This is a genomic window from Phycicoccus sp. DTK01 (assembly GCF_017312765.1).
GTDB lineage: Bacteria > Actinomycetota > Actinomycetes > Actinomycetales > Dermatophilaceae > Phycicoccus > Phycicoccus jejuensis.
Genome location: NZ_BOPU01000002.1, coordinates 755,051 through 799,662, shown reverse-complemented (window position 1 = coordinate 799,662; position 44,612 = coordinate 755,051). Strand labels below are relative to the sequence as shown.

Below are 44,612 nucleotides of genomic sequence, written 5' to 3'. Positions count from 1 at the left end.
GGCGACCTGGTCGGCCGCCACCCGCGTCGCGACCCGCCGCGCCTCACCCGTCACGCGGGCCGGGTCCATCCCCGCCAGCCGGGGCGCGAGATCGGCATCGACCCGCCCGCAGGCCGCCACGTCAAGCCCCGCGCACGCGTCGACCACCTTCTGCACGTTCACCACGGCCACCTCGCCCGCGACGAGCAGGTCACGCACCCGCGGGAACCGCTCACCCAGCGCGGCCCCCAGTGCCGCCTTCCGGCCCGCCACCCCCTCGGTCAGCCCCGTCGCGAGCGACATCCGCGTCGACGCCATCGCGTCGACGAACCCCACCGGGTGCACCCGCTCCCACGACCCGGACCGCACCGTCGTCTCCACCCTGGCGCCCCACGCCCCCGCCACCGCCGCGGCCCCCTCGGCCGCGTTGACCACGCCCTGCAGCTGCCCCGCCAGCGCGAACGCCTCGTCCTCCGACAGCGACTGACCCGACTGCGCCAGCTCACGACCCAGCCGCGCGCACTCCTCGCGCAGCCCCGCAATGCGGCGGGAGAGGGTCTCGGTGTCCATGCCTCAGTCTATCGAACGTGAGTTCGAGAGACAAGGTCTTGGCCAGTCCTGTGGATGACGAATCGAGCTGTGCCACAGACCTCCTCGCCGTCCCGGCGCCGACATGGAAGAGCCCCGTCGCCTTGGTGACGACGGGGCTCCTCGACGACCTCAGACGGTCGGGACCTCGCCCGGCGCGAGCTCCGCCTCGAGCGCGACGATGATGCTCGGGCGCAGGTCGCGCGCCGCGATGACGGTGTCGACCGACCCGACCCGGACGGCACGGTGGATGTCGTGGACGCGGTCGAACTCGGACGCGACCTTGCCGAGCATCTCCGAGCGGACCGACTGCCGGACGGTCGCCAGCTCGCTGGCCAGCAGCGGGCGCTCCGTGGCGGACGCCTCACGCACCCGCGCCTCGAGGTCCGTGACCCGCGGGTCCGCGGCGGTCCGCGCGTCCACGTCCCGGGCGAACACCACGGCCGCGGCCGGCGCACCGCCGAGGACCGACGCGAACGACCCCTCGATGGCGAGCACCGTCATCCGCGGATTCAGCGCCTTGGAGAACACGACGAACGCGCCTCCGTGGTACCGGGACACGACGACGAAGACGATCGGGCCCTCGAAGTTGACGATGGCGCGGCCGATCTCGGCGCCGTACTCGAGCTGCAACCCGCGCATCGACTCCGGCGACCCGTCGAAGCCCGACAGGTTGGCCAGCACGACGAGCGGGCGGTTGCCCGAGGCGGCGTTGATGGCCCGGGCCGCCTTCTTCGACGAGCGCGGGAACAGCGTCCCCGCCGTGTAGGTGTCGGGGCCGTCGGTGGGGGGGAAGCCGCGACGGGCGACCGTCCGCGACTCGATCCCCAACAGCGCCACCGGAATCCCACCGATGCGCGCGTCGAACACCACGGCGGTCTCGGCGTCGGCCATGCCGGCCCAGCGCTCGAGCGTGTCGTGGTCCTGGTCGGCCACCGCCCGCATCACGGTGCGGATGTCGAACGCCTTCTTGCGGTCCGGGTTCATCGCCGACGAGAAGATGTCGCCGACGCTCGTGAACTCGCTGCCCTCCATGACGTGGGGGAAGACCGTGACGTCGCGGTCGACCGGGTCGGTCGTCGGCGCCCGTCGCGGGCCGGACTCGCCGGGAGCGGTCCACGTCGAGTCGTAGTGTGCGAGAAGGACTCCGTAGGCGTCGACGAGGTCCTTGGCCCAGTACTGCGCCTGCCCGTTGGGGCCCATGACTCGGTCGTAGCCGCCGATGCCGAAGTTGTCCTCGGCGCTGACGCCACCGGAGAAGTCGAGCGACTGCTTGCCGGTGAGCACCATGGCCGAGTCCGGCGTCATGACGAGGATGCCCTTGGTGTGCATGAGCATCGTCGCCTCGGCGTTCCAGTACGGCTGCGCCCCGACGTTGATGCCCGCGACGACGACGTTGACCTCGCCGCCGGCCTGCGTGAACTCGATGATCCGCTTGAGCGCCTTGGCGACCCAGTCCATGTTCTCGGTGCCCGAGTCCATCGAGATGCGCGCGCCGGCCGAGAGGGCGAACCACTCCACGGGCAGCCCGCGCTCCTCCGCGAGGTCGAGCGCGGCGATGACCCGCCGGCACTCCGGCTCGGCGACCGCGCCGAGGGCGCGCAGGGGGTCGCCGCAGAGCAGGACGCGGGTGACACCTTCGGGGTGCAGCGGGGTCGGCGTCGTGACGACGCCGCAGATCATCCCGGCGGTGTTCTGCCCGTACGGGCGGTCGACCGGCACCAGCGCACCGGACTCGTCGAGGTCGTACTCGACGGCCTCTCCCCCGCCGCCGGCGATCATCGACACGAGCTCGTACGGGTAGACCAGGCCGCGACGGCGCGCGCGGACCACCTTCTCGGCGTAGGAGTCCAGGGGGCGCAGCCGCTCGGTCGGCGGCTGCTCGACGGTGAACGCGACCCCCGAGCCCGGCTGGTAGGTGAACCGGGCGCAGATCGGCACCGAGTGGTCGCGCTCGGCCCCGATGGAGCCCTCGATGCGCACCTCCTCGATGCCCGCGCCGGCGGTCATCGGGGCGACCTTGCCCTGGAGGGCGGTCAGCTGGTCGAGGTCGCCCTCGACCGGCGGCCAGATGTGCAGCCAGACGTGGTTCATGTCGAGCCGGGCCCCGCCGCCCAGCGTGGCGCGGGCACGGCGGACGGCCTCGAGGCAGTTGGCCAGCGCACGCTCGACGTGCGGCAGCGCGGTGACCCTGCCCGCCTCGTCGCGCACGACGACGAGCTGACGGACCTGGGCCAGCGCGACGAGCCGCTGGTCCTGCGGGTTCTCCTTGGCGACCGCGTGCAGGAGGAGGACGTCCTCCGGCGCGTCGAGGCGGGTCAGCGCGAAGTCGCGCAGGCGCCAGACGTTGAGCCGGCGGCCGACCATCGGGTGCACGCCGCGCACGGGGTCGTCCTCGACGAGGCTGCCGTCGGGCTGCGCCCGGAAGGTGAAGTAGCCGACCTCGCGCTCGTCGTCCGGCACGACACCGACCGCCACGCGGCGGCACGCGTGCGCGAAGGCCATGGCGCCGAGGCGCTCCGCGAGCTCGGCCGACGCGGCCTCGGGGTCCGTCGGGAGCGCGGGCCAGTGGACGTAGAGGTCGACGACCGCGTCCTGGCCGTCCTCGCGCTCCGCGACGAGCCGCTCGAGCAGCGTGGCGAGGGACGAGCCGGCCGTCAGCTCGTCGACGGTCCCGACGGTGCTCACGAGGTGGGTGCCGGTGCCGTCGAGGCGGTAGTCCGCGACCGCGACCGACCGTCCCTCCTCGGCCCGCTCGCTCAGCCCGCTGAGGGCGTGCTCGCGGTAGTGGCGCTTGACGAGGACCTCGAGCATCGGCTCGCGCTCGGGCACACCCGCCCGCAGCCGCTCGCCGAGGAAGCGGACGATGCGCTCGGGGATGTCGGCCAGCGCGTCGACGCGCGCGGTGCGCTCCGGCCCGGGGGCCATCGCGTCGATCTCCTCGAGCTCGGCCCCGACGGAGCCGAGCACGCTGCGACGGTCCTCGTCGACGAGGGGCTGGTCGAACCAGCGGAAGCGGACGCTGCGCGCGAGGTCGCCGACGACCGGGAAGCGCAGCTGGGTCGCGACGACGAGGCGGTCGAGGAGGTCGTGGGCGGCCTGGCCGGCGTCGCCCTCGGGCCGCGGCTCGCCGAGCCAGCGCTGGAGGATGGAGGTCGCCATCGCCACCTCGGGGGCGGACCGCTGCTGCGAGAGGAAGATCCGGAAGACGGCGCCCTCGAGCTGCGGCGTGCGGTCCAGGCCCTCGACCTCGTGGTGGCGCAGCACGCGCTCGAGGCGGGAGACGAAGTCGGCCGGAAGGCCGCCACGCTCGGCGTCGAGGGTCTGGAGGAACGTGCGGAAGTGCTCGCGCGGGCTGTGGACCCGGTTCTCGACGTGCGCCTCCTGCCCGACGGGCCGGTTGCGCGCGAGCTCGGCGAGGTCGGCGAAGACGGTCAGGAGGTCGATCTCGTCGCGGACCACGCCCTGCCCCCCGGCGGCGAGCTCGTCGCGCGCGGTGAGGTAGCCCTCGAGCGCGGCACCCTGGTGGGCGGCGTCGAGGTCGTAGCCGAGGAGCATCGCCGAGAGGTCGGCGCGCCCGCGGTCGGCCCGGCGGCGGGCGTCCCCGTCGGTCGTGACCTCGGGGAGGTCGAGGTCGACGACCGCGCCGGCGTCGGCGACGGCCTCCTCGGCGTCGCCCGTCGGCTCGAGGCGGACCATCGGGGCACCGGTCTCGACCTGGCTGCCCGTGGCAACCATGAGGTCCTTGACGCGGGCCGCGAACGGCGCCGGCAGGACGGTCTCCATCTTCATCGACTCGAGGACGAGGACGGGCGCGCCGGCCGCGACCTCGTCACCCACCGCGACCGGGGTGGCGACGACGAGTGCCGGTGCGGGCGAGCGCAGCACGCCGCCCTCGTCGCGGCTGACGCGGTGCGTCACACCGTCGACCTCGACGAGCTGGACCGGGCCGTGGGCCGCGGTGACGAGGCGGTGCAGCCGGTCGCCGACACGCAGGCGGCTCGCGTAGTCGCCGAGGCGCTCGAGCTCGGCGTCGACCGTGTGCTCGCCCGCCGCGTCGGCGACGGTGACCCGGAAGCGCGAGGGCCCGGTGCGCAGGACGGTGACCTTGTACGCGGTGCCGCGCAGCTTGAGGTCGACGGCGCGGCCGACGTCGTGCTGCACCTGCGGGCGCCCACCACGGGCGGTCTCCAGCAGGCGGGCCCGCTCGATGGCCTCGGCGTCGAGGTAGGCCTCGATGCCCGCGGCGACGAGCGCTACCCCGGAGTGCTCGGTCGTGACGAGGCGCCCCTCGCCGCGCACGCGGTCGATCCATCCGGTGTCGGCGGTGCCGTCGACGACCTCGGGCTGGGCGAGCAGGTCGAGGATGAACGACTTGTTCGTCGCGCCGCCCTCGATGACGACCGTCGTCTCGCGCATCGCCCGGCGCAGGCGGGCCAGCGCCTGCTCGCGGTCCTGGCCGTAGGCGATGATCTTGGCGATCATCGAGTCGAAGTCGGCGGGGATCGAGTCGCCCTCGGCCACACCGGTGTCGACGCGGATGCCGGGGCCGGCCGGCAGCTCGAGGTGGACGATGCGCCCGGGGGCCGGAGCGAAGTCGCGGTCGGGGTCCTCGGCGTTGAGGCGGGCCTCGACGGCGTGGCCGAGCTCGTCGGGCCGCTCGCCCTCGAGCCGCCCCCCCTCGGCGACGTGGATCTGGAGGCGGACGAGGTCGGTGCGCGTGACGACCTCGGTGATCGGGTGCTCCACCTGCAGACGGGTGTTGACCTCGAGGAACGCGAAGAAGCGCTCGCCGGGGTGGTAGAGGAACTCGACCGTGCCGGCGCCGGCGTAGTCGACGGCCACGGCGAGCCGCTCGGCCGAGGCCTTGAGCTCGGCGACCTGGTCGGCGTCCAGCAGCGGCGAGGCCGACTCCTCGATGACCTTCTGGTTGCGCCGCTGCACCGAGCAGTCGCGCACGCCGATGGCCCACGCGGTGCCCTGCCCGTCGGCGATGACCTGCACCTCGACGTGCCGCGCCCCGGTGACGAGCTTCTCGAGGAAGACGACACCGGACCCGAACGCGCGCTCGGCCTCGTCGCGGGTGCGCTGGTAGGCGTCCTCGAGCTCGGCGTCGGAGGCGACCTTGCGGATGCCGCGACCACCACCGCCGGCGGTCGCCTTGAGCATGAGCGGGTAGCCGATGCGCCCCGCGGCCTCGACGGCCTCCTCGAGGGTGTCGACCCCGCCACGGCTCCACGGCGCGACGGGGACGCCGACCTCCTCGGCGATGAGCTTGGAGCCGATCTTGTCACCGAGGCGGCGCATGGCCTCCGGGCTCGGCCCGATGAAGGTGACGCCCAGCTCGCGGCAGAGCTCGGCGAAGGCGGGGTCCTCGGCGACGAAGCCCCAGCCGACCCAGACGGCGTCGGCGCCGGTCTCGCGCAGCGCCGTCGCGAGCTTCGCGTGGTCGAGGTAGGGGCGGCTCGACGCCGGCCCGAGGTCGTACGCGACGTCGCTCTCGCGGACGAACATCGCCGTGCGCTCGGCCTCGGTGTGCAGCGCGACGACCTCGGTGCGGGGCTCCCCCGGAGCGCGCTCGGCGTTGAGGTCGCGGACGGCGTGCACGAGCCGCATCGCGGACTCTCCACGGTTGACGACGGCGATCCGCGAGAACATGCGCCGAGCCTGCCATCCGAGCGCGGTGACTCGCGAGTAATGGACGGCGAGCACCGATGTCGGTCTCTCAGCGCGCGCCCACCCGACCCCCCGCCCTACCGTGCTCCCATGCGACGGGGTGGCACGGGCACGGCACGACGGGTCTCGACGGTGGCGGCTGCCGGAGCGCTGGCGCTCGGCGCGGGGGTCGCGCCGGCCGCGGCGGCACCGGGCGACGGCTACGCCGACTGGACGCTCGGCGGCACCGGTGGCGCGTACACCGCGAGCGCCAGCGGCCTCGCGACGGGCTTCCCGACGCCCTCCCTCACCTCGACGTCGCGCGCCACGGCGCAGGTCTTCGGCGGCGCCTCCTCCTGGCTGCCGTCGTCGTCGTCCTTCGGGACGCGCTTCGGGTCGAGCCAGGACCGCGAGTACCTGTCCCTGCGTCCCGCGGCCGACAACGTCGGCTCCCCCTCGGCGACGACGATCACCTTCGACTCCCCCACCCCCGTCGGCGGCTGGGGCCTGGCGCTCGGCGACGTCGACGCCGAGACGCTCGTCGTGACCGGCACGGACGCCGACGGCAACGCCCTGACCGGGCCCGGGCTCGGCCTCGTGTCCACCTTCAGCGCCTGCGACGCCAGCCCTCGGGCGTCGGCCTGCTCGGGGCTCACCGCCCCCTACGCCGTGCCCACGGCGACGACCGGTGCCACGTCCGTGACGCTCGCCGACCCGCTCTGCCCGACCGTCGGCGAGCGGTGCGACACGACGGGCGCTGCCGGATGGTTCTCGCCGACCGTCCCGGTGCGCTCGCTCACCGTGACCTCGACGTGGAAGCAGGGCTTCCCGACCTACCAGCTGTGGCTGGCGAGCGCCGAGCAGGCGGTGTCGGGCTCGGTCACGGCGCCCTGCACGTCCGACCGGGACGGCGTGCGGGTCGAGGCGCTGCGCCCCGACGGCTCGGTCGCGGCGTCCGACACCACCGGCACGGACGGCGCCTGGTCGCTGGGCGGGCTCCTCGGCACGGGCGACTGGCGGCTGCGGGTCGTGCCGCCGGCCGGGGCCGCCGTCGACGGCGCCGCCACGACGGCTCTCGACCTCTCGGGCGGGGACGTGACCGGCCGGACGACCGCGCTCCGTTCCCTGCGCACGGCGTCGGGGACGGTCGTCGACGCCGGCGGTGACCCCGTGGCCGGCGCCGTGGTCCGCGTGCTCGACGGCTCGACCGAGGTGGGACGCGACACCAGCGCCGCCCACGGCACGTGGTCGGTCGGCGCCCTGCCGGTCGGCGCCCTCTCCGTCGCGGTCGACGCGCCCGAGGGCTACACGGCGCCCGACCCGACCGACACCACGCTCGGCTGTGACGGCCTCGTCGTCGAGCCCCTCGTCCTCGTCGCCGCCCCGCCGTCCACCCCGACCCCCACGCCGACCGGGACGGACACCCCGACGCCGACACCCACGACCAGCCCCACCCCGTCCGGGTCCCCCACCACCGCGACCCCCTCCACCACGGTGGCACCGACGCAGGCCCCGACCACGCCGCCGCCCGCGGCGTCCGGCCCGGTCCTCGCGGCGACCGGTGCGGACCCGGCGGGCCCGCTCGCCCTCGGTGGGGCGCTGCTCGCCGCCGGCGCCGCCCTCGTCACGCTCTCGCGTCGACGCCACCGCGAGCGCGCGCACTGACGCGACCGCGCCGGGTCAGCGAGCGGCTGGGCGCTCCGGCGCGTCGGCGTCCTCGGCGGCCCGGCGGGCCTCCTCGAGGGCGGGCAGCTCGGGCTCGTCCTCCTCGGGGTCGACGCGCGGGGCGACGAGCGCGGCGACGCGCTCCTCGGTCTCGGGGGTGATCTCGTAGCGGCGCTGGTAGATCTCGAGCATGGCCATCGCGGTCGCGGCGAGCGGGACACCCATGAGCGCGCCCGAGAGCCCGAACAGCTGCGCCCCGAGCAGCGCCGCCCCGAACGACACGGCCGGGTGGACGTCGACCGCCCGGGCGGAGATGCGCGGCTCGATCGTCAGGTTCTCGACCTGCTGGTAGGCGATGCCCCACACGAGCACCCACACGCCGAGCCACGGGTCGGGCGAGGTGAGCCCGACGACCACCGGCAGCGCGATGGAGACGTACGTGCCGATGTTCGGGATGAACTGCGCGACGAGGCCGGTCCACAGGGCCAGCGGCAGCCAGTACGGCAGGTCGAGGAGGAAGAAGGCGACGCCGCTCGCGACGGCGTTGAGCGAGGCGAGGACGACGCGGGCGGCGATGTAGTTGCCGACCTTGACCTTCGCGAGGTCCCAGGCGGTGAGGAACGGCACCTGGACGCGGGGGTTCATCCGGCCGGCGAGCCACCGGCGCAGGCGGGGCATCCCGGCCGAGATGTAGAAGACGAGGAACGCGACGACGAAGATGCCGAAGAAGGCGCCGAGCAGCGCGGTGAGGAAGCCGAAGACGCCGAACGCGACGCTCTGGGCGTACCCGCTGAGGTCCGACGGGGAGATGCCGGCCTGCTCGAGGAGGTCGTCGTAGGTGTACTGCGAGCCGGTGGCGCGGTTGACCTGCTCGAGCACGTCGGAGGCGATGCCCGGCACGGCCGAGACGAGCGCGGTCAGCTGGTCGACGAGGAGGCTGCCGAAGAGCCAGAGGAAGGCCCCGATGGCCAGCAGCGCGGTGAGCATCACCGTGGCCGTCGCGGCGGCGCGCGGCATCCAGCGGGTGAGGCGCGCGACGGCCGGCTCCATCGCGAGCGCGACGAACCAGCTCATGACGACGTAGAAGACCATCGAGCTGCCGCGCCACAGGACGAACCCGAGGACCGCGACGCCGAGCAGGACGCCGACGACGGCCACGGTCCGCCGGCGGTCGGTGCGGTGGGCCGGGTCGAGGATGTCGGGGTCGGTGCCCGCCACGGCGGTGGGCGTCGTCTCGCTCATGCGCCGCAGCCTAGGGCCGACCCGCACCGCCCGCCGGGACCCGACGGGACCCGGCGGGAACGACGGAGCCCGGCCCCGGCAGGTGCCGGGACCGGGCCTCGTGAGCACTGGTGGCAGGTGAAGGATTCGAACCTTCGAAGCTTTCGCGACGGATTTACAGTCCGCTCCCATTGGCCGCTCGGGCAACCTGCCTGGTGCGCATGGAAGGATAGCAAGCCGCACCCAGCCGACCCAATCGACCCCAGGAGGGCCCCTCGATGGCCGACAGCAGCTTCGACATCGTCAGCAAGTTCGACCGCCAGGAGGTCGCGAACGCCGTCAACACCGCGGCCAAGGAGATCGCCAACCGGTACGACTTCAAGGGGGTCGGCGCGAGCGTCGAGCTCTCCGGCGACGTCATCAAGATGGAGGCCAACAGCGAGGACCGCTGCAAGGCGGTGCTCGACGTCGTCGAGACGTGGCTCGTCAAGCGCGGCGTCTCGCTCAAGCACCTCGACGTCCCCGAGGCCGGCCCGCGCCTGTCGGGCAAGGAGTACAAGCTCGACGTCGCACTCAAGGAGGGGCTCACCTCCGAGAACGCGAAGAAGATCACCAAGCTGATCCGCGACGAGGGCCCCAAGAGCGTCAAGACCCAGATCCAGGGCGACGAGGTCCGCGTCACGAGCAAGTCCCGCGACGACCTGCAGGCCGTCCAGCGCCTCCTCACCGAGGCCGACCTCGACGTCGCGCTCAGCTACACCAACCGCCGCTGACCTCAGGGGGCGACGTACGTCGGCACGCCCAGCACCTCGCCGTACCAGAGCCGGGAGGTCGGGCCGCTGCTGCGGGTCACGTACCGCCCGGGACCCTGCTCGTCGCTGAACCCGACGGCGCCGGCATCCGTCGCCGAGCCGACGTCCTCGCCCCGCTCGCCCACGAGCAGGCGCGAGGCTCGCTCCTCGACCGGATCTCCGGGGCGCAGGTAGGTGCCCGACGCGATGCTGCCGCCGAACCAGTCGCCGCCCTCCACGTGGCCGCCGGAGAAGGGGTAGGAGGCCTCGTTGAAAGCGCTCATCACCCCGTTCTGCTCGGCCCCGTCGTCGAAGGTCGTGACGGCCCCGGCCGCGGACCGGGTGCCGATCCCCTCGCCGGGGGCGCCGACGACGAGGGCCTGGGTGTCCCGGGCCTGCTTGCGCCAGCCGAGGGACCACCCGAAGTAGTCGTACGCCTCGTCGCCCCCGGGGACGGCCCGGCCGCGCCACGTGCCGCCCTGGGTCAGGGAGACGCTGCCGCGCACGGTGGCTCCGGTCACCGAGAGCGAGACCGCGCTCCCCACGTCCGGGGTCGACCCGATGTCCTCGCGCGGCACGCCGACGGTGAACGAGGTGCGCCCACCCGACGCCAGCGAGTAGCCGGTGACCGACCAGCCGAAGTTGTCCTCCTGCTCGGGCGAGCCCGGGACCCCGGCCGTGGACTGGGCGAACGTCGACCCGCTCCACCGCATGTCGCCGTCGAGGGTGAGCACGGAGACGGCGCCGGCGTCCCGCACGCTGCCGATGTCCTCCCGCGGGGTCCCGACCACCACCGTCCCGTCGCCGGCGGGGGCGAGCACCTGCCCGAAGAGGTCGCCGGACTCGGCGACCCCGGCGACGCCCGGCGTGTCCTCGGTCGCGAGCACCGCCGTGCCGGGCACGCCGCCCGGCACCGGGATCGCGACGACGCCCCCACCCGCGCGGCCGTTCGGCGCCACGGCGCCGATCGCCCCCACGACGAGGACGGGACGGGTCACCCCCGCGGTGGTCGTGTGCCGGACCATCGTCAGGCTGGCGCCGAAGCGCGAGCCGACGCCGGCCGACGACGGCGCGGAGACCACCCGGGCGTCGGCCCCGCGGTAGCCCCCCGGGCTGCCCAGGGCGATGACCACGGCCCCCGACGACCCGTGGCCCGGGACGCCGATGACGAGGTCGGCGCACCGGTCGCCGTTGAGCTCGGTGACGAGCACCGCGGCCCCGAACTGCTCGGTCGAGCTCGGCGTCCCCAGCCCGAACGTCGCCCCGGTCAGCTGCTGGCCGCCGCCGCGCGTGAAGCGGACGTCGACGCCGCCACCCTGGGGGTGGAGGGTCGGCATCCCGACGACGACCTCGGGCACGCCGTCGCCGTCGAGGTCCCCCACGGCCCGGATGTCCGTGCTGTCGCAGCCCGCGACCGCGCCGGCCCGGCCCTGGGGAGCCGCCGCCGACGCGGACGCCGCCACCGGTCCCCCCGCCGACCCCAGCAGCAGCGCCGCCGTCATCACCACTCGTGCCGTCGTGCCCATCGTGGTCCCTCCCCCGGCCACCCCGGCGGGTGGTCCTCGTGGTGCGCGCCGTCGCGCTCGACGGCACCCTAGGGCCGTCGCGACCCCCTGTCGTGCCGGGTTGCGGGATCGTGCAGGCACCCGCACCTCCGGGCTCCCGTCGTCGGCGATGCTGACGTAGCGTGAGGTGATGAGCGCCCCACCGGCCGTCAGCACCGTCGGCGAGCTGCGCGCGTCGGGCCACGAGGCCCGCGGCGTGCACGCCGAGATCCGCGAGAACCTCCTCGCCGCCCTCCGCGAGGGCCGCGACCCGTGGCCGGGGATGCACGGCTTCGGGACCACCGTCATCCCCCGGCTGGAGCGGGCACTGCTCGCCGGCCACGACGTCGTCCTCCTCGGCGAGCGCGGGCAGGGCAAGACCCGGCTGCTGCGCAGCATCGTCGGGCTGCTCGACGAGTGGACGCCCGTCATCGAGGGCTCCGAGCTCGGCGAGCACCCGTACGAGCCGATCACGGTCGAGTCGCGCCGCCGGGCCGAGGAGCTCGGGGACGCGCTGCCGGTGGCGTGGCGCCACCGCGACGAGCGCTACGCCGAGAAGCTCGCGACGCCGGACACGAGCGTCGCCGACCTCATCGGCGACGTCGACCCGATGCGCGTCGCCGAGGGCCGCCGGCTCGGCGACCCCGAGACGATCCACTTCGGGCTCATCCCGCGCAGCCACCGCGGTGTCGTCGCCATCAACGAGCTGCCCGACCTCGCCGAGCGCATCCAGGTCGCGATGCTCAACGTCATGGAGGAGCGCGACATCCAGATCCGCGGCTACGTCCTGCGGCTGCCGCTCGACGTGCTCGTCGTCGCGAGCGCGAACCCCGAGGACTACACCAACCGCGGTCGGATCATCACGCCGCTCAAGGACCGCTTCGGGGCCGAGATCCGCACCCACTACCCGCAGGAGGTCGACGACGAGGTCGCCGTGATCCGGCAGGAGGCGAGCCTCGTCGCCGAGGTCCCGGACTTCCTCGTCGAGATCGTCGCGCGCTTCACCCGCGGCCTGCGCGGGTCGAGCTCGGTCGACCAGCGCTCGGGCGTCTCGGCGCGCTTCGCCATCGCCGCGGCCGAGACCGTGGCCGCCGCGGCCCTGCACCGGGCGACGTCCCAGGGCGAGACCGAGGCCGTGGCCCGGGTCGTCGACCTCGAGGCCGCGCTCGAGGTCCTGCGCGGCAAGGTCGAGCTCGAGACCGGCGAGGAGGGGCGCGAGCGCGAGGTGCTCGGGCACCTGCTGCGCACCGCGACCGCCGAGACCGCACGCCGCCGGCTCGGGGGCATCGACCTCGCCCTGCTCGTCGAGGCCATCGAGGACGGCGCGATGGTCGCGACCGGCGAGCAGGTCACCGCACGGGCCTTCCTCGACGCGCTGCCGGTGCTCGGCGAGTCCGACGTCTACGACCAGGTCGCCGAGCGGCTGGGTGCGACGACCGAGGGCGAGCGGGCCAGCGCGATGGAGCTCGCGCTCGAGGGCCTGTACCTGGCCCGCCGCATCGGCAAGGACAGCGACGGGTCGGAGACCGTCTATGGCTGACCGGGGCGCGCGGCGCTCGCGCTTCACGCGCTACGGGGGCGGCGACCCGCTGGCCCCGCCGGTCGACCTGCGCGAGGCGCTCGACGCCATCGGCGAGGACGTCATGGCCGGCTACTCCCCCGAGCGGGCGATGCGCGAGCTGCTGCGCCAGGGCACGCGTGACCACCCCGGCCTCGACGAGCTCGCCCGCCGCGTGGCCGAGCGCCGACGGGAGCTGCTCCGGCGGCACAACCTCGACGGAACGCTCGAGGAGGTGCGCCGGCTGCTCGACGAGGCGGTCCTCGCGGAACGCAAGCAGCTGGCCCGCGACCTCGACGACGACGCGCGCTTCGCCGAGATGCGCATCGAGAACCTCTCCCCCACACCGGCGGCCGCGGTGAGCGAGCTGTCGGACTACGCGTGGCGCTCGTCAGAGGGACGCGAGAAGTACGAGCAGATCAAGGACCTGCTCGGCCGCGAGCTGCTGGACCAGCGTTTTGCCGGGATGAAGCAGGCCCTCGAGAACGCGACCGACGAGGACCGCGCCGCCGTCGAGGAGATGGTCCGCGACCTCGGCGACCTGCTCGAGGCGCACGCGCGGGGCGACGACACCGAGCAGCAGTTCCGGGACTTCATGGACAAGCACGGGGACTTCTTCCCCGAGAAGCCCGAGTCCGTCGAGGAGCTCGTCGACGCCCTCGCCGCCCGGGCCGCGGCCGCCCAGCGGATGATGGCCTCGATGTCGCCGGAGCAGCGCGCCGAGCTCATGCAGCTGTCCCAGCAGGCCTTCGGCTCACCGGGACTCATGGACCAGCTCTCGCGCCTCGACGGCCTGCTGCAGGGCCTGCGCCCCGGCGAGGACTGGGGCGGCTCCGAGCGGTTCGACGGTGAGCAGGGGCTCGGGCTCGGCGACGGCACCGGTGTCCTCCAGGACCTCGCGCAGCTCGACGCGCTCTCCGAGCAGCTCTCGCAGTCCGGCCCCGGCTCGCGGATGGACGACGTCGACCTCGACGCCCTCGCGCGCCACCTCGGGCAGGACGCCGCCGTCGACGCCCGTGCGCTCGCCGACCTCGAGAAGGCGCTGCGCGACAGCGGGATGCTGACCCGCTCGTCCGACGGCTCGCTCCGCCTCTCGCCCAAGGCGATGCGCGAGCTCGGCAAGTCCCTCCTGCGCGACGTCGCCGGCCGGTTGTCGAGCCGGGGCGGCCAGCGCGACACCCGTCAGGCCGGGGCGGCCGGTGAGCAGAGCGGCGGGACGCGCCCGTGGGAGTTCGGCGACACCGAGCCGTGGGACACGACGCGCACGATGACCAACGCCATCACCCGCACCGTCGGCGAGGGCGGCGACCCTGCGCAGGGGATGCGCCTGGACATCCGCGACGTCGAGGTGACCGAGACCGAGGCGCGCACCCGGGCCGCGGTGGCGCTGCTCGTCGACACCTCGTTTTCGATGGCGATGGACGGCCGCTGGGTGCCGATGAAGCGCACCGCGCTCGCGCTGCACCAGCTCGTCTCGACCCGCTTCCGCGGCGACGACCTCCAGCTCGTCGCGTTCGCCCGGCACGCCCGCACGATGGACATCGAGACCCTGACCGGCCTCGACGCCGAGTGGGACAAGGGGACGAACCTCCACCACGCGCTGCTGCTCGCGAACCGGCACTTCCGCCAGCACCCCGACGCGCAGCCGGTGCTGCTCGTCGTGACCGACGGCGAGCCCACCTCGCACCTCGAGCCCGGCGGGGGCGTGTTCTTCGACTACCCGCCGCACCCCCGCACCCTGGCCCTGGCCGTCCGCGAGCTCGACGCCTCGGCGCGGCTCGGGGCGCAGGTGACGTTCTTCCGCCTCGGGGAGGACCCGGGCCTCGCGCGCTTCGTCGACTCGATGGCCCGGCGCGCGCACGGGCGGGTCGTCGCCCCCGAGCTCGGCGACCTCGGGGCCGCGGTCGTCGGGTCCTACCTCGACGGGCGTGCCCCCGGGCAGGCGGCGTTCGGGTCCTACCGCGACCTCTTCGGGGGCCGCGGCTTCTGGGCCGGCTGACCCCCGACCCGACTGATTGCGCATCCGCCACCTGCGAGGGGCCCGGACGGGCCTCCTGAGGTGGCGGATGCGCAATCAGTGGTGGTGGTGGTACGGCGTCAGCTCACCGCGTCGAGGGCGTCGACCATGCCCTCGCCGAAGTAGCTGTTGTCCCTGGCCGGACCGACGCAGGGCACACCGCCGGTGGCCGCCGAGCAGGCCTTGTCGTCGGCCTGCTCGCGCAGCTTCTCGATCATCCTGGCCGGCTTCCACGAGGGGTGGGCCGACTTCATGAGGGCGAGGACGCCGGCGACGTGCGGCGACGCCATCGAGGTCCCGCTCTTGAGGCCGTACCCGTTGTCCGCGACGACGGTCGAGAGGATGCGCGAGCCCGGGGCCGCCACGTCGATGACGCCGAGACCGCGGTTGGAGAAGCTCGAGAGGCGGCTGCCCAGCGTGTCGGTCGGGAAGCGCTCGACCGACGAGACGGTCACGACCCCGTCGAGCTCGGTGGGGATGTCCTGGCACCCGCTGTTGATCGTCCGGGTGACCGCCGTGCCGTCGTTCGGGCTCGTGGTGTCCTGGAAGGAGGTCTTGTTCGCCAGGTCCTTGCCGGAGTTGCCGGCGGCGGCCGCGTGGACGACGCCCTGCTTCGTCGACCAGGCGACGGCACGGCGCACGGCCTCCTTGGCGGCGCGCTGGTCGGGCTGGTCGTCGCACCAGAACTCGAACGGGTCGACGTAGTAGCTGTTGTTCGTGACGTCCATCTTCTTCAGGCCCGCCTCGACGAAGCCGCAGACGGCGTACTCCGGGTAGATGAACCCGTCGTCGTTGACGACCTTGACCGAGGCCATCCGCACGTTCGGCGCGACGCCGACGATGCCGACGCCGTTGCGGGCGGCGGCGATGGTGCCGGCGACGTGGGTGCCGTGGTCGCTCGTCGTCGGCTCCCAGCCGGTCCTGCTCGGCCGGCCGGAGTCGCTGCAGTTGACCGAGTTCCGCACGTCGAGGTTGGCGACGAGGTCGGGGTGGTCGGCGTCGATGCCGCTGTCGAGCACCCCGACGAGGACCTTGCGCGACCCGTCGGTGATGTCGTGGGCGTGGTCGGCCTTGATCATCTGCATGTCCCACTGCTCGACCTCGCGCGGGTCGGTGGGCACCGGCCGGCTCGACCGCGACTCGACGTCGGCGGACGTCCGGGTGGCCCGTGCGCCCTCGGTGGCCCGGCCCCGCGTGGTCGACCCGGTGGCGGGAGCGACCTCGGACACCGGCACGGTGCGGGTGGCACCGACCGACTCCAGCGCCCGGCCCGCGGCCTTCGTGACGTCGGCACGGAACGCGGCCCGGTCGGAGTGCACGACGACGACGCCGATCTGCGGCCACGCCTGGACGACGACCCCGCCGGCCTTGCGCACGGCCTTGCTCAGGAGCCGGGTCTGGCCGGGGTTGGCGTGCTTGGCGTTGAGGACGTAGCTGAAGACCTCGCCGTCGGGGGTGACGATCGGTACCGGGGTCGACGGGGGCTCGGCGGTCGGCGTGGCCGGCGCGGCCGGCGCGGTCGGCGTGGCCGCGGCGGAGCCGGCGAGCAGGGCGCCGCCGATCGCCACCGCGGAGGCCGCGGCGGCGAGTCGACGGGAGTGGGTGTGACGGGTCACGGGGTGTCCTCCTGAGGGATGCCTGTGGGCTCGGACGTGCCCGGCGATCATCACCCGGCCGACGCGACCTCGCATCCCGGGAGCGCAACCACGCGGGTTCTCGGCTGTGCCACAACCCCTTCTCGCGAGCCGAGGCCTCAGGCGAAGCGGCGGTGGGACGCCAGCGCCTCGCGCAGCACGTGGTCCTCGTCGAGCAGCGCACGGGTGACGCCGGGCGAGATGTCGCGCCGGGTCAGCAGCGCGTCGGAGGCCCGGCGGGTCGCGTCCTCGACGACCCACTTGGGGTGCAGGGCGGTGGCGACCCGCGACAGCGCGTCCTCCCCCATCCGCTCGCCCATCCGCGCGAGGAGGTCGCCGACGCGGTCGACATAGGGCCGGACGAGCTCGGTGTCGGCGCCGACCCAGAACCCGCGGGCGAGCTCGAGGGCGGCGTAGTTCGACAGGTCCGGGTCGTCGGCCAGCCGCGACCACGCCCACTCCTTGGCCTCGGCGGTCGGGCGCGCGGCCCGCACGCCGAGCGCGGCCAGCCGGCCGGCGAGGGAGCGGTCCCCCTCCTCCGCCCGGGCCAAGGCGGCGTCGTCGAGGGCACCGAGGGCCGCGAGGCGGCGCAGGACGATCCAGCGGAAGTCCTCGTCGTCGGTCAGCGCGGGCGGCAGCCCCTCGCCGGCGGCCCACCGCTGCAGCCGCTCGACGTCGGAGCCGGTGCGGCCCCACACGCGGGCGGCGACGAGGGCCAGGGCGTCCCCCGACGGCCCCTCGGTGGCGGCGGCCCGGTCGGCGAGGACGTCGGCGGCGAGCGCGACCCGTTCGAGCGCCTCGGCCTGCTCCTCGGGGCGCAGGAAGAGCGGGATGACCGACGACGTCGCGGCGAGCGGGACGCGGGTGAGCACCGAGGCGTCGTCCTCACGCGGCCAGGCGCTCTCGACGAGGTCGACGACGAGCCGGGGGTCGACCTCGGCGCGGGCCATCCCCCCGAGGAGGGAGGTCCAGACGACCGCGCGCGCGAGCGGGTCGGGGACGTCGGAGAACCCGCCGAGCAGGCCGTCGAGCGTCTCCTCGTCGAGGGCGACCTCGGCCCACGTGAGGTCGGCGGCATTGGGGACGACGAGGGCGTGCGCCGGCAGCTCGCGCACGCCGTCGACGCCGGCCGTGTCGCCGTCGAGGACGACCTCGGCGCGCAGGACCTCGCGGTCCCCGTCGAAGGCCGCGACGTCGAGGGTGTGCGGCCGGTCGGCCGGACGGTCCGCCGGGGCGCGCCGGGTCAGGGTGCCGTCGCGACGCAGGGCGAGCCGGTCGGCACCGGAGGTGCGCAGCCAGGCCTGCGCCCAGCCGTCGAGGTCGCGGCCGGCGGCGCGGGCCATCGCGTCGAGGAACTCCGCGAGCTCGCCGTTGCCGAAGGCGTGACCACGCAGGTAGTCCGAGACCCCCGCGACGAACGCGTCGTCGCCGATGTGCGCGATGAGCTGGCGCAGCACCGACGCGCCCTTGGCGTACGAGATGCCGTCGAAGTTCTGCAGCGCCGAGAGCGCGTCCGGCGCAGGCGAGCCCGCGACGGGGTGGGTGCTCGGCGAGCGCTCGGCCGCGTAGCCCCAGAGCTTGCGGACGACGGCGAACTCGACCCACGCCTCGTCGGCCCCGAGCGCCTCGGTCGACGCGCGGTAGGCCATGTACTCGGCGAAGGACTCGTTGAGCCACAGGTCGTCCCACCACCGCATCGTCACGAGGTCGCCGAACCACATGTGCGCCATCTCGTGGGCGATCGTGTTGTCGCGCTCGAGGACCTGGTCCGGGGTCGCGGCGCCGCGGAAGACGTAGGTGTCGCGGAACGTCACGCAGCCCGGGTTCTCCATCGCGCCGGCGTTGAACTCCGGGACGAAGACCTGGTGGTACTCGCCGAAGGGGTACCGGATGCCGAACATGCGGTGGTAGTGGTCGAAGCAGGCGCGCGTCGTCGCGAACATCTGCTCCGCCTGCTCGCGCAGCGGCCCGGCGAGCGAGCGACGGGCGTGCAGCCCGAGCGGGATGCCGTCGTGCTCGGCGGTGACCGACTCCCACGGGCCGGCGCACACGGTGACGAAGTACGTGGCGAGCGGCTGCGTCGTCGCGAGCTCCCAGCGGCCGGCCGAGACCTGCTGCGCCGCACCGTTGCCCACGACGCTCCAGTGCTGCGGGGTCGTGACGTGCACGGTGTAGGGGACCTTGAGGTCCGGCTGGTCGAAGCACGCGAAGACGCGCGGCGCGGCGTCGAGGAAGAGGTGGCCGTAGACGTAGTCCTCGTCGTCGGCGGGGTCGGTGGAGCGGTGCAGCCCCTGGCCGTCGTGACCGTAGGCCATCGTCGCCTCGACCTCGAGGACGTTCTCGGCGGTCAGGCCGTCGAGCGGGAGGCGGCCGTCGTCGAGCGCGGCGGGGTCGAGGGCGCGGCCGTTGAGCGTCACGCCGTGGAGCTCGACCGGGCGCAGGTCGACGAACGTCGAGCCGCCGGCGTCGGCGCTCGTGAAGCGCAGGACGGTGCGGGAGCCGAAGACCTCGGCGCCGCGGTCCAGGTCGAGGTCGACCTCGACGGCGTCGACGGTGATCAGGGCGGCGCGGGCGACGGCCTCGTCGCGGGTCAGGGACGGCATGGGCCCACCCAACCAGACGCCGCGGTCGCCTCCCACCCCGGCGGCCGCCGGCGACGGACGCGCGCCGGCCACGATCCGGTCACAGCCCTTGACCAATGTTAGTTAGTACACTTTACTAACCGATCGTGAGCACCCGCCTCCGTCGCACCGGCACGACCGCCGTCCTCCCCGCGGACGGACGACGCCAGAACCTGTCGCTCGTCCTCCAGACGCTGCGCCGCCTCGGCCCGACCTCCCGCGCCCAGCTGGCCCGCGAGGTCGGCGTCACGAAGGTGACGATGTCCGACCTCGTCGCCGAGCTGATGGCCGAGGGCCGGGTGCGCGACGCCGGGACCGCCGAGCCGGGGCGTCCCGGGAAGCCCGCGACGCTCGTCGAGCTCGACCGCACGGGCATGCTCACGCTCGCCGTCGACCTCTCCGTGCCGGCCCGCCTCCAGGCCGCGGTCGTCGACGTCACCGGCGCCGTCCTGCACCGCGAGGTCCGCGAGGCCGCCGTGGACCGGGGCTCGGGTCGCGGGCTGGACCCCGCCGTCGTCGTCGACCTCGTCCGGACGGTGCTCGCCGCCACCCCAGACGCGGTCCTCGGCGTCGGGGTGGGGACGCCCGGCCTCGTCGGCCCCGACGGCACCGTGCGCACCGCCCCCAACCTCGGCTGGGCCGACGTCCGCCTGCGCGACCTCGTCGCCGAGGCCACCGGCCTGCCCGTCCTCGTGCTCAACGACTCGGTCGCGGCGACCCAGGCCGAGCTCAGCGCTTCCCCCGAGAGCCACGACATGGTCCTCGTCCAGGTCGGCCGGGGTGTCGGCTGCGGCCTCGTGAGCGGGGGGCGCGTCGTCAGCGGCGCGCACCACGCCGCCGGGGAGATCGGGCACGTCACCGTCGGCACCGACGGCGGCGAGCGCTGCTCGTGCGGCCGCGAGGGCTGCCTCGAGACGTGGCTGTCCATCCCCCGCCTGCGCGCCGCCCTGGCCGCCGGCGAGGACCCGGGCGCGGCCGAGGGCGTCGCCTCGGTCGGCGGGCACCGCCTCGCCGTCGCGCTCGCCCCGCTCGTCGCCGCGCTCGACCTCTCCGAGGTCGTGCTCGCCGGGCCCGCCGAGCTGCTCGAGCCGCTCGTCCCCGTCGTCGCCCGCAGCCTCGCCGACCGACTGCTGCCGAGCCTCGACACCCCCCTCACCGTCCGCCTCGCCACGACCCCGGAGGACATCGTCCTGCGCGGCGCTGCGGCCTCGGTCCTCTGGGACCGCCTCGGGGTCGTCTGACCCCTCCACACCACGAAAGGAACCCGAGATGAACCGGCGCCTCCCCCTCGTCGTCCTGACGAGCACGGCCCTCGCCCTCTCGGCCTGCTCGAGCAGCGGGTCGACGGACGAGCCGGCCGCGACGAGCACGGCCGACAACGCCGGCAAGACGGTCACCCTGTGGCTGGCCGGCGGCGACACCCCCGACGAGCTGCGCACCTACCTCACGGACACCTTCGAGAGCCGGACCGGCGCGACCCTGAAGATCGAGGAGCAGGCCTGGCCGGACCTCGTGACCAAGCTGACGACCGCCCTCCCGGACGCCGCCAACACCCCCGACGTCGTCGAGCTCGGCAACACCCAGAGCCCGACCTTCACCACCGTCGGCGCCTTCATGGACGTCTCGGACATGTACGACGAGCTCGGCGGGAGCAAGCTGCTCCAGAGCTTCGTCGACGCCGGCTCGGTCGACGGCAAGAAGTACGCCCTGCCCTACTACTTCGGCTCGCGGTACATGTTCTACCGCAAGGACGTCTGGAAGAAGGCCGGCGTCGAGGTGCCGACGACGCTGGCCGACTTCAACGCGGACGTCGCGAAGATCGCGAGCGAGAACCCGGACGACATCTCGAACTTCTCGGGGTTCTTCATCGGCGGGCAGGACTGGCGCAACGGCATCTCGTGGATCTTCGCCAACGGGGGTGACCTCGCGAAGAAGGAGAACGGGAAGTGGGTCTCGACGCTCTCCGACCCCGCCAGCCTCACCGGGCTCCAGCAGCTCCAGCAGATCCAGCGGGCTGCGAGCAAGGCGCCGGCCGACGCCAAGGACCAGTCCCCGTGGCTGTACATCAACGACAGCGACACCATCCTCGACGACTCCGGCCAGGCCGCCGGCACGACCTCGCTCGCCGCGGCGACGATCATGGCGCCGGGCTGGGCGCACGGGTCGATCGGTGACCTGACGAAGAAGGACGGCAAGGACGTGCGCGAGTGGGATCCCGACACGTTCGGCGTCTTCGTGCTCCCGGGCACCGACGGCAAGCCGGCCCCGGTGTTCGCCGGCGGCTCGAACATCGCCATCTCGGCCAAGACGCCGAACCCGGCCCTGTCCAAGGAGCTCCTGCGCATCGTGTTCTCGCCGGAGTACCAGCAGATGCTCGGCAAGGCCGGCCTCGGACCGGCCAACGCGGACTACGTCTCCTCCCTCGGCGACGACGAGTTCGCGAAGGCCCTCGTCGACTCGGCGTCCAACTCGAAGCTCACCCCCGCCGCTCCCGGCTGGGCCGCCGTCGAGTCCGCCCAGGTGCTCGAGGAGTTCTTCGGCAAGATCCGCGACACCGACGACCTCGCCGGGCTGGCGGCGCAGTACGACGCCAAGATCACGCCGATGCTCAACCTGTCCTGACCCCCTCCCCGCTCCCCGGCGCCCCTGTCCGGCGCCGGGGAGCACCCCTCCCGAAGGACCCAGATGACGTCGCGGACCACCGCCCCCGCGCCCCCCGGGCAGGCCTCCGGAGACCCCGTGGCCGTCGCCCCCGCCGCCCCTGCCCCCGCGCCCGCGCCGCGCCGCCGGACGCAGCGGCTGCCCCTGCTCCTCGTCCTGCCGACCGTCGTCCTGCTCGTGGCGGCGCTCGGCTACCCGATCGGCTGGCAGCTCGTCACGAGCCTGCGGAAGTTCGGTCTGGCCCAGCAGTTCGGGGCGCCGCCGGAGTGGGTCGGCCTCGACAACTACGCCGCGCTCGTCACCGACCCCGCGCTGTGGGCGGTGGTGCTGCGGTCGGTCGCGTTCTGCCTCGTCACCGCGTTCTTCACCGTCCTCGTCGGCGGCGCCGTGGCCGTCCTCATGAACGCGCTCGACCGCTGGCCACGCCTCGTGCTCCAGGTCTCGCTGCTGCTCGCGTGGGCGATGCCGGTCGTGGCCGCGATGACGGTGTGGATCTGGCTCGTGGACTGGCGGCGCGGCCTCCTCAACTGGCTGCTCGTGCGGGTGGGGGTCGAGGGCGCGGCGGGGCACAACTGGCTGGCCGAGCCGTGGTCGTTCTTCGTCGTCGCGTCGCTCGTCGTCGTGTGGATGAGCGTGCCATTCGTGGCGCTGAGCATCTACGCGGGTCTGACCCAGGTCGGGACCGAGGTCGTCGAGGCATCGATGCTCGACGGCGCCGGCGGCCTCCAGCGGCTGCGGTTCATCTACGCACCGCTCATCGCGCCGGTGCTCTCGATCGTCCTCCTGCTGCAGGTCATCTGGGACCTGCGCGTGTTCACGCAGGTCCGCCTGCTCCAGGACGCCGGGTCGGTGGCCAACGAGACCAACCTGCTCGGCACGTACGTCTACCAGCTCGGCACCGGCAAGGGCGACTTCGGCACGGCGAGCGCGGTGAGCGTCCTCGTCCTCGCCCTCACCCTGGCGCTCAGCTGGCCCTACGTCCGCTCGCTCACGTCCCAGGAGTCCTGATGCGCCGCTCCCGCACCTCGAGGGTGCTGCTCACCGTCCTCGGCCTCGCCGTGTCGGCGGTCTGGGCGTTCCCGGTCTACTGGATGCTCAACTCCGCCTTCCTGCCGAACGTCGTGCTGCAGTCCACGACACCGACGTTCCTGCCGTTCGGCGGCTCCTTCGACAACTTCGCCGTCGTCGTCGGCGACCCCGCCTTCGTGCGGGCCCTGAGCGTCTCGCTCGTCGTCACGCTGACGACCGTCGTCGGCGCGCTGTCGGTGGCGTTCCTCGGGGCGCTCGCGGTGAGCCGCTTCCGCTTCCGGGGACGGACGTCGTTCGTCCTCGCGCTCCTCCTCATCCAGATGCTGCCGGCCGAGGGGCTCTTCATCGCGCAGTACAAGATGATGAGCTCGCTCGGCCTGCTCAACCGCTCGCTGGCCCTGGCGGTCCTCTACACGGCGGCGGTCGTGCCCTTCACCATCTGGATGCTGCGCGGGTTCGTCGCGGGCGTCCCCGCCGAGCTCGAGGAGGCCGCGATGGTCGACGGCCTCTCGCGCACGCAGGCCTTCCTGCGGATCACGTTCCCGCTGCTGGCCCCCGGGCTCGTCGCGTCCGGCGTGTACGCCTTCCTCCAGGCGTGGAACGAGTTCACCGTCGCCCTCGTCGTCATGACCGAGGAGCAGTCGCGGACGCTGCCGCTGTGGCTGCGGGGCTTCGTCCAGGCCAGCGCCAGCCGCGAGACGGACTGGGGCCAGGTGATGGCGGCCTCGACCCTCGTCGCCGTGCCCGTCATCGTCTTCTTCCTCGTCGTCCAGGGCCGGATGAGCAGCGGGCTCGTCGGCGGGGCGGTCAAGGGATGAGCGTGCGCCGCGACGTCACCGCCGTCCTCCAGCCGGGGTTCGTCGGCACCGACGTCCCGCCGTGGGTGCGCTCGGCGCACGCCGAGGGGCTCGCGTCGGTCTGCCTCTACGGCGACAACGTCGGGCCGGCCGGCGGCGTCGCCGAGGTGTGCGCAGCGCTGCGCCGCGACCTGCCGGGTGTCCTCGTCGCCGCCGACGAGGAGGGCGGGGACGTCACCCGTCTGCACTACCCCGGTGGCTCGACGTCCGTCGGCAACGCGGTGCTCGGACGGCTCGACGATCCCGCCCTCACCCGCCGCGCGGCGGCCGGCATCGGCGCCGAGCTCGCCGCCCTCGGCATCGGGCTGGACCTCGCCCCCGTCGTCGACGTCAACTCCTCGCCGCGCAACCCCGTCATCGGCGTGCGCTCCTTCGGCGACGACCCCGTGGCGGTGGGGCGCCACACCGCCGCCTGGGTGGAAGGGCTGCAGGGCACGGGGATCGCCGCCTGCGCCAAGCACTTCCCGGGCCACGGCGACACCGTGGCCGACTCGCACCACGACCTGCCGCGCGTCGACGCGTCGCCGGAGGTGCTCCGTGAGCGCGAGCTCGTCCCGTTCCGGGCGGCGGTCGCGGCCGGCGTCGCGTGCGTCATGACGTCGCACATCGTCGTGCCGGCCCTCGACGCGGACCATCCGGCGACGTTCTCGCCCACCGTCCTGTGCGTGCTGCGCGACGAGCTCGGCTTCGACGGCGTGGTCGTCAGCGACGCCCTCGACATGGCGGGGGCCAGCGCCGGGACCGGCATCCCGGAGGCCGCGGTGCGTGCGCTCGCCGCCGGCGTCGACCTGCTCTGCCTCGGGTCGGCCACCGGCCCGGAGCTCTTCGACGCGGTGCGCGACGCGGTGACCACGGCGGTTGCGGACGGCCGGCTGCCCGCCGCGCGGCTCGCCGAGGCGGCCACCCGTGTGCGTGCGCTCGCCGACCGGTGGGCGACCCCGGCTCCCCCCGCGTCACCGCCGGAGCTGCCGCCCGTCGAGGCGGTCGCGCCCGCCCTCACCCTCTCCACCGACGCACGCGCCTTCGCGGCCGACTCCGCCCCGCTCGCCGTCGTCCAGGTGGCGAGCGGGAGCAACCTCGCGGTCGGCGCGGTCGCGTGGGGCCCGGCCGCGCTCGGCGCTGCGGTCGCCGAGGACGAGGTGCCGGCCGGTGCGCGGGTGGCCGTCGTCGGCCGCTCGGTCGACGCCGAGCATCCCGCGCGCACCGTCGCCGACCGGCTCCGGGCGCGGGGGCACCGGGTCGTCCTCGTCGAGTGCGGGTGGCCGCGCGCGGCCGTCGACGTCGTGACCTGGGGCGCCTCGCCGGTGCTCGCGCGGGCGCTGCTCACGACCCTCGGGGCGCCGGCCCCGCGCGTCCCGACCGGCAGCCCCTAGGCTGGCCGTGATGGAGATCCTCGTCAGCCCCGGACCCGACGACACCGCGTCCCGCGCCGCCGAGGTGGTGCTCGCCGGGCTGCGACGCCCCGGTGGCCACGCGTCGGTCCTCGGCCTCGCGACCGGCTCCTCGCCGCTCGGCCTCTACCGCGAGCTGGGCCGCGCCGTCGCCGAGGGGCGCGCGGACTTCTCGAGCACCTACGGCGTCGCGCTCGACGAGTACGTGGGGCTGCCGCCAGGACACCCGGAGGGCTACCGCCAGGTGCTGCTGCGCGAGGTGTGCGGGGTCATCGGGCTGGCGCCCGAGCGGCTCGAGGTGCCCGACGGATCGGCCACCGACGCCGACGCGCTCGAGGCCGCGGCCGCCGCGTACGAGGCGCGCATCGCCGAGCTCGGCGGGGTCGACGTCCAGGTCCTCGGCATCGGCGCCAACGGGCACCTCGGGTTCAACGAGCCGGGCTCCGCGCTCGCGTCGCGCACCCGCGTCAAGCGCCTCTCGGCCCGCACCCGCCGCGACAACGCCCGCTTCTTCACCGGCCTCGACGACGTGCCGACCCACTGCCTGACCCAGGGCCTCGGCACCATCCTCGCCGCGCGGCGCCTCGTGCTCGTCGCGACCGGGGACGCCAAGGCCGAGGCGGTGGCGGCGGCGCTCGAGGGGCCGCTCACCGCGTCCGTGCCGGCGTCGGTCCTCCAGTGGCACCCCGACACCGTCGTCTGCCTCGACGAGGCGGCCGCCGCCGGGCTGCGCAACCGCCAGTACTACGACGACTCCGCGGCCGGCCTGCCCGGCACCTGACGCGCTCCCGAGGACAACCGGACGCGTTCCGTCCGGTCTCGCACCTACCGTGGCGCCCATGGTCGACGTCGACACCTCACGCCTCACGGTCCGCCCGCTCGGCCCCGACACCTGGCCGGCGTGGGAGGCGCTCGTGGCCCGCCACGGTGGCGTGTTCGGCGGCTGCTGGTGCACGTGGTTCCACACGATGGCCGCCGAGAAGACCAAGGACGCCGACGACAACCACGCGCTCAAGGCGCGGCTGGTCGCCGAGGACCGCGCGCACGCCGCCGTGGTGCTCGACGGTGACGAGGCGGTCGCCTGGGCCCAGTACGGCCCGCCGGCCGAGCTGCCGAACATCCACCACCGCAAGGAGTACGAGGAGGGGCTCGTCAGCCCGCCCGACTACCGGGTCACGTGCTTCTTCGTCGACCGCCGCTACCGCCGGCAGGGCGTCGCGGAGGTCGCGCTGCGGGGCGTCGTCGACCTCGTCGCGCAGGCCGGCGGCGGTGTGCTCGAGGGCTACCCGCACGACCTGACCGGCGCGACGAAGAAGGTCAGCTCCTCGTTCCTCTACGCCACGACGCGCTCGATGTTCGAGCGCGTCGGCTTCGAGCTCGAGCGGCCGAAGGGGCAGCGCAACACGGTGATGCGCCTCGTCGTCCCGCCGGCCTGAGCAGCGGCGGGGTCAGCGCGGGTCGATGCGGTGGCCGTAGGCCATCTGCTCGAGGCGGGCGATGCGCTCGGCCATCGGCGGGTGGGTCGACATCATCCGGCTGACGTCCTGGGCGCGGAACGGGTTCGCGATCATCATGTGGCTGGCGTTGACCAGCTGCGAGGTCGGTGCGAGCGGCGCGCGGGCGACGCCGAGCTCGAGCTTGCGCAGGGCGCTCGCGAGGGCGAGCGGGTCGCCGGTCAGGGCGGCGCCGTCCTCGTCGGCGTCGTACTCGCGGGTGCGCGAGATGGCCATCTGCACGAAGACGGCTGCGATGGGGGCGAGCAGCGCGAGCGCGAGGCCGGCGATGGGGTTGCGGTCCTCGTCGTTGCTGCCACCGAACAGCGCGCTGAAGGTGAGGAACTGGCCGATCGAGGAGATGACCCCGGCGATGGCGGCCGCGACCGAGCCGGTGAGGATGTCGCGGTTGTAGACGTGCATCAGCTCGTGCCCGAGCACCCCGCGCAGCTCGCGCTCGTCGAGCAGGCCGAGGATGCCCTCGGTGCAGCAGACGGCGGCGTTCTCGGGGTTGCGACCGGTCGCGAAGGCGTTGGGGGCCTGCGTCGGCGAGATGTACAGGCGCGGCATCGGCTTGCCGGCGCGGGTGGAGAGCTCGCGGACGATCCGGTACATCGCGGGGGCCTGCGCCTCGGTGACCGGGTAGGCACGCATGGCCTTGATGGCGAGCTTGTCGGAGTTCCAGTAGCCGTACGCCGTGGTCCCGAGGCCGATGAGGGCGAAGACGAGGATGAAGATGCTGCTCCCCGTGCCCTGCGCGACGGCGAACCCGATGACGAGCAGGATGGCCCAGAGCCCGCCGAGCAGCCCGGCGGTCTTGAGGCCGTTGAAGTGGTTGTGCATGTGGGGTGAACGCCCGCGGCCCGCGTTTCAGTTCCGGGCCGTCGACGTCAGGACAGGCCGCCGACGAGGAGCTGCGGCAGGGCGCTGACCAGCACGAGGACCACGGTGCCGGCGACGACGACCACGCGCGTCGAGCGGCCGTGCGCGGTGTCGCCGGCCTCCTCGCCCGGGCCATCGGCGGGCTCCGGACGGGCCAGGAGGACGGCGACCCATCGCAGGTACACCGCGAGCCCGAGGACGACGGCGACGACGCCCGCCGCGGCCACCGGCCAGACCCCTGCCGCGACCGGCGCCGACAGCGCGAGGACCTTGACGACGAGCCCGATGACGCCCGGCGGCAGCCCGGCGAGGACGAGCAGGGCCAGGCCGAGGGCGCCTCCGGCGAGCGGGTCGCGGCGCAGCAGCCCGCGGGTCCCGGCCAGCGTCCGGGCGCCGGTGCGGGCGACGACGGCGAAGGCCACGGTCGTCGCCGCGGCGTAGGTGACGACGTACGCGGCCGCGGCCCGCAGGCCGGCCGCCGAGACCGCCGTCAGCGGCACGACGACCCATCCGGCCTGCGCGATCGTCGACCACGCGAGCAGGCGGACCGGGTCGTCCTGGCGCAGGGCGACGACGGTGCCGAGCAGGAGCGACGCGACGGCGGGCAGGCCGAGCAGGACGGCGAGGGCCGGCCCCGGCGCCGCCCCGACGAGGGCGGACACGACGACGAGGAGCGCCGCCACGGCCGAGACCTTGGAGGCCGCGGCGAGGAACAGGGTGGTGCCGAGGTCGGCGGCGGCGTAGGCCGGGGGGGTCCACGCGTGGAACGGCACGAGAGAGAGCTTGAAGCCGAGCCCGGCGACGAGCAGGGTCACGGCGAGGACGAGGACGCGCCGGCGGTCGGGGTCGGCCCACGCGGCGGCGACCGCCTCGGACGAGAACGTCGCGTCGGCGGTCGCGGTGAGCCAGAGGGCCGCCCCGAGGACGAGCAGCGCGAACGACGCGAGGGACGTGACGAGCAAACTCAGCGCGCCGTGCGCGGCGGACCGGGTGCCGCGCAGCGCGACGAGCGCGACGACGGGGACGGTGGCGAGCTCGAGCGCGACGAGCCACGACCCGAGGTCGCGGGCGGCGGCGACGGCGACCCCGCCCGTCGCGGACGCCAGGAGCAGGGTGGCGGTGACGGCGGTGTCGCGCCGGCCGGACCGGCCGTCGTGCAGCAGGGCGAGGGCGGCCGCCGAGGCGAGGAGGACCGCGGCCTGGAGCGTCGAGGTGCGCGGGCCGGCCGTCCAGAGGCAGGCACCGTCGGGCGCCGGGAGGCAGAGGGTGCGCAGGGGCTCGAGCTCGGAGCCGAGGCTGCCGCGCAGCGCGACCAGCGCACCGGCGACCAGAACGACCCCCGCCAGCGGCAGCGCCCACCGCGAGCGCCCGGGTCGCACCGCGTCGCCGAAGAGGACGAGGACGACCCCGAGGACGGGAGCCAGCGCCGGGGCGAGGACGAGGGCGTCGACGGACACGAGCGCGGTCATCGCGCACCCCCGAGTGCGGCGACGGCGTCGTGCGTCACCGACAGCAGGAGCATCGGGGCGACCCCGAGGAGGACGACGAGCGCGGAGAGGCCGCCCAGCACCCAGCGCTCGACGCCGACGGTGTCGGGGGTCGCGGGCGACTCGGGGTCGGGTCGGTCGCCGGACCACACGAGGCCGGCGACGCGCAGGGCGTAGGCCGCCGCGAGCGCAGCGCCGACCGCGGCGACGACGGCGCACGTGAGGAGGACGGCACCGGGGCGGTCATCCGCCGGCCGCCAGGCCGCGTAGATCGCGAGGAGCTCACCCCAGAAGCCCGCGAGGCCCGGCAGGCCGAGGCTCGCGGCGAGACCGAGGAGGAGGACGAACCCGAGCCGGGGCGAGGTCTCGCGCAGGGCGGGCCGGCGGACCGTGAGGTCGACGCTCCCCCATCGGTGCTTGAGGCCGCCGACGAGCACGAAGAGCAGCGCCGAGACGACGCCGTGCGCGATGTTGGCGTAGAGCGCGGCCTGCAGCCCGGTCTGCGACCCGCTGGCCAGCGCGAGGACGACGAAGCCCATGTGCGCGACCGACGAGTACGCGACGAGCCGCTTGAGGTCGCGCTCGACGAGGCAGACGAGCCCGCCCCAGACGATGCCGACCGCGCCGGCGACGGCGAGCACCGGCGCGAGCCGGCCGAACCCGTCGGGCACGGTGGCGACGGGCAGCCGGACCAGGCCGTAGGTGCCCATCTTGAGCAGCACGGCCGCGAGCAGGACCGACCCGGCGGTCGGGGCCGTCGTGTGCGCCGGCGGCAGCCACGTGTGCAGCGGGAAGACGGGGACCTTGACGGCCAGCCCGGCGACGAGCAGGGCGGCGACGGCCAGCTGGGTACCCGGCGCGAGCGCCGCACCGGCCCCGCCGGCGAGCTCGCGCAGGTCCGCGGTCCCGGCCGAGACGACGAGCAGGAGGATGCCGACGAGCATCGTCGTCGACCCCACCGCGGTGTAGAGGACGAAGCGCTGCGCGGCCTCGGTGCGGGCGCGCGGGTCGCGGGCGTCGCCGTAGCGGCCCACGAGCACCCACATCGGGACGAGGACGACCTCGAAGGCGACGAGGAAGAGGACGGCGTCGCGGGCGGTGAACGTCGCGAGCGCCCCGGCCTCGACGAGCAGCAGGCAGCCCAGGAAGGTCGCCGGGGTGCCGCCGCGCGGCACCTCGACCCAGGCGTGCGCGGTGACGACGACGCCCATGAGGGCGGTGAGCAGCACGAGCGGCACCGAGATGCCGTCGACGCCGAAGGACCACCGGACCCCGAGCTCGGGCAGCCAGGCGCGGTCGACCCCCGGGCGGGTGACGGCGACGAGGACGGCGAGGGCGAGCGTGAGGCCGGCGGTCGACGCCGCGAGCAGCCGTGCCGGTCGCACGGGCAGCGCACGCCCGCCGCTGACCAGCCAGAGGCCGACCGCGGCGGGGAGCGCGAGGAGCAGGCTCACGACCACGCGAGGACCCCCACGAGGCCGAGGACGACGACCGCCGCCAGGACCAGCCCGACGCCGGCGCTCGGCCGCTCGCCACGGTGCAGGCGCACCCCGGTCCAGCCGGCGGCCCGCGTGGCGACGGCCGTGCCGCGCACGTAGGCGTCGACGACCTCGGTGTCGAGGAAGGCGACGACCCGGGCGAGGCGGACGACGGGGCGCGCGACGAGGCGCCGGTACACGGCGTCGACGCCGAGGCCGCGGTCGGCGTGCGGGGTGAGCCGGCCGGCGAGGACCTCGGCGGGGTCGCGGTCGAAGCCGCCGCGCAGGGCGACGGCGACGCCGAGGCCGACGACGAGGACGGTGAGCAGCAGCCACAGCAGCGAGACCTCGCCGACGGCGAACGTGCCGGTGAGCAGGACGAGCCCGCCGAAGACGACGAGCACCGTGAGCACCCACAGCACGGCCGACGCGGCCGGCGTCACCCCACCGGCGGTGGGCCGCTGGCGCACGTGCGCGGTGAGCACGAGGTAGCCGCGGGTCGAGTACGCGGCGGTGACGGCGGAGGTGAGGACGAGGACGACGAGCACCACGATGCCCGGGCCGTCGCCCGCGACGGCGCCGTCCCAGGCGGTCGCGAGGACGTGCTCCTTCGAGACGCCGCCGACGACGAGCGGCACCCCGGCGAGCGACAGGAAGCCGACGAGGAACGCCGCGCGCAGCACCGGCGCGGCGGCGGCGCTGCCGCGCAACGCGGTCGCGGCCGTCCCCCCGGCGGCGACCGCGGCCCAGCCGACGGCGAGGAAGAGCAGCGACTTGAAGAGCGCGTGCGACCACAGGTGCAGCAGACCGGCGTCCGGCCCGGCCGCACCGGGCGCGGCGGCGACGGCCCCCAGCATGATGGCGACCTGGCTGACCGTCGACCACGCGAGCATCCGCTTGAGGTCGCTCTGCGCGAAGGCGAGGACGGCGGCGAGCAGCATCGTCACGGAGGCGGCCAGGCCGAGCACCCACCGGGCGCTCGGGCTGTCGGCGAGGAGCGGGAAGAGCCCGGCGAGGACGACCGTGCCGGCGGCGACCATCGTCGCGGCGTGGATGAGCGCGCTCGCCGGGGTCGGACCCTCCATCGCGTCGGCGAGCCAGTCCTGGAAGGGGACCTGCGCCGACTTGCCGAGGACCCCGATGACGACGAGGACGAGAAGGACCGCTCGCAGCGTGGCGTCCGGGGCGCCGCAGGCCCCGAGGGCGTCGCCGAGGCTCGAGCCGCTCGCGACGGCCGCGTCGATGCAGGCCGTGGGCCGGTCCCAGGCGCGGACCACGGCGCCGAGGTCGGTGGAGCGGGCCCCGGCGGCGAGACCGACGAGGCCGAGCACGAAGCCGATGTCGGCCACCCGCGTCACGAGGAACGCCTTGAGCGCGGCGCGGCGGGCGGCCGGGCGGCGCGACCAGTGGCCGATGAGGAGGTAGGAGCACCAGCCCATGACCTCCCAGCCGACGACGGTGAGGACGAGGTCGGACGAGACGACGACGAGGAGCATCGCCGCGGTGAAGAGGCTGACGGTGGCGGCGAACTGGCCGTAGCGGTCGTCGGCGGCGAGATACCACGTCGAGTACGCCTGCACCGCGGTCGCGACGAGCGCGACGACGGCCGCGACGGCGAGGCGCACGGGGTCGGTCGCGAGGGTCAGCGGCACCTGGAGGTCGCCGAGCGGGAGCGAGGGCAGGTGACCGACGACGGTGCCGGACTGCGAGATCCACGCGACGAGGGCGAGCAGGAGGGTCACGCCGGTGCCGGTGACGGCGAGCGCGCCGGCCCAGCGGTCGTCGCGGCGGACGGCGACGCCGAGCCCGGCGGCGAGCACCGTCGGGAGGACGAGGAGCCAGGGGGTCACGGGGCGTCCTCCGGCTCGCTGCGCCGGTCGAGGTCGATGCTGCCGCGCTGCCGGAAGACCGCGAGCACGACGGCCAGGGCGACGACCACCTCGGCGGCGGCGATGGTGATGGTGAACAGCGGCAGGACGCTGCCCGCGGCCCAGCGGTCGGCGCCGGCGGCCTGCGTCGCGACGAGGAGGACGAGCCCTCCGGAGAGGACGAGCTCGACGCCGACCAGGAGGAGGACGGCGTTGCGGCGCACCGCGATCCCGGCGACACCGAGCCCGACGAGCGCGGCGGCCAGGAGGTACGGGCCGACCAGGTGGATCACGGCGCCGTGGCCCCGTCGACGGCGCGGTCGCCCCGCGCGACCGCGAGCGCCCCGACGAGCGCGGCGAGCAGCAGCAGCGAGAGCAGCTCGAAGGGCCACACCCACGTGCCGAACAGCTGCCCGGCGACCTGGGTCGTCGTCACGTCGGCGCGCTCGACCGTGCCGTCGGCGAGCGGGACGAGCGCGGTGGCGAGCAGCCCCGCGGTCGCGAGGCCGAGCAGCCCGGCGCCGGCCGCCCGCCACGGGCCGACCGCGTGGGCGACGTCGGGGCCGATGGGGGCACGGGTGAGCATCAGGGCGAAGAGGACGAGGACGACGACCGCGCCGACGTAGACCAGGACCAGCACGAGCGCGACGAGCTCGGCGCCGAGCACGAGCAGCGACCCCGCGACCCCGAGGAGCGCGACGACGAGCCACAGCGCGGCGTGGACGACGTGGCGCGTCGTGACGGCGAAGAGGCCGCCGAGCACGGCGAGCACACCGCTCGCGGCGAACGCGGTGTCGAGCGCGGTCACGGGTCGTCCTGCGGTGGGGTGGAGGGCTGCTCGCGGACGACCTTCGGGCGGACGGTCCGCGGCGGGCGGGCCGCTCCCCCGCCGACGAGGCCGGTGCCGCGGGCGGGCCGGTTGGCGGCGGCGACCTCGGCCGGCTCGGCCGAGCGCTCGTCGAGCGCCGGCGGCGGCGGGACGGTGGGCATCCACGCGCCGAGCCGCTCCTTCTCGTGGAGCAGGTCGCGGATGTCGGTCTCGGCGTACTCGAACTGCGGGCTCCAGTGCAGCGCGTCGAACGGGCAGACCTCGATGCAGATGCCGCAGTACATGCACAGCGAGAAGTCGATGGCGAACCGGTCGAGGACGTTGCGCTGGCGCTCGCGCCCGCCCGGCGTCGGGGCCGGGATCGTCTCCTTGTGCGAGTCGATGAAGATGCACCAGTCAGGGCACTCACGGGCGCAGAGCATGCACGAGGTGCAGTTCTCCTCGAGCAGCGCGATGACCCCGCGGCTGCGCGGCGGCAGGCTCGGCGCGACGTCGGGGTACTCCGCGGTGTGGGTGGGACGCAACGCCGTCCGGGCGGTCGTCGCGAGCCCCTTCAGGACGCCCGGCAGCCCACCGGTCCGTCCGCGGTCGTCGGCGGTCACCATCCGAGCACCACCCCCACGCCGGTGAGCAGCAGCTGCCCGAGGGCCAGCGGCACGAGCCACAGCCAGGCCAGCCGCTGCAGCTGGTCCTCGCGCAGGCGCGGCCACGCGACCCGTACCCAGATGACGAGCAGCGCCACGACGAACCCCTTGAGCAGTGTCCAGAGCCAGCCGAGCGCGTCGGGGAGCGGGCCGTGCCAGCCGCCCAGCCAGAGCGTCGCGAAGAGCAGCGACATGACGACGATGCCCGCGTACTCGGACAGGAGGAAGAAGGCGAAGCGCAGGCCGGTGTACTCGGTCCACGCGCCCATGACGAGCTCGGCGTCGGCGACCGGCATGTCGAACGGCGGGCGCTGCAGCTCGGCGACGGCGGCGACGAGGAAGACGACGGCGCCGGGCAGCTGCCAGAGCAGCCAGAGCGGGCTCCAGCGCTCGGTGAGGACGGCCAGCGAGAGCGACCCTCCGGCCAGGGCCACCGACGCGAGGGCGAGGACGATGGGCAGCTCGTACGAGACGAGCTGGGCGGCGGCGCGCAGGCCGCCGATGAGCGAGTACTTGTTGGCGCTCGACCAGCCCGCCATCAGCGTGCCGAGGGCGCCGACCGAGGTCGCGGCGAGGACGAGGACGAGCGAGCCCGGGACGTCGACCGCGGCGACGCCGGGGTGCACGGGGACGAGCGCGAGCGCGACGAGGTAGGGCACGAGCGCGACGGCCGGGGCGAGCCGGAAGACCCAGCGGTCGGCCGCCCGCGGCGTGATGTCCTCCTTCTGGACGAACTTCACGCCGTCGGCGACGAGCTGCGCCCAGCCGTGGAAGCCGCCGGCGTACATCGGGCCGAGCCGGCCCTGCATGTGCGCCATCACCTTGTGCTCGGCCTGCCCGACGAGCAGCGGCAGGACGAGGAAGGCCGCGAGCGCCGCGACCGCGCGCAGCGTGGCCTCGAGGAGAGTCATCGCGGACCCCACTCCGGCGGCGGGACGCCCGGGGCCTGGACGCGGCGGCGGCTCGGCGAGCGCGCGCTGTCGTGGCCCTCGCCCGGCTCCTTGCCGCCGGGCCAGGGCCGGCTCGCGCGGGCGGCGAGCTGGAAGGACTTGCGCAGCGGCGTGCCCTCGAAGCCGTCGGGCAGCAGGAGGGGGCGCAGGCCGAGGTCCGTGCCGTCGTCGAAGCCCTCGACGTCGATGCCGAACATCTCGTGCGTCTCGCGCTCGTGCCACGCGGCGCCGGCGAACACCGGGGTGAGCGACTGGACCGGCTCGCCGTCGGCGACACGGGTGCGCAGCAGCACCCCGCGCAGCGCGCCGGGGGTCGAGACGTCGAGGAGGTGGCAGAGGACATCGAACCCCGGGGCGGTCTCGTCGTGGAGGCGGTCGACGGCGCTCAGCCAGTCGAAGAAGGTGTGGCCCTCGTCCCGGGCTGCGGCGACGGCGGACCGCCACCCGCCGGGCTCGACCTCACGCACCTCGTCCGCCACGTCGGGCAGCCTAGCGAGCGCGGCCGCCGGAGGGTCCGCCGCCGGGTCGGCGACCTGCGCCGAACCCCGGCGGGCGGCCCGTCGTCCTCCCTACGATGGACGGCGTGGACGGGCTGGACGAGGTCGACGAGACCACGATCCCCCGGTCCCGGCTCCGGGCGGTCGTCGAGGCGACGCGCGCCGAGCCCGCCGTGCCCGCGCCGCGGGTCGTCCGGGACGCGCCCGAGCCCCCGCGCGCCGCGGCCCGGCGCACCGGCGCCTCCCTCGACGTGCGCATCGTGCCGTGGGCGGTGCCCCCGGCCGACCTGCCGGATCCGGCACCCCCGGCGGCGCCGGCCGCTGCGCCGGCCCCGACGGCCCCGACGCCCGACCGGCCGCGCGGCACCCGCCCCTCGGAGGTCTCGGCCGCGCCGCTCTCCCCCGCGGCCCGCCCGCGACCGCAGCGGCACCTCGGCTACGCCCCGAGCGTCGGCGCCGTCGACCTCTCCCCGGAGCGCCCCACCCCGCTGACCGACCCGCCGCGACGCGGCGTCCTCGCCCGCCTGCGCCGCCGCCGCTGACCCCATCCACCGCGGCCGAGGTGAAACCCGACCACGAGACGGTCCCCTTTCACCTCGACCCCGCATCCATCCCCCCGGTCGAGGTATTCCGCCGCCATCAGACGGGGGTGAGATACCTCGAACCGATGACCCGCGCCGCTGACCCGAATCGAGGTGAAATTCGACCACGAGACGGTCCACTTTCACCTCGACCCAGCCCCCAGGCCCCCGGTTCGAGGTGAAACCCGACCACGAGGGGGCCCACATTCACCTCGAACCCGGCCTCGCGGACGCTCAGACGGAGGCGTGCTCCGGGGTGTCGACGGGGGACGGGGTCGGCTCCGACAGCGGCGGGCGGACGCCCTCGCGGTGGATGCCCGACGGTGTGCGCACCCGGCCGCGGCCCCGGTCGGGCGTCAGCGAGGTGAGCGAGACCGCACGCCGCCAGCGCTCGCGGAGGGTGCGCCCCTCGGCGAGCTCGTGGCGGGCCCGGCGCGCGAGGGCCCAGGCGCGGTCGGCGCCCGCGGCGTCGGCCCCGCCGGGACCGTAGAGCGCGTCGTCCACCGTCCGGGCGGTGTCGAGGAGGGAGGCGCCCCCCACCGAGCGCGCGACCTCTCGCCGGGTGTCGCGCCCGGAGACCGCGTACCCGGCGTCGCGCAGCGCATCGACGACGTCGGTCCACGCGGCACCGGTGCGGGCGGCCGGGGTGCCGCGGCGACGGCGCCATCCGCGCCGGACCCCCTTGAGCAGCACGAGCAGGCCCGTCCACAGCGGGATGCCGAGCGCCGGCACCGCCGCGACCGCCAGCGCGGCGACGGCCCAGACCGGCAGGCTGAAGCCGACCTCGGGCGTCGTCGAGCGGCTGCGGCCGCTCGCGCCCTCGTCGAGGGTGAAGCCGTCCTCGCTGCTCGGCGGCCGCTGCGCGGTGGGCGGGGGCACGGCCGAGGCCCGGTTCGGCTCCTGGTCGAGCACGGTGCGGGGGTCGGGCGCCCGGTCCCGCGGCGGCACGAAGTCCTCGGGGGAGACGAGCTGCCAGCGCGTGCCGTCGTGGACCTCCACCCACGCGCGCACGTCGCTGCCGAGGACGACCCCGCCCTCGCCGGGGACGGCGCCGAGGACGACGCGGGCCGGCATCCCGAGGTACGCGGCGGCGAGCGCGACGGTGGCCGCATACTGCTCGTCGTCACCGGCCGGCTGGCGGTCGGCGACGAAGGCCGAGAGCCGACCGAGCGAGTGGCCGGGCAGGACGGTCGTCTGGCCCTCGCCGCCGTCGCTGTAGGCCCCGGTGTCGCGCAGGCGCGTCCCGACGGCACGCAGCCGGTCCATCGGGGTGTCGCCCGCCTCGACGCTCGCGGCGACGAGCTGGGCCACCGGCTGCAGGAGGGGCGGGTCGACGGGCGGCGTCGCGGGCGGGGTCGCGTCGGGCGCCCCGACCCGGGCCTGCAGCGCGTAGGTGTCACCGGCGTCCAGCCCCTCGGGGAGGACGGCGGCGCCGGTGTCGAGGTTGACGCGCAGGGCGTCGTCGAGGTCGCGGCCGCGCGGACCGGTGAACGACAGACCGGTCTCGCCGCCGACCGTGGGCACCCAGATCCGCAGGTCCTTGCGCCCCGCCCAGGCCTCGCCGACCGTCACCGTCGCCTCGACCGGTGTGCCACCGGCCGCCCGGGGGATCTTGGCGCCGACCCGCAGGAAGGTGCCGGACTCCGGGGTCGTGCCCGCGCGGCCGTCCCCGGCGGCCCACACGGTGCCGGAGTAGGTGTCGACGGTCGCGAGCCGCAGCAGGGTGCCGGTCGGCAGCCCGCGGACGGTGAAGAGGACCTCGTCGGCGAGGTCCGCGTTGCTCGGTCGGAAGGCCCGGAAGGCCGCGAGCGGGCTCGGCCGGTCGGTCGCGGAGAAGGGCGGGGCCACGTACGAGCGCAGCACCTGCCGGTCGGGTGCCCCGACCCACGGCACCGCCCCGATGACGATGACCCCGACGATCGCGAGCAGCAGGGCCCCGGTCGCGGTCCGCTCGAGGCTGTGCGCGCTGTGGACCACGACGGCCCGGCGGGCGCGGTCGGCCCCCCAGGTGAGGGCGACGACGAAGAGCACGACGGCTCGCGCGACCATCCCGCCCGGCTCCGTGACGCCCAGCGCGGCGACGCCGGCGGCGAGCGCCGCCGGGACGACCAGCGGCAGGTGGGGTGCGCCGGTGCGGCGGGCGAGCATCGTCGTCGCTCCGCCGGCGACCAGGGCCAGGAGGAACGGCAGCAGCCCGAGGGGTCCGGCGCCGTCGACCGGCGGCAGCGTGGTGAGCATCCGCATCCAGCCGTCGACCGCGGTGCCGGCGAGCTCGCCCCAGGCGGTGGGGGTCGGCAGCGGTCCGGCCGAGGTGCCGCGCAGGACGAGGGGCGGACCGAGCAGCGCGGCCGCCGCGACGAGGGCCGGCGCGAGCGTCCACCACGGCGCGCGCGCCCGCCCCACGAGCAGGGCGAGGAGCACACCCGCGACGAGCCCGACCGCGGACGGGAGCACCCAGGACCAGCCGAGGTAGGTCCCCACGAACCCGCTCAGCGCGGCGGCGACGAGGACGAGCACCGCCGCGACGTCGACGACGACGTCGAGCGGGTGCGGCTGGCGGCGGCGCGAGCGCCGGGTCGGGCCCGGCGACGCCGGGTCCGGACCGAGGAAGCGGGCCGGGGCCGGGCCACGGTCGCGGGCGCGCGACGGCGCCGACAGGAGGCTCATCGGCCACCCACCACCCGGACCAGCCGCGTCAGGTCGTCGAGCGAGCCCATCGTGAGGAAGGTGAGGCCGGCGACGGTGGAGGTCGTGCTGCGCTCCCCCGGCGCCACGCGCAGGACGACGACGCGCACGTGCGGCCCGAGGTGGGTCGCGGCGCGCTGCGCCTCGGCCAGCGACGTGGCCGCGCCGGTGACGACGACGGTGATGCTCGTGCCGGGGGCGAGGCCGACGAGCCGGGTCGCGAGCGCCGGGAGGTCGGTGCCGTCCGGCTCGACCCGCGCGAAGCCGTCGAGCGTCCGGGCGACGCCGACGCGGTCGACGGCGTGGCCGCCCGCGACGACGGTGACGTCCATCTCGTCGCGCAGGGCCCGCACCGCGACCGAGGCCGCGGCGGTCACGCCGATCTCGAAGGTGTCGTCGTCGCCGTAGCCGTCGAGCCGCGCGTCGAGGACGACCCCGAGGTGCGAGCGGCGGGTGTCGGTGTAGCCCTTCATCATCAGCGAGGTGGTGCCGGAGGCCGCCGACATCCGCGCCGAGGACTGCCAGTGGATGTGCCGGCGGTCGTCGCCGGGGAGGTAGCCGCGCAGCGTGTGGAAGTCGAGGTCCGACAGCGACGGGTCCTGGGTGGGACGACCCTCGAGGTCGCGGATGAGGCCGGCGTCGAGGGAGGGGAGGTTGACCGTCCGCGGGTGGACGAACAGCTCGACGGTCCGCGACGCGTTGAGCGTGCGACGGGCCAGGCCGAACGGGTCGCCGAGCACGGTCGTCACGGGTCCGACGAGCACGACGCCGCGGCGGGTCGTGCGGACCGGGAAGGGGAAGTCGATGCGGACGCCGGGGCCGAGCGACGGCATCCGGAAGGCCTCCACGCGCGACCCGACCGGCACCTCGAGGTCGGCGGGCGCGACGCGCCGGCTGCGCGGGTTGCTCACGAGCAGCGACCCGTCGGCCACCCCGCCCGGCGAGACCCGCACCGGGTGCAGCTGGAGGTCGAGGTCGACCCGCGACCCCCCGAGCGCCATGAGCACCGCCACCCCGAGCAGGACGACGAGCGCGAGGCCGATGATGCGCGCCTCCTCCCACGCGAAGGTCCACCCGACCAGCCCGACGAGCACGCCGACGACCAGCGCACCCCAGCCGGTGCGGGTCACGACGGACCGCTCCCGGAGGAGTGCGAGGAGCTGGCGCGGCGAGGACACGGGCGTCAGCGCCCCGCGACCGGTGGCAGGGGGACGATGTCGAAGAGCTCGTCGACGACGTCGGGGACGGTGACGCCCTCGAACTGCGCGTCGGCGTCGAGGAGCATCCGGTGCTGCATGACCGGCACCGCGAGCTCCTTGAGGTCGTCCGGGACGACGTAGTTGCGCCCCTGCCCGGCGGCCCAGGCCTTCGCGGCGTGCACGTAGCCGAGCATCCCGCGCACCGAGAGACCGAGGCGCAGGTGGCGGTGGTCGCGCGAGCGCTCCGCGAGCGCCTGGACGAACTCGAGCAGCGGGCGCGAGACGTGCACCGAGCGCGCGACCTGCCGCATCCGCAGCACCTGCGCGCCGTCGATGACGGGGGTGACGCCGGCGGCGCGGTCGCGGACGGCGAGCCCGGACAGGACGCCGATGGTGGCCTCGGCGTCCGGGTAGCCGATCGCGGTCTTCATGAGGAAGCGGTCGAGCTGGGCCTCGGGCAGCGGGTAGGTGCCGGCCTGCTCGATCGGGTTCTGGGTCGCGATGACCATGAACGGGCTCGGCACGTCGTGGGTCGTGCCGTCGACCGTGACCCGGCCCTCCTCCATCACCTCGAGCAGCGCCGACTGGGTCTTCGGCGAGGCGCGGTTGATCTCGTCGGCGAGGACGACGTTGGCGAACACCGGGCCGCGCCGGAACTCGAAGACCTGTGCGCGGGGGTCGTAGATGGACGCGCCGGTGACGTCGCTCGGCAGGAGGTCGGGGGTGAACTGGATGCGCTGGTGCGTGCCGCGCACCGAGCCGGCGAGGGCCCGGGCGAGGCTGGTCTTGCCGGTGCCGGGCACGTCCTCGACGAGCAGGTGCCCCCCGGCCGCGAGGCAGGTGACAGCCAGCTGGACGACGCGCTCCTTGCCGACGAGCGCCTCCCCGACGGCGCCGACGACCGTCGTGAACGTCTCGCCGAACCAGGCGATCTCGTCGGCGTGGGCCAGGGGCTCGGTGCTCATCGCGTCCTCGTCGGTGCTGGTGGTGGGCTGGCGGAAGGGGCTCATCGGGCGGTCCAGGTGTCCTCGACGGGGCTGGCGGGATCTCGTCCGTCGTCGCACGAGATGGTGTACCGCGTCCCGGGGACGGGGACGAGGTCGGTGCTCGGCGCGTCGGGCCCGAAGTCGCCCGATGCGTCGGTCGCGAAGGTGGCGCCGACCGGGTCGCCGCCCTCGGGGGTGATGGTGCACTGCATCGTCGCGCTCGCCGTGAGGTTGCGCGCCGTGAGGGTGAGGACCTCGCCCTCGGAGCTCCCGGTCAGCGTGCCGAGGCCCGTCGACGCGGTCGTCGAGCTGCTGCGGGAGTCGCCGCGACGGGTGGCGGTGGCCTCGATCGTCACGTCCCGCCCGTAGCCGACCTTGGTCCGGTAGCGCTGCGTCCACGTCCCGCTGCCGGTGCGGTCCGGGTCCGGGGACGAGGTGCCCTCGACCCCGCCCTGGACGCTGACGGAGACGTCGGCGGCCCGGCCGTTGGCGTCGACCGAGACGACGTAGGTGACGTACGCCCCGACCGTCGACTCGATGCTCACGCCGACGGCGCCGAGCGGGCCGTAGACGACGTCGGAGGTGGTCCGCGCGCTCGAGGTGAGGCCGGCGGAGTTCGTGGCGGTGAGGACGAAGGTGTAGTCGCTGCCGTTGTCGGGCACGGTCACGGTCTCGTCGAAGTCGGTGGGGTTGCGCGGCGCCGACCACTGGCCGCAGGACGTCCCGCCGACGCGGCACGTGATGGTGACGCCGTCGTCGCGCGCGGGCGGCGAGGTGAAGCTCAGCTCGACCTGGCGGTCGGTGCCCGTGGCGGCGGCCGCCACGCCGGTGAAGTCGCCCGGGGTGCCGACGGCCCGGCGCGACGTGGCCGCGCTGAAGGCCGACCGGTTGACGTCGTTGGCCGCCTGGACCCGGTAGTCGTAGGTCGAGCCGTCGTTGTCGACCGCGTCGGCCTCGCACCGCGTCGCGGGCGTGCCGGAGCAGATGGCGACCGTGCCGCCGGGACCGCTGCGGGTGACGGTGTAGGTGGTGTCACCCGGGCCGTTGGGCGCGACCCCCGACCACGAGACGACGACGACCTGGCGGGCACCGCCACCCACCTCGGAGGCGTCGACCGTCGGGGCGTCGGGGACGGCCGGCGTCCCCGCGGACTGGCCCTCGACGACGACCGCCGGCCCGAAGCCGGCCTCGTTGCGGGCCTTGACCGTGAACGGGGTGCGCAGCGAGTTGTCGAGCCCGGCGGCGGTGACGGAGGTCGAGGACGTCTCGGCCCGGCCGCCCGGCCACGTCACGAGATAGCCGGTGACGGCCGAGCCGCCGCTCGGCGCCGCGTCCCAGGCCACGGTGACCGCGCGGTCGCGCGGGTCGGTGACGCGCGGCGCCTGCGGCGCGCCCGGCACCTCGTCCGCGGTGACCGCCGCCGACGGAGCGGACGAGGGCCCGAACCCGACGGCGTTGTGCGCCTTGACGGTGAAGCGGGTCGGGGTGGCGTTGGCCAGCCCGGTCACGACGCACGGCGAGGCGGCACACCGCTGCGAGCCCCCGTCCCAGTCGACCTGGTAGTACTCGACGGGCAGCCCGTTGTCGCGTGGCGGCGTCCACGCGAGCCGGGCCGAGCGGCTGAGGGTCGGCCCGGTCTGCACCGGGGCCCCCGGGGCGTCCGGCGCGCCGAGGACGTCGACGGTGAGGATGCCGGTGCCCTGGCGGTCGGCGCGGTTGCTCGCGTCGACGTCGGTGAAGGTGACCCGGAAGGTCAGCCGGCCCTTGGCGCCGGCTCCCGGGGTCACCGCGACCGCGCGGGAGCCGTCGCGCCGCGCCGTCGACGCCACCCCGGACAGCTGGGTCACGCCGAGCACGTCGTAGCGGGGGTCGACGAGCGGCGAGCGCAGGTAGCCGTCGAGGGACACGACCTGCGTCGTGCCGGCGCGCACGCCGCTGACGGCCACGGGCAGCATCGTCGGCGGCTGCGCCGGGGCGACGCGCACGGTGAGCACCGCGGGGGCCGCCTCGGTGCCGTCGACGGTGACGAGGAGCCGGGCGGTCGTGCCCGGGACGGCCGCCGAGGAGGCCGAGACCGACAGCGTCGTCCCGCCCCGGCTGAGGACCGACAGCCCGGGGACCGGCGACTCGAAGGAGCCGGAGTAGCGCAGCGTCTCCGCGGTCTCGGGCCGGGCGGTCCAGACGTGGCAGAGCTGCCGGATGCCGAGGGGCCGCGACGTGCCGCCGACGACGACGTCGACCGCGGTCGGTGGGCAGCGCAGGACCGGGGTCTCCGGGCCGACCTGCACCGGCACGGTGAGGAAGGCCCGGCGCCCCGCGCCCCCGCCGGGGGTGGAGGAGGTCGTCACCTCGAAGGCGACGGCGGCCGGCCCGACGTAGTCCCGCAGCGCGGTGACCCGCAGCTGCGAGGGCCCCTCGGAGCGCACGCGCAGCGCGCCGGCGGGCGAGGCGGCGAGCCGGTCCTCGGTCGTCAGCGTCAGGGGTCGCCCGGCCGGGACGTCGACGACGTCGGCGAGGTTGACCACGGTGGAGCCACCCCGGTCGACCCGGACGAGCGCGTCCGGCTTGACGCTCGGGACGCTGGAGCCGCCCGCGGGGATGTGGACGAGCCCGAGCGCGGCGGCCCCGCCCGCGTCGAGGACCTCGAAGGACAGCACCTGCGGCACCGGCTTGACCACGAGCGTCGCCCGGCCGTCGACGACGGTGGCCTCCGGCGCGTTGAAGACGCGGCTCACCTGCAGCGCACCGGTGGGGTCGTCGGGGTCGACCGCGCCGGCCAGGAGGTCGACCTCGACGGTCTGGGCGCCGGCCGCGGGGCGCGCGAGCGCGTTGCGCGGCTCCGGCGGCAGGTTGACGCCCGCGCGGCCGCGGACGGTCAGCGTCGCGGTGGAGGACTCGCCGCTCGCGCCGGTGATCGAGTAGGGGATGCGCAGGGGCGTCGCGGCCGGCGGGCCCACGACCGAGATCCGGCCCGACGCGGCGTCGAGCCGTGCGCCGGCCCGCTCGACGACGTCGAGGTTCTGGAGCGGCTCGACGGTGGCGCGCTCGCCGATCGGCTGGATGTCGTTGGCCAGCACGTCGACCGACACGCGCCGGCCCGGGGCGACCGTCACCTCGTCGTCGACCGCGACGCTCGGCTGGGGGTCGCCGGGGGGCGAGACGGCGATGCGGATCGTGCCCGTGCCGACCTTGGTGTACCGGTCGCCGAGCAGGTAGGTGATGTCGTCGGTGCCGCCGCTCGTCGGGTACGCCTGGTAGGTGATGGACGACGGCGTCACCGCGAGGACGCGGCCGAGGCGCGGCGCGGACGCCAGCCCGACGAGGGTCGTCGAGTCGCCGTCCGGGTCGGCGCCGGAGCCCGCGATCGACACCGTGATGGTGTCGCCCGCGACGACGCGGCCCTCGAGCGTCGCCGGGGTCGGGGCGCGGTTGGGGCGTTGCGCGTCCGGCGGCGGGGTGACCGTGACGCGGACCGTGCCGGACGCCCGCGACCCGGCGGCGTTCTCGGCGACGTAGGTGATGGTGACGGTGCGCTGCTCGGTGACCACGGGTGCCTGGTAGCGCACGACCGAGCCGGCGACGTACGCCGCGCCGGTCGGCTCGTCGGTCGGTCCGCCGTCGGCGCCGCCCACCGGCAGCATGCCGCTGCGCGCGGCCCCCTCGACCTGCGGGGCGAGCCGGAGGGTCGTGCCGCCGGGGTCGAGGTCGTTGTCGAGGACGGGGATCGAGACCTGGTCGCCGGAGCGGACCGTGGCGGTGTCGTCGACGGCGACGGGGGCGTCGTCCTTCGGCGCGGGCAGCTGGAGGACCGACACCGAGCCG

Annotated in this window: 31 protein-coding genes and 1 tRNA gene (1 of these 32 cut by a window edge); 12 read left to right on the top strand and 20 right to left on the bottom strand. The window is 75.1% G+C overall.

Going from position 1 to position 44,612, the window contains the following annotated elements:
- Positions 1-549, bottom strand: a 549-nt coding sequence (locus tag J3473_RS07515) for a DUF222 domain-containing protein (protein WP_207022531.1), incomplete at its 3' end; no start/stop codon positions are given.
- Between the two features lie 150 nt (positions 550-699).
- The gene (locus tag J3473_RS07510) at positions 700-6,225 is read right to left on the bottom strand and encodes a carboxyl transferase domain-containing protein (protein ID WP_207022530.1); all 5,526 of its coding nucleotides are present in this window, start codon (positions 6,223-6,225) and stop codon (positions 700-702) included.
- Between the two features lie 108 nt (positions 6,226-6,333).
- Between J3473_RS07510 and J3473_RS07505 the strand changes: the two genes are divergently transcribed.
- Complete coding sequence (locus J3473_RS07505; protein WP_207022529.1) at positions 6,334-7,887, top strand: carboxypeptidase-like regulatory domain-containing protein; 1,554 nt, start codon at positions 6,334-6,336, stop codon at positions 7,885-7,887.
- Between the two features lie 15 nt (positions 7,888-7,902).
- On the opposite strand, the gene J3473_RS07500 is transcribed toward J3473_RS07505, so the two are convergent.
- Both J3473_RS07500 and J3473_RS07495 read right to left on the bottom strand, forming a co-directional pair.
- Complete coding sequence (locus J3473_RS07500) at positions 7,903-9,129, bottom strand: AI-2E family transporter (protein WP_051750115.1); 1,227 nt, start codon at positions 9,127-9,129, stop codon at positions 7,903-7,905.
- A gap of 108 nt (positions 9,130-9,237) precedes the next feature.
- Positions 9,238-9,321 (bottom strand) — tRNA-Tyr (locus tag J3473_RS07495).
- A 65-nt stretch (positions 9,322-9,386) separates the two neighbouring features.
- On the opposite strand from J3473_RS07495, the gene J3473_RS07490 reads away from it, so the two are divergent.
- Positions 9,387-9,881, top strand: a complete 495-nt coding sequence (locus J3473_RS07490) for a YajQ family cyclic di-GMP-binding protein (RefSeq protein ID WP_030526761.1) — start codon at positions 9,387-9,389, stop codon at positions 9,879-9,881.
- 2 nt (positions 9,882-9,883) lie between these two features.
- On the opposite strand, the gene J3473_RS07485 is transcribed toward J3473_RS07490, so the two are convergent.
- Complete coding sequence (locus J3473_RS07485; RefSeq protein WP_207022528.1) at positions 9,884-11,425, bottom strand: hypothetical protein; 1,542 nt, start codon at positions 11,423-11,425, stop codon at positions 9,884-9,886.
- Positions 11,426-11,594: 169 nt separating this feature from the next.
- Here J3473_RS07485 and J3473_RS07480 point away from each other — a divergent pair, with 169 nt between their 5' ends.
- Positions 11,595-12,983, top strand: coding sequence for a magnesium chelatase (locus tag J3473_RS07480; protein ID WP_030526757.1), 1,389 nt, complete (start codon positions 11,595-11,597; stop codon positions 12,981-12,983).
- Positions 12,976-15,000: a VWA domain-containing protein gene (locus J3473_RS07475; protein ID WP_030526756.1), complete on the top strand. Its 2,025-nt coding sequence runs from the start codon at positions 12,976-12,978 to the stop codon at positions 14,998-15,000. The genes J3473_RS07480 and J3473_RS07475 overlap by 8 nt, the downstream gene beginning before the upstream one ends.
- Positions 15,001-15,098: 98 nt before the next feature.
- Here J3473_RS07475 and J3473_RS07470 read toward each other — a convergent pair whose 3' ends face one another.
- Both J3473_RS07470 and pepN read right to left on the bottom strand, forming a co-directional pair.
- Positions 15,099-16,634, bottom strand: a complete 1,536-nt coding sequence (locus J3473_RS07470; protein WP_242525743.1) for a S8 family serine peptidase — start codon at positions 16,632-16,634, stop codon at positions 15,099-15,101.
- Positions 16,635-16,771: 137 nt separating this feature from the next.
- A complete protein-coding gene (gene pepN / locus J3473_RS07465) occupies positions 16,772-19,255 on the bottom strand; it encodes an aminopeptidase N (RefSeq protein WP_207022527.1) in 2,484 nt (827 codons plus the stop codon).
- A gap of 125 nt (positions 19,256-19,380) precedes the next feature.
- Between pepN and J3473_RS07460 the strand changes: the two genes are divergently transcribed.
- The 7 genes from J3473_RS07460 (at position 19,381) to J3473_RS07430 (ending at position 26,647) form a co-directional block, all read left to right on the top strand.
- Positions 19,381-20,514 (top strand): ROK family protein, encoded by a 1,134-nt coding sequence (locus J3473_RS07460; protein ID WP_242525742.1) that lies wholly within the window; start codon positions 19,381-19,383, stop codon positions 20,512-20,514.
- A 28-nt stretch (positions 20,515-20,542) separates the two neighbouring features.
- The gene (locus tag J3473_RS07455) at positions 20,543-21,895 is read left to right on the top strand and encodes an extracellular solute-binding protein (RefSeq protein ID WP_207022526.1); all 1,353 of its coding nucleotides are present in this window, start codon (positions 20,543-20,545) and stop codon (positions 21,893-21,895) included.
- Between the two features lie 63 nt (positions 21,896-21,958).
- Positions 21,959-22,942 (top strand): carbohydrate ABC transporter permease, encoded by a 984-nt coding sequence (locus J3473_RS07450; protein WP_207022525.1) that lies wholly within the window; start codon positions 21,959-21,961, stop codon positions 22,940-22,942.
- Entirely contained in the window at positions 22,942-23,781 is an 840-nt protein-coding gene (locus tag J3473_RS07445; protein ID WP_207022524.1) for a carbohydrate ABC transporter permease, read from the top strand. Before J3473_RS07450 ends, J3473_RS07445 begins: the two co-directional genes overlap by 1 nt.
- The gene (locus J3473_RS07440) at positions 23,778-25,193 is read left to right on the top strand and encodes a glycoside hydrolase family 3 protein (protein ID WP_207022523.1); all 1,416 of its coding nucleotides are present in this window, start codon (positions 23,778-23,780) and stop codon (positions 25,191-25,193) included. The genes J3473_RS07445 and J3473_RS07440 overlap by 4 nt, the downstream gene beginning before the upstream one ends.
- Before the next feature lie 10 nt (positions 25,194-25,203).
- On the top strand, positions 25,204-25,992 hold the full coding sequence (locus J3473_RS07435; RefSeq protein WP_207022522.1) for a glucosamine-6-phosphate deaminase: 789 nt from the start codon (positions 25,204-25,206) through the stop codon (positions 25,990-25,992).
- Positions 25,993-26,050: 58 nt separating this feature from the next.
- Positions 26,051-26,647, top strand: a complete 597-nt coding sequence (locus tag J3473_RS07430) for a GNAT family N-acetyltransferase (protein ID WP_207022521.1) — start codon at positions 26,051-26,053, stop codon at positions 26,645-26,647.
- Between the two features lie 12 nt (positions 26,648-26,659).
- Here J3473_RS07430 and htpX read toward each other — a convergent pair whose 3' ends face one another.
- The 9 genes from htpX to J3473_RS07385 are packed head-to-tail and all read right to left on the bottom strand — an operon-like array spanning position 26,660 to position 35,321.
- Positions 26,660-27,547 (bottom strand): zinc metalloprotease HtpX, encoded by an 888-nt coding sequence (gene htpX, locus J3473_RS07425; protein ID WP_030526750.1) that lies wholly within the window; start codon positions 27,545-27,547, stop codon positions 26,660-26,662.
- Between the two features lie 47 nt (positions 27,548-27,594).
- Positions 27,595-29,055, bottom strand: a complete 1,461-nt coding sequence (locus J3473_RS07420; RefSeq protein WP_207022520.1) for a proton-conducting transporter membrane subunit — start codon at positions 29,053-29,055, stop codon at positions 27,595-27,597.
- Complete coding sequence (locus J3473_RS07415) at positions 29,052-30,533, bottom strand: NuoM family protein (protein ID WP_207022519.1); 1,482 nt, start codon at positions 30,531-30,533, stop codon at positions 29,052-29,054. The genes J3473_RS07420 and J3473_RS07415 overlap by 4 nt, the downstream gene beginning before the upstream one ends.
- Entirely contained in the window at positions 30,524-32,401 is a 1,878-nt protein-coding gene (locus J3473_RS07410) for an NADH-quinone oxidoreductase subunit L (protein WP_207022518.1), read from the bottom strand. The genes J3473_RS07415 and J3473_RS07410 overlap by 10 nt, the downstream gene beginning before the upstream one ends.
- A complete protein-coding gene (gene nuoK / locus J3473_RS07405; protein ID WP_207022517.1) occupies positions 32,398-32,712 on the bottom strand; it encodes an NADH-quinone oxidoreductase subunit NuoK in 315 nt (104 codons plus the stop codon). The genes J3473_RS07410 and nuoK overlap by 4 nt, the downstream gene beginning before the upstream one ends.
- Positions 32,709-33,227, bottom strand: a complete 519-nt coding sequence (locus J3473_RS07400; RefSeq protein ID WP_207022516.1) for an NADH-quinone oxidoreductase subunit J — start codon at positions 33,225-33,227, stop codon at positions 32,709-32,711. The genes nuoK and J3473_RS07400 overlap by 4 nt, the downstream gene beginning before the upstream one ends.
- The gene (locus tag J3473_RS07395; RefSeq protein ID WP_207022515.1) at positions 33,224-33,853 is read right to left on the bottom strand and encodes an NADH-quinone oxidoreductase subunit I; all 630 of its coding nucleotides are present in this window, start codon (positions 33,851-33,853) and stop codon (positions 33,224-33,226) included. The genes J3473_RS07400 and J3473_RS07395 overlap by 4 nt, the downstream gene beginning before the upstream one ends.
- Positions 33,847-34,803, bottom strand: coding sequence for a complex I subunit 1 family protein (locus tag J3473_RS07390; protein WP_030526743.1), 957 nt, complete (start codon positions 34,801-34,803; stop codon positions 33,847-33,849). The genes J3473_RS07395 and J3473_RS07390 overlap by 7 nt, the downstream gene beginning before the upstream one ends.
- Positions 34,800-35,321: an NADH-quinone oxidoreductase subunit C gene (locus J3473_RS07385; protein WP_242525741.1), complete on the bottom strand. Its 522-nt coding sequence runs from the start codon at positions 35,319-35,321 to the stop codon at positions 34,800-34,802. The genes J3473_RS07390 and J3473_RS07385 overlap by 4 nt, the downstream gene beginning before the upstream one ends.
- Before the next feature lie 104 nt (positions 35,322-35,425).
- Here J3473_RS07385 and J3473_RS07380 point away from each other — a divergent pair, with 104 nt between their 5' ends.
- Positions 35,426-35,881 (top strand): hypothetical protein, encoded by a 456-nt coding sequence (locus tag J3473_RS07380; RefSeq protein ID WP_207022514.1) that lies wholly within the window; start codon positions 35,426-35,428, stop codon positions 35,879-35,881.
- A 273-nt stretch (positions 35,882-36,154) separates the two neighbouring features.
- On the opposite strand, the gene J3473_RS07375 is transcribed toward J3473_RS07380, so the two are convergent.
- The 4 genes in view from J3473_RS07375 to J3473_RS07360 are tightly spaced (at most 53 nt apart) and all read right to left on the bottom strand, a layout consistent with a single transcriptional unit that may run on beyond the window.
- The gene (locus J3473_RS07375; RefSeq protein WP_207022513.1) at positions 36,155-38,587 is read right to left on the bottom strand and encodes a transglutaminaseTgpA domain-containing protein; all 2,433 of its coding nucleotides are present in this window, start codon (positions 38,585-38,587) and stop codon (positions 36,155-36,157) included.
- Entirely contained in the window at positions 38,584-39,735 is a 1,152-nt protein-coding gene (locus J3473_RS07370) for a DUF58 domain-containing protein (protein WP_207022512.1), read from the bottom strand. The genes J3473_RS07375 and J3473_RS07370 overlap by 4 nt, the downstream gene beginning before the upstream one ends.
- A 53-nt stretch (positions 39,736-39,788) precedes the next feature.
- A complete protein-coding gene (locus J3473_RS07365) occupies positions 39,789-40,769 on the bottom strand; it encodes a MoxR family ATPase (protein WP_207022511.1) in 981 nt (326 codons plus the stop codon).
- A gap of 41 nt (positions 40,770-40,810) precedes the next feature.
- Positions 40,811-44,612, bottom strand: the 3' portion of a protein-coding gene (locus tag J3473_RS07360) for an Ig-like domain-containing protein (protein ID WP_207022510.1). 2,387 nt of this gene lie beyond the right edge of the window; 3,802 of the gene's 6,189 nt are visible here — the last part of the coding sequence; the start codon falls outside the window, past its right edge; it ends in the stop codon at positions 40,811-40,813.

Bases quoted from the DNA above. Each gene is read 5' to 3' on its own strand.
- J3473_RS07510 (WP_207022530.1), bottom strand. From the start codon at position 6,225: ATGTTCTCGCGGATCGCCGTCGTCAACCGTGGAGAGTCCGCGATGCGG.
- J3473_RS07505 (WP_207022529.1), top strand. From the start codon at position 6,334: ATGCGACGGGGTGGCACGGGCACGGCACGACGGGTCTCGACGGTGGCG.
- J3473_RS07500 (WP_051750115.1), bottom strand. From the start codon at position 9,129: ATGAGCGAGACGACGCCCACCGCCGTGGCGGGCACCGACCCCGACATC.
- J3473_RS07490 (WP_030526761.1), top strand. From the start codon at position 9,387: ATGGCCGACAGCAGCTTCGACATCGTCAGCAAGTTCGACCGCCAGGAG.
- J3473_RS07485 (WP_207022528.1), bottom strand. From the start codon at position 11,425: ATGGGCACGACGGCACGAGTGGTGATGACGGCGGCGCTGCTGCTGGGG.
- J3473_RS07480 (WP_030526757.1), top strand. From the start codon at position 11,595: ATGAGCGCCCCACCGGCCGTCAGCACCGTCGGCGAGCTGCGCGCGTCG.
- J3473_RS07475 (WP_030526756.1), top strand. From the start codon at position 12,976: ATGGCTGACCGGGGCGCGCGGCGCTCGCGCTTCACGCGCTACGGGGGC.
- pepN (WP_207022527.1), bottom strand. From the start codon at position 19,255: ATGCCGTCCCTGACCCGCGACGAGGCCGTCGCCCGCGCCGCCCTGATC.
- J3473_RS07455 (WP_207022526.1), top strand. From the start codon at position 20,543: ATGAACCGGCGCCTCCCCCTCGTCGTCCTGACGAGCACGGCCCTCGCC.
- J3473_RS07450 (WP_207022525.1), top strand. From the start codon at position 21,959: ATGACGTCGCGGACCACCGCCCCCGCGCCCCCCGGGCAGGCCTCCGGA.
- J3473_RS07445 (WP_207022524.1), top strand. From the start codon at position 22,942: ATGCGCCGCTCCCGCACCTCGAGGGTGCTGCTCACCGTCCTCGGCCTC.
- J3473_RS07440 (WP_207022523.1), top strand. From the start codon at position 23,778: ATGAGCGTGCGCCGCGACGTCACCGCCGTCCTCCAGCCGGGGTTCGTC.
- J3473_RS07435 (WP_207022522.1), top strand. From the start codon at position 25,204: ATGGAGATCCTCGTCAGCCCCGGACCCGACGACACCGCGTCCCGCGCC.
- J3473_RS07430 (WP_207022521.1), top strand. From the start codon at position 26,051: ATGGTCGACGTCGACACCTCACGCCTCACGGTCCGCCCGCTCGGCCCC.
- htpX (WP_030526750.1), bottom strand. From the start codon at position 27,547: ATGCACAACCACTTCAACGGCCTCAAGACCGCCGGGCTGCTCGGCGGG.
- J3473_RS07420 (WP_207022520.1), bottom strand. From the start codon at position 29,055: ATGACCGCGCTCGTGTCCGTCGACGCCCTCGTCCTCGCCCCGGCGCTG.
- J3473_RS07395 (WP_207022515.1), bottom strand. From the start codon at position 33,853: ATGGTGACCGCCGACGACCGCGGACGGACCGGTGGGCTGCCGGGCGTC.
- J3473_RS07390 (WP_030526743.1), bottom strand. From the start codon at position 34,803: ATGACTCTCCTCGAGGCCACGCTGCGCGCGGTCGCGGCGCTCGCGGCC.
- J3473_RS07375 (WP_207022513.1), bottom strand. From the start codon at position 38,587: ATGAGCCTCCTGTCGGCGCCGTCGCGCGCCCGCGACCGTGGCCCGGCC.
- J3473_RS07365 (WP_207022511.1), bottom strand. From the start codon at position 40,769: ATGAGCACCGAGCCCCTGGCCCACGCCGACGAGATCGCCTGGTTCGGC.